Origin of the sequence: Embleya scabrispora (assembly GCF_002024165.1) — a bacterium.
GTDB classification, from domain to species: Bacteria; Actinomycetota; Actinomycetes; order Streptomycetales; family Streptomycetaceae; genus Embleya; species Embleya scabrispora_A.
In genome coordinates this window covers 690,264-747,934 of record NZ_MWQN01000004.1, presented here as the reverse complement: position 1 = coordinate 747,934, position 57,671 = coordinate 690,264, and the positions used below count along the sequence as shown (strand labels likewise).

At 71.6% G+C, this 57,671-nt stretch carries 47 protein-coding genes and 1 pseudogene (2 of these 48 cut by a window edge); 24 read left to right on the top strand and 24 right to left on the bottom strand.

From position 1 onward, the window contains the following. Together B4N89_RS43760 and B4N89_RS43755 are read right to left on the bottom strand one after the other, a co-directional pair. A protein-coding gene (locus B4N89_RS43760) for a right-handed parallel beta-helix repeat-containing protein (RefSeq protein WP_078982174.1) crosses the window boundary here: on the bottom strand, positions 1-1,768 show its 5' portion. It extends 863 nt beyond the left edge of the window; 1,768 of the gene's 2,631 nt are visible here — the first part of the coding sequence; it begins with the start codon at positions 1,766-1,768; its stop codon lies beyond the left edge, outside the window. Further along, positions 1,765-10,074: a hypothetical protein gene (locus tag B4N89_RS43755; RefSeq protein WP_078982173.1), complete on the bottom strand. Its 8,310-nt coding sequence runs from the start codon at positions 10,072-10,074 to the stop codon at positions 1,765-1,767. The genes B4N89_RS43760 and B4N89_RS43755 overlap by 4 nt, the downstream gene beginning before the upstream one ends. 188 nt (positions 10,075-10,262) lie before the next feature. On the opposite strand from B4N89_RS43755, the gene B4N89_RS43750 reads away from it, so the two are divergent. From B4N89_RS43750 to B4N89_RS43740, 3 genes are read left to right on the top strand one after another with little or no spacing between them, the layout of a single operon-like run. Next, positions 10,263-11,285, top strand: coding sequence for a serine/arginine repetitive matrix protein 2 (locus B4N89_RS43750; protein WP_101897550.1), 1,023 nt, complete (start codon positions 10,263-10,265; stop codon positions 11,283-11,285). Between the two features lie 59 nt (positions 11,286-11,344). Further along, positions 11,345-11,653, top strand: a complete 309-nt coding sequence (locus B4N89_RS43745; protein WP_078982172.1) for a hypothetical protein — start codon at positions 11,345-11,347, stop codon at positions 11,651-11,653. A gap of 49 nt (positions 11,654-11,702) precedes the next feature. After that, on the top strand, positions 11,703-12,038 hold the full coding sequence (locus tag B4N89_RS43740; protein ID WP_078982171.1) for a WXG100 family type VII secretion target: 336 nt from the start codon (positions 11,703-11,705) through the stop codon (positions 12,036-12,038). Positions 12,039-12,130: 92 nt separating this feature from the next. Here B4N89_RS43740 and B4N89_RS43735 read toward each other — a convergent pair whose 3' ends face one another. The 3 genes from B4N89_RS43735 to B4N89_RS43725 form a co-directional block, all read right to left on the bottom strand. Then, positions 12,131-16,819: an FtsK/SpoIIIE domain-containing protein gene (locus B4N89_RS43735; RefSeq protein ID WP_078982170.1), complete on the bottom strand. Its 4,689-nt coding sequence runs from the start codon at positions 16,817-16,819 to the stop codon at positions 12,131-12,133. Between the two features lie 175 nt (positions 16,820-16,994). Further along, positions 16,995-18,620, bottom strand: a complete 1,626-nt coding sequence (locus tag B4N89_RS52880) for a hypothetical protein (RefSeq protein ID WP_078982169.1) — start codon at positions 18,618-18,620, stop codon at positions 16,995-16,997. 91 nt (positions 18,621-18,711) lie between these two features. After that, a complete protein-coding gene (locus B4N89_RS43725) occupies positions 18,712-19,293 on the bottom strand; it encodes a sigma-70 family RNA polymerase sigma factor (RefSeq protein ID WP_078982168.1) in 582 nt (193 codons plus the stop codon). Between the two features lie 400 nt (positions 19,294-19,693). Here B4N89_RS43725 and B4N89_RS43720 point away from each other — a divergent pair, with 400 nt between their 5' ends. Together B4N89_RS43720 and B4N89_RS43715 are read left to right on the top strand one after the other, a co-directional pair. Beyond that, on the top strand, positions 19,694-20,224 hold the full coding sequence (locus tag B4N89_RS43720; protein WP_078982167.1) for a hypothetical protein: 531 nt from the start codon (positions 19,694-19,696) through the stop codon (positions 20,222-20,224). Between the two features lie 137 nt (positions 20,225-20,361). Further along, complete coding sequence (locus tag B4N89_RS43715) at positions 20,362-21,891, top strand: FAD-binding oxidoreductase (RefSeq protein ID WP_078982166.1); 1,530 nt, start codon at positions 20,362-20,364, stop codon at positions 21,889-21,891. Positions 21,892-21,933: 42 nt separating this feature from the next. Here B4N89_RS43715 and B4N89_RS43710 read toward each other — a convergent pair whose 3' ends face one another. The 4 genes from B4N89_RS43710 to B4N89_RS43695 all read right to left on the bottom strand — a co-directional run bounded on the left by B4N89_RS43710 (position 21,934) and on the right by B4N89_RS43695 (position 26,461). Further along, complete coding sequence (locus tag B4N89_RS43710) at positions 21,934-22,401, bottom strand: hypothetical protein (protein WP_078982165.1); 468 nt, start codon at positions 22,399-22,401, stop codon at positions 21,934-21,936. A gap of 179 nt (positions 22,402-22,580) precedes the next feature. Continuing rightward, a complete protein-coding gene (locus B4N89_RS43705; protein ID WP_078982164.1) occupies positions 22,581-22,913 on the bottom strand; it encodes a histone-like nucleoid-structuring protein Lsr2 in 333 nt (110 codons plus the stop codon). Positions 22,914-23,105: 192 nt separating this feature from the next. Further along, a complete protein-coding gene (locus B4N89_RS43700) occupies positions 23,106-24,059 on the bottom strand; it encodes a class I SAM-dependent methyltransferase (RefSeq protein ID WP_078982163.1) in 954 nt (317 codons plus the stop codon). A gap of 158 nt (positions 24,060-24,217) precedes the next feature. After that, a complete protein-coding gene (locus B4N89_RS43695) occupies positions 24,218-26,461 on the bottom strand; it encodes an MMPL family transporter (protein WP_078982162.1) in 2,244 nt (747 codons plus the stop codon). 240 nt (positions 26,462-26,701) lie between these two features. On the opposite strand from B4N89_RS43695, the gene B4N89_RS43690 reads away from it, so the two are divergent. Then, positions 26,702-27,535, top strand: coding sequence for a TetR/AcrR family transcriptional regulator (locus B4N89_RS43690; protein WP_078982161.1), 834 nt, complete (start codon positions 26,702-26,704; stop codon positions 27,533-27,535). A gap of 5 nt (positions 27,536-27,540) precedes the next feature. Here the strand turns inward: B4N89_RS43690 and B4N89_RS43685 are convergent, their stop codons facing one another. Then, positions 27,541-28,518, bottom strand: coding sequence for a right-handed parallel beta-helix repeat-containing protein (locus B4N89_RS43685; protein WP_078982160.1), 978 nt, complete (start codon positions 28,516-28,518; stop codon positions 27,541-27,543). A 191-nt stretch (positions 28,519-28,709) separates the two neighbouring features. Here B4N89_RS43685 and B4N89_RS43680 point away from each other — a divergent pair, with 191 nt between their 5' ends. Then, positions 28,710-29,351: a serine hydrolase domain-containing protein gene (locus B4N89_RS43680; RefSeq protein WP_235619337.1), complete on the top strand. Its 642-nt coding sequence runs from the start codon at positions 28,710-28,712 to the stop codon at positions 29,349-29,351. Here the strand turns inward: B4N89_RS43680 and B4N89_RS43675 are convergent. Then, on the bottom strand, positions 29,315-29,845 hold the full coding sequence (locus B4N89_RS43675) for an HAD domain-containing protein (RefSeq protein ID WP_078982159.1): 531 nt from the start codon (positions 29,843-29,845) through the stop codon (positions 29,315-29,317). The genes B4N89_RS43680 and B4N89_RS43675 overlap by 37 nt on opposite strands. A 96-nt stretch (positions 29,846-29,941) precedes the next feature. Here B4N89_RS43675 and B4N89_RS43670 point away from each other — a divergent pair, with 96 nt between their 5' ends. Continuing rightward, entirely contained in the window at positions 29,942-30,751 is an 810-nt protein-coding gene (locus B4N89_RS43670; protein WP_078982158.1) for an NmrA family NAD(P)-binding protein, read from the top strand. Here B4N89_RS43670 and B4N89_RS43665 read toward each other — a convergent pair. Further along, the gene (locus B4N89_RS43665; protein ID WP_078982157.1) at positions 30,687-31,625 is read right to left on the bottom strand and encodes a LysR family transcriptional regulator; all 939 of its coding nucleotides are present in this window, start codon (positions 31,623-31,625) and stop codon (positions 30,687-30,689) included. The two genes, B4N89_RS43670 and B4N89_RS43665, sit on opposite strands and share 65 nt — an antisense overlap. Positions 31,626-31,838: 213 nt before the next feature. Here B4N89_RS43665 and B4N89_RS43660 point away from each other — a divergent pair, with 213 nt between their 5' ends. The 4 genes from B4N89_RS43660 to B4N89_RS43645 all read left to right on the top strand — a co-directional run bounded on the left by B4N89_RS43660 (position 31,839) and on the right by B4N89_RS43645 (position 35,117). Beyond that, positions 31,839-32,720, top strand: coding sequence for a ketopantoate reductase family protein (locus B4N89_RS43660; RefSeq protein WP_078982156.1), 882 nt, complete (start codon positions 31,839-31,841; stop codon positions 32,718-32,720). A gap of 176 nt (positions 32,721-32,896) precedes the next feature. Continuing rightward, positions 32,897-33,568 carry a HEAT repeat domain-containing protein gene (locus B4N89_RS43655; protein ID WP_078982417.1) on the top strand — a complete coding sequence of 224 codons (672 nt, stop codon included), beginning with the start codon at positions 32,897-32,899 and terminating at the stop codon, positions 33,566-33,568. Between the two features lie 3 nt (positions 33,569-33,571). Beyond that, complete coding sequence (locus B4N89_RS43650; RefSeq protein WP_078982155.1) at positions 33,572-34,591, top strand: MerR family transcriptional regulator; 1,020 nt, start codon at positions 33,572-33,574, stop codon at positions 34,589-34,591. A 115-nt stretch (positions 34,592-34,706) separates the two neighbouring features. Continuing rightward, positions 34,707-35,117, top strand: a complete 411-nt coding sequence (locus B4N89_RS43645; protein WP_201261190.1) for a class I SAM-dependent methyltransferase — start codon at positions 34,707-34,709, stop codon at positions 35,115-35,117. Between the two features lie 67 nt (positions 35,118-35,184). On the opposite strand, the gene B4N89_RS43640 is transcribed toward B4N89_RS43645, so the two are convergent. Continuing rightward, positions 35,185-35,781, bottom strand: coding sequence for a YbhB/YbcL family Raf kinase inhibitor-like protein (locus B4N89_RS43640; RefSeq protein ID WP_101897549.1), 597 nt, complete (start codon positions 35,779-35,781; stop codon positions 35,185-35,187). A 232-nt stretch (positions 35,782-36,013) separates the two neighbouring features. Here B4N89_RS43640 and B4N89_RS43635 point away from each other — a divergent pair, with 232 nt between their 5' ends. Beyond that, a complete protein-coding gene (locus B4N89_RS43635) occupies positions 36,014-36,610 on the top strand; it encodes a DUF7691 family protein (RefSeq protein ID WP_078982153.1) in 597 nt (198 codons plus the stop codon). Between the two features lie 238 nt (positions 36,611-36,848). After that, entirely contained in the window at positions 36,849-37,265 is a 417-nt protein-coding gene (locus B4N89_RS43630) for an ATP-binding protein (RefSeq protein WP_201261172.1), read from the top strand. A gap of 63 nt (positions 37,266-37,328) precedes the next feature. Here the strand turns inward: B4N89_RS43630 and B4N89_RS43625 are convergent, their stop codons facing one another. Together B4N89_RS43625 and B4N89_RS43620 are read right to left on the bottom strand one after the other, a co-directional pair. Beyond that, the gene (locus B4N89_RS43625) at positions 37,329-38,030 is read right to left on the bottom strand and encodes an HAD family hydrolase (RefSeq protein ID WP_078982152.1); all 702 of its coding nucleotides are present in this window, start codon (positions 38,028-38,030) and stop codon (positions 37,329-37,331) included. 155 nt (positions 38,031-38,185) lie between these two features. Further along, positions 38,186-39,109, bottom strand: a complete 924-nt coding sequence (locus tag B4N89_RS43620; RefSeq protein ID WP_078982415.1) for a ScbA/BarX family gamma-butyrolactone biosynthesis protein — start codon at positions 39,107-39,109, stop codon at positions 38,186-38,188. Positions 39,110-39,291: 182 nt separating this feature from the next. On the opposite strand from B4N89_RS43620, the gene B4N89_RS43615 reads away from it, so the two are divergent. Beyond that, positions 39,292-39,897, top strand: coding sequence for a ScbR family autoregulator-binding transcription factor (locus B4N89_RS43615; protein WP_235619336.1), 606 nt, complete (start codon positions 39,292-39,294; stop codon positions 39,895-39,897). Between the two features lie 163 nt (positions 39,898-40,060). Continuing rightward, complete coding sequence (locus B4N89_RS43610; protein WP_078982414.1) at positions 40,061-40,318, top strand: WhiB family transcriptional regulator; 258 nt, start codon at positions 40,061-40,063, stop codon at positions 40,316-40,318. Positions 40,319-40,339: 21 nt separating this feature from the next. Here the strand turns inward: B4N89_RS43610 and B4N89_RS48470 are convergent, their stop codons facing one another. Together B4N89_RS48470 and B4N89_RS43600 are read right to left on the bottom strand one after the other, a co-directional pair. Continuing rightward, on the bottom strand, positions 40,340-40,537 hold the full coding sequence (locus B4N89_RS48470) for a hypothetical protein (protein ID WP_101897548.1): 198 nt from the start codon (positions 40,535-40,537) through the stop codon (positions 40,340-40,342). 260 nt (positions 40,538-40,797) lie between these two features. After that, positions 40,798-42,192, bottom strand: a complete 1,395-nt coding sequence (locus B4N89_RS43600; RefSeq protein WP_414646474.1) for a M64 family metallopeptidase — start codon at positions 42,190-42,192, stop codon at positions 40,798-40,800. Between the two features lie 125 nt (positions 42,193-42,317). On the opposite strand from B4N89_RS43600, the pseudogene B4N89_RS43595 reads away from it, so the two are divergent. The 4 genes and pseudogenes from B4N89_RS43595 (at position 42,318) to B4N89_RS43580 (ending at position 45,955) form a co-directional block, all read left to right on the top strand. Further along, positions 42,318-43,684: pseudogene (locus B4N89_RS43595) on the top strand (transcriptional regulator). A 65-nt stretch (positions 43,685-43,749) separates the two neighbouring features. Beyond that, complete coding sequence (locus B4N89_RS43590) at positions 43,750-43,977, top strand: hypothetical protein (protein WP_078982148.1); 228 nt, start codon at positions 43,750-43,752, stop codon at positions 43,975-43,977. 27 nt (positions 43,978-44,004) lie between these two features. Further along, positions 44,005-44,499 (top strand): Clp protease N-terminal domain-containing protein, encoded by a 495-nt coding sequence (locus B4N89_RS43585; protein WP_078982147.1) that lies wholly within the window; start codon positions 44,005-44,007, stop codon positions 44,497-44,499. Positions 44,500-44,728: 229 nt separating this feature from the next. Then, positions 44,729-45,955 carry a ricin-type beta-trefoil lectin domain protein gene (locus B4N89_RS43580; protein WP_235619335.1) on the top strand — a complete coding sequence of 409 codons (1,227 nt, stop codon included), beginning with the start codon at positions 44,729-44,731 and terminating at the stop codon, positions 45,953-45,955. 107 nt (positions 45,956-46,062) lie between these two features. Here B4N89_RS43580 and B4N89_RS43575 read toward each other — a convergent pair whose 3' ends face one another. Next, a complete protein-coding gene (locus B4N89_RS43575) occupies positions 46,063-49,125 on the bottom strand; it encodes a lantibiotic dehydratase (RefSeq protein ID WP_235619334.1) in 3,063 nt (1,020 codons plus the stop codon). 165 nt (positions 49,126-49,290) lie between these two features. Here B4N89_RS43575 and B4N89_RS50380 point away from each other — a divergent pair, with 165 nt between their 5' ends. Together B4N89_RS50380 and B4N89_RS43565 are read left to right on the top strand one after the other, a co-directional pair. Then, positions 49,291-49,674 carry a VOC family protein gene (locus tag B4N89_RS50380; RefSeq protein ID WP_161501036.1) on the top strand — a complete coding sequence of 128 codons (384 nt, stop codon included), beginning with the start codon at positions 49,291-49,293 and terminating at the stop codon, positions 49,672-49,674. Between the two features lie 184 nt (positions 49,675-49,858). Next, complete coding sequence (locus B4N89_RS43565; RefSeq protein WP_078982144.1) at positions 49,859-50,602, top strand: GntR family transcriptional regulator; 744 nt, start codon at positions 49,859-49,861, stop codon at positions 50,600-50,602. On the opposite strand, the gene B4N89_RS43560 is transcribed toward B4N89_RS43565, so the two are convergent. Together B4N89_RS43560 and B4N89_RS43555 are read right to left on the bottom strand one after the other, a co-directional pair. Next, entirely contained in the window at positions 50,599-51,180 is a 582-nt protein-coding gene (locus tag B4N89_RS43560; protein ID WP_078982143.1) for a cysteine hydrolase family protein, read from the bottom strand. The two genes, B4N89_RS43565 and B4N89_RS43560, sit on opposite strands and share 4 nt — an antisense overlap. An 87-nt stretch (positions 51,181-51,267) precedes the next feature. Beyond that, positions 51,268-51,828 carry a TetR/AcrR family transcriptional regulator gene (locus B4N89_RS43555; protein ID WP_078982142.1) on the bottom strand — a complete coding sequence of 187 codons (561 nt, stop codon included), beginning with the start codon at positions 51,826-51,828 and terminating at the stop codon, positions 51,268-51,270. 37 nt (positions 51,829-51,865) lie between these two features. On the opposite strand from B4N89_RS43555, the gene B4N89_RS43550 reads away from it, so the two are divergent. Next, a complete protein-coding gene (locus B4N89_RS43550) occupies positions 51,866-52,906 on the top strand; it encodes an epoxide hydrolase family protein (RefSeq protein WP_078982141.1) in 1,041 nt (346 codons plus the stop codon). A 78-nt stretch (positions 52,907-52,984) separates the two neighbouring features. On the opposite strand, the gene B4N89_RS50375 is transcribed toward B4N89_RS43550, so the two are convergent. From B4N89_RS50375 to B4N89_RS43530, 4 genes are all read right to left on the bottom strand, one after another. Beyond that, positions 52,985-53,704 (bottom strand): hypothetical protein, encoded by a 720-nt coding sequence (locus tag B4N89_RS50375; RefSeq protein ID WP_078982140.1) that lies wholly within the window; start codon positions 53,702-53,704, stop codon positions 52,985-52,987. Between the two features lie 113 nt (positions 53,705-53,817). Then, positions 53,818-54,771, bottom strand: a complete 954-nt coding sequence (locus B4N89_RS43540; protein WP_078982139.1) for a Gfo/Idh/MocA family protein — start codon at positions 54,769-54,771, stop codon at positions 53,818-53,820. A 5-nt stretch (positions 54,772-54,776) separates the two neighbouring features. Beyond that, on the bottom strand, positions 54,777-55,928 hold the full coding sequence (locus B4N89_RS43535) for a polysaccharide pyruvyl transferase family protein (protein ID WP_078982138.1): 1,152 nt from the start codon (positions 55,926-55,928) through the stop codon (positions 54,777-54,779). 15 nt (positions 55,929-55,943) lie between these two features. Next, on the bottom strand, positions 55,944-57,227 hold the full coding sequence (locus B4N89_RS43530) for a nucleotide disphospho-sugar-binding domain-containing protein (RefSeq protein ID WP_078982137.1): 1,284 nt from the start codon (positions 57,225-57,227) through the stop codon (positions 55,944-55,946). Positions 57,228-57,528: 301 nt separating this feature from the next. On the opposite strand from B4N89_RS43530, the gene B4N89_RS43525 reads away from it, so the two are divergent. Beyond that, a protein-coding gene (locus B4N89_RS43525) for an NAD-dependent epimerase/dehydratase family protein (RefSeq protein ID WP_161501025.1) crosses the window boundary here: on the top strand, positions 57,529-57,671 show its 5' portion. The gene runs 805 nt beyond the window's last position; 143 of the gene's 948 nt are visible here — the first part of the coding sequence; its start codon is at positions 57,529-57,531; the stop codon falls past the right edge of the window.

Sequence of the window (57,671 nt, the reverse complement as noted above, 5' to 3'; positions counted from 1 at the left end):
CCGGCGCGGCGGGGGCGGGGCTCGCGCCGACCGGGGCGACCCGGCCGATCGGGGCCGGTGTGGTGGGCCGGGGCGGGGCACCGGGGGTGCCCGGCGACGAGTCGGGCAGGGTGGAGGTCTCGACCCGGACGGACACGCAGTCCTCGAACACCGGGCGGGCGCCGTCGGAGTGGCCGACGTCGCGCGCGCAGTCGAAGATCCGACAGCCGACGAACCTCGGCTCGGCGTCGCGGCCGATGTGCAGCGCGGGGTAGGCGCACGCCGACAGGTCGCTGTGTTCGATCAGGCCGCCCGCGCCGTCGCCGAACAGGATGCCGTTCTTGCCGGTCCCGTCCACCCGGATGCCGCGCACGGTCGGTGTCGCGTCGCGCCCGAGCACCAGTCCGCTGCCGGCGACGGCGAAGATGCCGCCGCCGTCCATGCGCAGCCGGGCACCGGACTCGACGCTGACCCCGGCGCTGCCGCTCTCGGCGATCCGGGTCGCGTACAGCGTGGCGACCGCGTCCGCCCCGATCTCGACGCCGGTGCGGCGGGATCGGTTCACCACACACTCGCGCAGTTCGGATTCGGTGGCCGAGCGCAGCCGAACCCCCGTCTCGCCGCCGTCGATCCGTGAGGCGAGCATGGTCAATCCGGCGGCGTCGGCCACATGCACGCCGCACATGCCGGCGTCGGTGACGGTGAGGTCGGCGATCTTCGCCTCGGCGGCCGCGACCACGGCGAGGCCGTGTTCGTCGCTGCGGTCGAGGCGGCAACCGCCGATCCGGGCCCGGGAGTTCTCGCCGAGATGGATCGCGGTGAATCCGGAGCGGGTGATCAGCGACGCGGTCATCGTCACCTCGGAGACGCCGAGCGCGACGACGCCGTTGCCGGCCGGGGCCTCGATCCGGCAGCCGTCCGCGCTCAGGTGCGCCGCGCCGCCCGTGGCGATCGCGCTGGCCTTGGCGTCGGTGACGCGGCAGTCGTTCAGGTGTACCCGCGCCTCGTGTTCGGCCTGCACGCCGCTGCGGCCCGCCGCGCGGATCCGGCAGTCGACCATGCGCAGTTCGCCGCGGTCCTCGACCAGGGCGCCGTTGCGTCCGGCGCGGTCGAGCGTGGTGTCCAGGGCGAGCAGCCGGGCGTCGCCGCGTACCCGCAGCGCCGAACCGGAGGTGTCGCGTACCCGCAACCGGTCGGCGATCAGCACCGCGTGGTCCGACAGCGCCACGCCGACGCCGTCGATCGTCTCCACGAGCGTGTCCTCGATCCGGGCCCGGGCATCGCCCGCCAGGACCAGCGCGCCGTGCCGCGCCCCGCGCAGCCGGCCGCGACGGATCACCAGGACGCCGCCGCCGGTCGGATCGCCGAGGTCGGCCTCCAGGGTGTCGGCGAACCCGAGCGCGGCGTTGTGCGCGGCGCCGGCCGCGCTCGTCGAGCCGACCACCTCCACCCGGCCCCGGTCGAGTTCGCACCCCTCCAGGGTCAGGCCCGCCGCGTCCTCCACCCGCACCACCGGCTCCGCCGGGTCGGCGCCGTGCAGCACGAGGCCGCGCACCACGCAGTCGGGGGCGGCCACGGTCAGCGCGACGCCGCCGGGCGCGCGCACCACGACCGTGCCCGCGCCGTGCTCGGCGCGCAGCACCACCCGCCGCTCCAGGCGCAGCGTCTCCGGGTACTCGCCGGGGGCGATCACGATCTCGGCGCCGGCGGGCGCGCCGGCGAGCGCTGCCGTGATGGTGCGCCGGCTGCGGCGGCCCCCGGGATCGACGTGGATTGCCGTAGTGCTCATCCGCCACCCGTTCCCGATCCCGGCAGGAGGTTGTCGGACGAGGTGCCGTCCGGTACATGGCCGATCCAGTGCACGGTCGCCGGGCTGAGTACCAGCAGGCCGAAGAGTTTCTCCACCATCTTGCCCAGCCCGCCCACGAGGAAGATGTCCGCCGGCCCTTGGCGGTGGATCCACCGGCTGCCCATCGAGTGCTGGATCAGGGCCCGCAGCGCGCCCACCGAGACGGTGCCCAGGACCCCGCCGACCATGGAGGCCAGACCGGCCAACGCGGCGTCGCCGCCGGTGAGTTTGATGATCGCGCCGTCGGCACGGCGGACCCCGAAGATCGCGGACTGCGCCGCGCCGCTGACGAACCCCGCCACCGCGCCGGTGCTCAGGCCCACGGCGAACTCGTACGTGCCTCCGCGCCAGCGCACCGGGCGCTCGTTGGCCGCCCACTCGGTGTTGGCACTGTCGTCGTTGGGCCGCCAAGGCCCCGGCTGTCCGTAGTCGATGTTCGACCAGTACACCTTCCAGCCGCCCCGGTTGGCCGCCAGGTGCGCCGACGAGACGGTGCCCTTGGTCATCGAGCTCAACGCGGCGCCGAACGCGGCGCGGCCGACGTCGATCATGCTCAACCCGCCGCCGGCGCGCAACCGGATGATGGACAGCACCAGGAGGTTCACGGTGAAGTCGAGCAGGAACTCGTGGGACATGTCGATGCCGACGGACTGCAGCGCGCGAAGCATGAACGGCTCCGGCACCACCTCGCCGTCCACGGACGGGCCGTAGCCCCAGCGGTTGGGTTCGCGGAACGTGCGGTTCAGGGCGCGGTATTCGTTGGCGAGGCCGGTGAAGTGGGTCTCGCGACCGATGATGATGCCGCCGTCGGCGTTGTACTCGTGGATGTAGCCGGGGATCGTGCGCTCGTTGATGACGGTGATGCCGTCGATGTCGTAGCGCCGGGCGTGTTTGTTGAAGTTGTTGATCTCCAGGAACGTGTCGTCCGCGAGCTTGACCTTCGCCTGCGCGATGATGCCCTGGTCGGACTCCTGCCACAGGTGCCGGTTGAACTCCGTGGTGGGAGTGGGCCGGAAGTCGCGGACCCGGAACGGGCTGTCGGTGAAGAAGTCCCGGAAGGCGTTGGTGTATTTGCGCGCCGGGATCTCCTGCACGACCTGGTGGTCCAGGCTGGTGATCCGATCGGACCACCGGGCGCCCTTCTCCCAGCCGGGGAGCGGGTTGCCGTGCCGGTCGAACCAGTGCCGGACACGATCGCCGACACCGTCGCCGAAGTGCATCACGTTGTTGTTCGCGTCCAGCTTGTTCCAGTGCCAGACCTCGTTGCCCGCGGCGTCGACACCCTTCCATCCCTGGACGCTCAGGCCCTCGCCGAGTTGTCGGTGGTCGCGGATGAGGTTGCCGCCCGCGTCGAAGTCCTGGAACGACTCGCGGTCGAAGTGCCACGGCGAGATCTGCCGTTCGAAGGCGGTGATGCGCTTGCCGCCGATGGTGGGATCGAGCGCGTCGTGCCACCGGAACTCGCGCGGGTTGCGCCCCATGGTGCCGATGATCTCGACGCGTCCCACTCCGTCGGGAGCGGGGAAGGAGTCCATCCGGGCGACGACCACGCCGTGGTGGTCGTACCGGATCCAGTTCCCGGCGTGGGTGTCGAACAGGCCGCGGGTGTTCGGCCCCGCGCCGTCGGCGGCGCCGACGGCGGGCCTGGGCCGGTAGTCGATGACCGTGCCGTCGGAGAGGCCGGTGCGCACCACCCGCCACTCCTTGGTGCCGGGGGAGTACCAGTCGCCGTCCTCCACGTCGTCGGTGATCCGGTCCTGCCAGGTGATCTGGCGATCGCCGGTGCCCGGGGTGACGACGAAGTCGCCCTCGTGGAACGTGCGGTGGCCGTGCAGGCCGTCGGCGCCCTCGGTCCACGGCAGGTAGCCGGGGCGGTGCGCCACCTGCGCGCCGGCGACCTCGGGCATCCGGACGTCGCCGACGGTGAGAGTGGTGCCGTTGTGCAGGGGGCGCACCTCGCGGACGATGTCGCCGGTGTGCGCGACGTCGATCACCGTCTTGTTGTTGGTGATGAACTGTACGCCGTGCCCTTCCGGACCGCCGCCCGCCGGCTCCTGCTTCCAGGTGCCCACGCGCAGCCGGTTGTCGTGGGCCAGCCACGGGTGCCGGGAGAGGTCGGCGACGCGGAACTCGCCGCTGAACAGGTTGCGGAAGAACACCGGGGGCCGCTGCTCGGCGAAACGTTCGAACGTGAGGAAGTCGCCGTTGTGCAGGGTCTTGCCGAGCCCGTTGATGTTGCCGTCGGCGTGCCGGGAGACCCAGTCGCGCGAGGGGACGCCGTCCGGTCCCAGTTCGAGCTGGTGGTAGCGGCGCACGTTGTGCAGACCGAGCTGGAAGCGGCCGAACTTCTTCTGGGCGGTGACGATCTCGTTGGTGATCGGGTGGCGCATGGTGTCGGTCCAGCCGCGTCCGAGGCCGGAGTCCCAGTGCCGGTTGCCGGACGCGATCGCCCGGAAGTCGGCGTCGAAGCGCACCCACCTGGTGTCGGCCGCGAAGCCCTGGGTCGCCGGGTGGTGGCGCAGATCGGCCAGCACGTGCCCGCCGTCCGCGCTGAGCTGGAAGTGCCGGACCCGCACGTCGAAGCCGAACACGCTCTTGACGTCGAACCAGCTGCGGGTGCTCTCACCCCAGTGCCGGGTGCCCTCGTGCACGAGGTTGCCGTTGATGTCGAACTCGGCCCATCGACCCCGCTGATTGACCAGACTGAAGGTGCCCAGCGAGGCGGACGAGTGGTGGGCGTCGAGGATGTTGCCATCGGACAGGACGCGTCGTTCGAACACGGTGACCTTGAGGTGGCTGATCAGGTGCACGTGGCCGGCGTCCGCCCCCTTCGTGTCCACCACGCCGCCGTCGAACCACTTCGGTCGGCCCGGCGTGGGGATGGGGACACCGTGGGCGTCGGTGCGTACCAGCGACCACGTGGCCTCGCCGCCGCCCGCGGGGTACGTGACCTCGAAGTGCCGGTTCGGGTCGATGCCGCCCCGGGCGCCGACGATGTCGATGCGCTGGAACTCCAGGCGCCCACCCGGGTCGAACCGCTGGAACTCGCCGGCACGCGCGCCGACGCCGCCGATCCGGTACCCGCCGCCGGGTTCCTGGGTCGCGCGCAGGCCCGGGAGGTGGTCGAGATGGCCGCTCAGCACCCGCAGGTCGCCCGGCGTGGTGCTCAGGAACCGGGTGTGCAGGGGATCGCCGATCCGGGCGTCGGACAGCCCGATCATGTCGAACCGGTGGACTCCCGCGCCGTCGTCCACCCGGAACACGGTGATCCCGCCCTCCTGCGTCACCGGGCGCGCGGTCACGTGGAAGTCGAGGTTGCCGGTCCGGTCGAACAGGCGGAACTCGCCGCCGGCGCCCGCGACGTGGTAGCCGCCGCCGGGGCGGATGCGCACGGTCGTGTTCGCGACGTCGGCGAGCGTGTCGTCGACCAGGGTGTGCGCCCCGCCGGGGTGTACCCGGACGAGTTGCGACAGGTCGACACGGTCCACACCGGTCAGGCGCAACACCTCGAACTCGAACGCGCCGGTGGCGGAGAAGCCCCGGACCATGCCGGTCTCCCCGTGGGTGACCCGGAGTGTGCCGTCGGGGCGCGCGACCACCGAGAAGCCGAGGTTGCCGCCGTCGGCGCCCTTGAGCAGGTGCCGCGGGTCGGGCGCCGCCGCCCCGGCGACCGGGGCCGGGGTGAAGACGAACTCGTGCGTCGCGGCGCCGTCGGCCCCGCGCAGGCCGACCACGTCGTAGCGGTGTGCGCCGCGCATGTCGACGACGATGTGATCGGTGCCGTCGCCGACCCTGAATCCACGACCCGGCCCAGCAGTCGTTTGCGCGAACCCCTCGGTGGTGATCCCGGTCTGGCGCACGACGTGCGCGTTGGGGACGGCGACGAGATGCTCGTCGACGAGAGTGTCGGTGCCGCCTTCGATGCGCACGAACCGGCCGTCGAACGGGCCGCCGCTCAGGTGGGTCGCGTCGTAGCGGTGGGCACCGTCGAGACCGTGCGCGGTGAACGACCCGTCGGGGTCGGTGAGTCGGAACTCGTCGCCGACGCGGGTGACGGTGAGGTTCGTGTCGGATACGCCGCTTCGGTCGCTCGGGTGCGGCACGGGGACGTCGGGGGTGCCCACCGGAGTGTGGACGAACCGCCCGGCCCCGGGACCGCCGGTCAGCTCGAGCGCGTTGTGGGTGTGCGCGCCGACGTTGTTCACGACGATCTTGCCGCCGGGGTGCCCCACCAGGTAGCCGCCGCCGTGCTGCGGGGTGACCTCGGTCTCCCCCGGCACGATCCGGCCGTCGCCGTGCACCAGTCGCGGCGCTCCGTCGGCGGCGTCGGGCAGCCGGATGAAGCCGCCGGGCGCGCCGCCTCCCGTGAGCGGCAGGGCGTCATGCGAGTGGGCGCCCCCCGGGGCGTGCACCTGTACGACATGGGGCTGCCCGCTCGCGCCGGTGACGTGGAACGTGTTGTTCACGGTGCGCACGGTCGCGACCGTGGCCGGCGCGCCGTCGTCCGCGCGCAGGTGCGGCAGCCGGTTCGGACCGCCGACCGGGGTGAACACGTGCAGGCCCGTTCCGGCGCCGCCGGGGGTGGTGAGGGTCACCACGTCGTGTGCGCGGGCGCCGGCCGCGTCGACGTGGAACCGGCCGCCGGCGTGTTGGATCCGGAACTCGTTGCCGATCTGGCGGAAGACATGGGTGTCGGGCACCGGCGCGCCGTCGGCGTGCGCCAGTTGGGGCGTGCCGACGTGCGGCGAGCGGATGTGGCCGCCGGCCACGCCCAGGCGGTCGATGCCGGTCAGCGGCAGCGAGTTGTGCGAGAACCGGCCGTCGGCGCCGAAGACGCGCACGGTCGGGCCGGTGCCGTTGGGGACGACGTGGAGCATGCCGCCCGCGTGTTCCGGCACGGTGACGACGCCGAGTGACCTGGCGGCGTCCGCGCCGACGAGGGTGCGGGCGCCGCCGCCGTCCGGGGTCAGCACGTGCAGCGCCAGGGGCCGGCCGTTGGAGCCGATCAGGCGCAGCCCGGAGCCCGACGGCGTACCGGTGGCCGGGTCGTAGAGCCGGAAGCCGCCGGGTGTGGGGACGACGATGCCCACGTCGTTGAAGTGCACCGGTGGCGCGCCCGGGTCCGTGTGCAGGGCGTTGCTGGCGCCGTCGAAGTGGGTGATGCCGAGGGTTCGGTCGTTGTGGTCGACATGGATCGCGACCAGGGTGTCGTCGTGTTCGCCGCCGGTGAGGGTGATGCGCCGTTCGATGCGGTCGAGCCGCCCGCTTTCACCCGATACGTCGAAGTCCCAGCGGCGCACCGCGACGTTCGCCACGATCTCCTGCTCGACCCGCACGATGTCGTTCCCGGCCGGGCCGGTCACACGCGAGGGGGTCAGGTGCGCCGCGTCCGGACCGCCGGTGATCCGGATGCCCTCGATGCCGCCGCCGTCGCCGACGCGGTACTCCAGGCGCGTGCCGGACAGTCCGGGGATGTCGACGACACGCTGCCCGGGGCCGGCGACGGTCGGCACGGTCGACCCGGTGGTGGTGACGTGCGGGAGCTGCGGGGCGGGCAGCGTGGTCAGTTCGACGGCCTGCCCGGGGACGGGGCCGGTGACGTGGGTGTCGATGATCTGGTCGTCGAGGAGGCGATGGTTGTTCGCGGCGCTCAGCTCGTAGTCCCAGCGCTGGGTGCCGCCGTCCCCGAGATTGCGCTCGATCCGCAACACCTCCCGGTCGCCGACGGTGATGTGGTCCGCCGAGAGGTCGCTGCGACCGCCGGGATCGATGTGGATGTCGACGGTGCGGCCGGCCTGCGTGCTTGGCAGGACCCGTACCTCGACGCCGTTCAGGCCCGGGATGGTGCGGAACGTGTGCGCGAAGTCGTAGCTCGCGCCCTGCATCATGAACACGTTGAGGTTGTGGGTCGCCCCGCTCGCCGGGACGAAGTGCGCGCCGCCGGTGAGGCCGCCGGACACGGTCGGAACACCCGGCAGGCCGCCCGGCGCGGTGTGCACCACCGGGCCCGACGCCGGGCCGCCGAGGACCACCCGGCTGCCGTTGAGGTCGATGTGCGTGCCGGTGCCGCCCAGGCCTTGCACACCCTTGACGTCGACCCCGCTCGCGCCGGGCCCGACCAGGGAGGTCTCGCCGTCGGCGCCGGTACGCAGGCCGCCGAGGTGGGCCGAATTCACGTCGGCCATGTGGATCGGCCCGCCCGTGTGGGGAGTCGCCACCTGGGCGATCGCGGGCAGGCCGCCGACGTTGGGCGTCGCGACGTGTCCGAGGGCGCCGATGCCGGTTACCGAAGGCACGGCGACCTGGCCGGTGTTCGGCAGCGCGCCGACGTTCGGCGTCTGGATGTGCGTGGTGAGCGGGAGGGCGCCGACCCCGGACACATTGACGTGTGGCAGGGCCGGCGTGGTGACGTCCGGCATGGCGACGTGGCCCGGTTGCGGGAGAGCGACGGCGCCGAGCCCGTCGAGCCCGGTGTGCGTGTTCGTACCCGGCGTGGGCAGGTCGTGCACCAGCGCGCTCGATCCGGGCAGGCCGAGTTGGATCTTGCCGACCACGCCGGCGCCGACGGTGTCCAGGTTGGGGATGCTGATGTGTCCGAGCGCGGGCGGCAGCGCGTGCACGCCGGTGGCGCCGAGGCCGGTGATCCCGTGCGGGACGGAGAAGTTGCCGGTGAGGTGGGTCAGGCCCAACCCGGTGAACGAGAACGAGGGGATGTCGGCGATCCTGGCGCCGACTCCGGGAAGGTGGGTAAGCGCGTTCAGGCCGCCCAGGTCGTTGATGAAGGTGCCCAGGCCGGGGAGGTTGCCGGCGTGGAAGCCGGTGCCGAACGTGTTCAGCGACGGCAGGTTGATCACATCGAAGTGGCCGAAGCCGTTGGTGAACTTCGTGGACAGCGGCGGCATGTCGAACGCGCCGCCGAGCGGGCCCGAGTGCACCGAGTCGAACGAGCCCAGGTGCACGTTGGGCAGCTTGATCAGCTCGCCGCCGTGCCCGAACGCGTTGAACCCGGCGTTGGCGGCGGCGGAGATCTTGGAGCCCGCGCCGATGAACTTGCCGTCGATGAAGGCGCCGTAGCGGTACATGCCGAACACGCCGCGGTCGATGAAGCCGATCCGGAAGGCCAGCCCCAGGCCGTTGGGCATCTCGTCGGCCGCCACCGGCAGGAACAGGCGCAGTCCCTTGAAGCCGCTCAGGCCGTGCGCGATGGAGGTGCCCAGATTCTTGAACGCGTTGAGCGTGGTCGCCACCGCACGCAGTCCGAAGAACGTCTTCGCGCCGGCCAGGTTGATCACCGTGAGTTCGGCGCCGAGCGGGAAGAATTTGAGGCCGCCGCCCAGCTTCGCGAAACCGGGCCCCATGGTCAGGAGCGGACCCAGTTTGAGCCCCTGTGCGCCGCCCCTGATCCACGAGCCCGCCGCGGCCACCGCGTCGTCGATACCCAACCCGACCCGGCCGAACAGCCCGAACGAGTTGGCGCCGCCGCCGAAGAAGTTCTTGGTGCCGGTGATCCCGCGCCCGCCGATGCCCTTGATGCCACTCCACAGCTGACCCAGGTGCAGGCCCTTGGTCGTGGGGGCGATCATGCCCAGGATGCCCAACACGAGTTGGGTGACACTCGCCTTGCCGTGCGCGAAGTCGATCGCGGTCTTGATCAGGAGCGCGACATTCAGCGCGATGCTGAGCAGCGCGAGCGGACCGCCGATGAAGATCGCGGGAATGGCCAGGATCAGCGCGATCCAGCCGAGCGCCTTCCAGAACTCCTCGCACTCGTCCACGGGGGAGGCGATGGACTGGCCGGCGGCCATGATCTTGCGCGCGGCGGTGTCGGCCGCGGTCGACAGGATCGACTTGGCGTCCTCCGCGGTGGTCTTGTGCGCGGCCCGCCCCTCCTTGTCGTCCTCCGACAGCGCGGCCGCGGCGGACAACGCGGTGTCCGCGCGGTGTTGCTCGTGACGCATGACGCCGACGTAGGCGGTCAGCGCGGCGCGTACGTCCTCGTGGGCCTTCTTGAACGTGGAGATGTAATTGCGCAGGTTTCCGTCGATGACGCCGCGCAGCGCCTCGGCGGTCTTGCCGACGAAGATCACGCTGGAGGTGTTCTTGACTTCGGTCAGACCGCTGTCGATGGTCTTGGCGAGTTCGACGAACGCCAGTTCCGCGGCGATCACGCGGTCGATCCGGTCGGCGTCGCCGGGCGTCGGATCGCTGTCGAGGCCGAGCGCACTCCAGTCCCCGGGACGAGCCATCGAAGCGCCTCTCTCGCTCGATTCGTGCAACCACGGCGCTCCTTTGTACGCGCCATTGGTTCGCCGGGTTCATTCTTCCTCGCGACAATCTCGGTTGAACCCCCGATGGTTGCGACGCGTACAGAAATGGGAGCGGTTCGCGGCGCGGGCGCGCACCACGCGAGTCGGGCGAGGAACAGGAGGTCCGAATGGCGGATTTCGCCATCGACTACACCAACCTGCACGAGATCAACACCAAGCTCAGAGAACTCGCCAAGCAGGCTGATTCGGGCTCCGGCGGGGCATTTCGCGAGCTGGGCGAGGCCGGCGCCGCCGAGCGCCGCGCGGCCCTGGGCACCTCCGGCCTCTCGACCTCGTTCAACAGCTTCTATCACCACTCCAAGTCCCGTACCGCCAAGGCCAAGGAGGGGCTGAACAAGCTCGCCGACAGCTTCAAGGCGGTGTCCGACCTCTTCTTCGACCAGGACTCCAGGATCTCCGGCTCGGCGGGACTGATCACCACCGGCCTGGGCATCGACCAATGGCGCAACACCAAGGCCGTGCACGACAAGTGGCTCGCGGACAAGGCCAAGTGGGACGACTACCTGGCCTCGATCGGTGCCACCCAGTACTTCCGCGATCACCCGGAGGAGAGCATCCGGCACGCATGCCACGATCCGGAGGCGCCCGCGTGGTGTGCCGCCTGGATCGCCAAGGGTGAGAACAGCGCGCCCCCCAAGCCCGGCGACGAGCCCCCCAAGCCCAGTGACAAGCCGCCGACTTCGCACCACTACGAGGACGAGCACGGCAAGATCGACGTGAGTGTCGAGTTGGACAAGGACAACAACATCGTCAAGGAGACGTCGAAGATCACCAATCCGCAGGGGCAGACCTACGAGACGACCACCACGTACAAGGGTCCCCCGGAATGGGTCGACGACGTACCGGGCGCGGGCAAGAACGGAAAGCCCGGCCGGATCGACGTCCGCGACTACTCGATCACCACCACGTTGAGCGACGGCACCAAGAGTACGTCGGACTTCACCATCAACAAGGACGGCAGTGGCACCATGATCAGCCACTCCGGGAAGACGACCGAGCACTACATTCGCGACGGACCCCAGAGCGAGTGGAAGCGCGATCCCAAGTACGCCGACGAGGACGCCGGCAGGGACGGTACCGAAAAGGGCGGGGGCGTGCAGAAGCCGCCGCCCGGAGGCAAGATCAACTGACCCTCGCCGCACCGTTGTTCGTGACGACCCACCCCGACTCGTTCCCGAGGAGACCCGCCATGGGCGCCAATATCAAACTCACCTACTCCGAGATCACCCGGGTGTCCAACCTCCTGGACAACAGCGTCGAGCACACGCTCGTCCCCCGGATGAAGGAGGCCAAGACCGAGGTCGACAACGTGCTGACCACCAACCTCGTGCTCGTCAAGGCCAGCCCCGCGCTCCAGGCGCAGTACGAGAAGTTCAGCACGGCGCTCCAGGCCGCGACGGAAAGCATCAAGGGTTACGCGCAGCAGTTCCGGCAGATCATGCAGTCGGTCCAGGACATGGACAAGGACATCGCCGACAAGGTCAACTCCTCCCAGTAGCGCCCGCCCGCGCCTCCCCACCCGACAATCGAACCCCTCGGAGGACTCGATGGCCGACATCAAGGTCGATTACGACGAAATCCGCAGCGCCGCCACGCGGATGGGCACCAAGCTGACCGACATCTCCAATGAGCTCGACGACCTCCAGACCCAGGTCGCCAATCTGCTCCACGACGGCCTGGTGTTCGAGAAGGCCAGCCCCGCCCTGCAGGAGGCGTACCAAACCTTCAGCACGCAGATGAAGAACTCGGCGGCCAACATCAGCGCGTATGCCAAGAACTTCACCGAGATCGCGGACTCACTGGGTAAATCCGACACGAAGCTGATGGGCGACATCAACGCCGCCATCGCGAAGATGAAGGCGGAAGCTGCGGCACACAAGTAGCCGCCGGCCGGCCCCACTTCGGCCGGGACCGGTCGGCACGTTCCGGAAGTCCGCAGTGGACGGGAACATGCCGACCGGCCCCGCGCCGCCGGTCAGCCGTCCAGCACCGTCAGCGGCACCTGGACCGCGATGGCCGCGCCCGCGTCGCCCGCGGTCCAGCCTCGGCCCGGACCCAGCGGGGTACGCACCTGCTCGGCCGACAGCCGGGCCCCGATCAGATCCGCCTCGCCGAGCGTCTTGGGCCCCAGCAACAGGCCGCGCCGCGAACGCCGAGCCATGCCGACCCAACCCAGCGAACTCATCGACTCGGCCAACCCGGCCAGCAGCAGCCCCTGACCGTGGTCCCGGCCCGACGTCGCGATCCGGCGCAATACCGAGTCGGCGGAGCAGGCCAGCATCAGATCGGCGTCGTCCACCACGACCACCACCGGATGCTCGCGCACCGAGGTCAGTGCCTCCACCAGCACCTCCGGCTCCGGATCGGGGTCGGTGAGCACCTGCGCCAAGCCGTGTGCGGACAACTTGCGCAACTGCGAGTCGCGCGGGGTGAGAACGACCAGCCGGGTGCCGCCCATCAGCAGCGACACACACATCGCGGCCAGTGCCGTGGTGCGCCCGCTGCGCGGCGGCCCGGCGACCATGAACGACCCGCCGCCGTCCGCGAAGTCGTAGGTCAGCGGAGCCACCGCGTCGCCGCCCACACCCAACAGCGCGTGGAACGGCTTGCGCAGCGACTGCGGCACCCGGTCGTGCGCCTCCTGGAACCCGATCAGCGTCGGCATCTCGCCGACCCGGAACGGGCGCCGTACGTCCGGCACGTTGCTGTCGCGGACGGTCGCCCGCCGGCCCAACTCCCGCATCGCCTCGGCCTGATCACTCTGGTCGTTCGCCGACGGGTCATCCCCGTCGACGGCCGCCGCGACCGGCGCCTCGGCGATCGACGGCAACAACGCGATCTGCGCCTCGATCGCCCCCGGCGCGAGCCAACCCCGCCCCGGCGCCACCGCCGCCGGGATGCTGTTGCGGGGGATCCCGATGAGCGTGTAGTCGCCCGGGTCGGTCTGGCGCAGCAGCAGCCGATGGTCGTTGTGCGCGGCCAGGCGCCCGCCGAGCAACAGCCGCTCCGACGTGGCGATCACATGGATCCCGGCACCCTGGCCCTCGCGCAGGAGCCGCACGACGTCGGCGTACAACCGGCCGCCGTCGTAGTCGTCGAGCATGGTGCTCAGCGCGTCCCAGCCGTCCACCATGAGCACCAGATGCGCGGGCCGTTGATCCTTGCCCACCTTGCCGCGCAGTTCGGTGACGTCGGCGCAGTCGTGCCGGGCGATCAGCCGCTGCCGAACGGTCAGTTCGGCGATCAGCCGGTTGATCAGCCGCTCCATGCGCTCCGCGTCGTGGCGCGAGACGACCGCGCCGCAGTGCGGCAGCGCCTCCAGCACGCTCAGGCCCCCGCCGGCCGCGTCGATCGCGTAGATGTGCAGATCGGAGCACGGGATGGTGAGCGCCCCCGCGCCCGCGATGGTGCGCAGCACCTGGGTGCGGCCGGAACGTGGTGCGCCGATGACGTACAGGTGGCCGAAGGACGCGAAGTCGATCGCGGCCAGACGCCGGGCCTGGAGGTGCGGGATGTCGAGCAGGGCGTAGGGGACCATCGGCAGCGCGCCGGGCGCCGGCTCCGGAATGGCGGGCAACTCGTCCAGCCGCATGCGGTCGTCCATCGGCGGCAGCCAGGGGCTGGGCTGCGGCCGGAAGTCGGGCAGCCGGTCCGCGGCTTCGCGCAGCGCGTCCACCAGGGCGCGCAGGTCCGTCGGCAGCTCCTCGGACTGCCCGGACATCGAATCCTCGTGCGGGTCGAAGGGCGACTCGGGTCCCGTGTCCGTGTCGTTCTCGATGTCGGCACCGGCGTCGGCTTCGGAGAAGTCGAGCGGGCGGCCGAGGCGCTGCCAGCCGAGCCGGATGCCGCGTACCGGCCGGGTCGCGGCGGCCTTGGCGATCGAACTCGGCACCGCGCCGGGGCGTTCCCCGCCGACGAACGCGGTCTGGAACGGCGTGGGCGGGCCCTCGCCGCGGCGGACCAGGGCCCGTCCCGGGTTGTTGGCCGAGATGCCGGCGGCCTCGATGCCGTCGATGATGTCCTGGCTCTCCGAGCGGTCGGTCACCCGCAGGGCCATGCGCAGGTTGGTGTTGGCCTTGATCTCGTTGCTGACCGAGCCGCCGGGCCGCTGGGTGGCCAGCAGCAGGTGCAGACCGAGCGAGCGGCCGCGCTGGGCGAGGCTGATCAAACCGGGTACGAAGTCCGGCAGTTCGCGCACCAGGGTGGCGAACTCGTCGATCACCAGCAGAAGTCGCGGCAGCGGGGGCAGTCGCGGATCACGCGCGCGCTTGATCCGGTATTCGGTGTGGTCCTTGGCCTCGACCTCGTTCAGGACCGTCTCGCGGCGGCGGAGTTCGGCGTCGAGAGAGGCCAGCGCGCGTTTGACCAGGTGGCCGTCCAGGTCGGTGATCATGCCGAGTGTGTGCGGGAGTTCGGCGCATTCGCGAAACGCGCTGCCGCCCTTGTAGTCGACCAGCACGAAGGTCAGTTCGTCCGGCCGGTTGACCGCTGCCAGCGACGCGATCATCGTCTGCAGGAGTTCCGACTTGCCCGAGCCGGTGGTGCCGCCGATCAGGCCGTGCGGGCCGTCGCGGACCAGGTCCAGGCGCAACACACCCTCGTACCCGCTGCCCAGGACGAACGTGGTGGACGCCGGGCGGCGCGCCCAGGCCCGCAGCAGCACCTCGGCGTCCGGCGGTTCCTGGCCGATCAGCGGCAACAGCGCGACCTCGGACGGCAGTCCGGAATCGCTCTCCACGGTGACGTCGAGCACCGGCGCCAGGGCGCGCGCGACCTCCTCGCACCAGGCGGGGTCGACCAGATCGGCCCGGATGCCCTTGACCTCCGGAACGTGTGACGCCTTCAGGTCGAGCCGGCCGCCGTTCGCCGTCACCACCGCCGTGCACTCCTCCGGCAGCAGGTGTTCGCGCTCCTCCAGGCACAGGCTGAACACCCGCACGGCCGGGCCGTTGGTCAACACCTCGATCATGCCCGGGACATCGCGCAGACGGCGGGCGCCGTCCAGGATCACCAGCACGTCGGGTTCGCGCTGCAGGGTGGGGCCGAGCGCCGACTGCGAGGAGTCCAGGCGGGTCTGCACGTCGGAGATCAACTCGTTGACCCGGTGTGCGGTGCTCTCCGGATCGGTGCCGAGGGCCACCACCGCGGCGCCGGGTCGGCCGGGACGCAGGTGCGGCAACCACCGCACCCACTGCCAGGCCTCGGCGTGCTCGTCCTCGGTCAGCACGACGACGCGCACATCGCGTGGGCTGTGCAGGACGGCGGTCTGGATCACCGCCCAACTCGCGATCCGGCGCGGCAACTCCCCGGACGCGCCGATCCCGACCACCCCGAAGGCGGTCATCTCGACCCCGAACGGCACGTCCGCGATCCGCCAGTTGACGTTGCGGTAGTGGTTCTCCCGGGCCTGGTCGTCGATGCTCTTGAGGGACGCGCGGGTGAGGGTGCCCAGTCGGATCGTCAGGTGGTCGGAGTCGCGCCGTCGGCGCTGCCAGAGGGCCAAGCCGGGGCCGGTCGCGGTCAGCAACAGCGCCGCCGGATCCGGGAACGTCGAGTTGCGCAGCCCGCGTTCCTCGACAGTCGCGCGGCGCATCTCGGTTTCCAGGGCCGATCGGCGGATGCGATAGACCCGCTTCGCCTCCTGGTAGTCGCGGCGACCGGTGCGCTTTCCGGAGATCCAGTTGCCGACCGCCATCAGCGGCGTGAAGAACACGAAGATGACGAAGAACAAGCTTCGGAACAGGAACATCATCGCCAGGCCCATCAGGAGCGGGGCGATCATCATCAGGAAGGGGAACGGGCGTTTGCTGGTATCCGTCGGCGGGCCCATCATCCGGATCGACTCGGCGTCCAGGTGCGGGGCGATGCGCGGCGGCCGGTTGTACTCGATGCCGAGGCCGTCCGGGGCCGGGCGTACCGCGGCCTCGGGTTCGTCAGGCGGGCCGGGGCGCAGCAGGTGCTCACCGAGGGACAGGTCGGCGTAGGTCGGCCAGGGGAGCGAGCCGTCGTCGAGCGGCGGCAGTTGGCCGACGGGCGGCGGCGGCGGCTGTACGGGTTGTCCGTCCGGGCCCGTCGGCGGGGGCTCCGTCGAGTGCCCGCCGGGGCCGCCCTCCTGCGTGCCGGCCGGCTCCTCGGCGGACAGCGGGGTGCCGGTGATCGGATCGACGGGCGGCGGCGGGGTGAGGCTGCGCAGGCCGCAGTCGGCCTCGTCGGCGTCGTCCGGGAGGGCGACCGTGACGGAGCCGTCCGCGCCTACCGTGATCCAGGTGCCCTGCGCGGGGGCGCCGCCGCCGTCCAGGCGCAACGCGCACGCACGATCGGTGCCGACCTCGTGCCGGCCGGGGCCGAGCCGCCAGACCCGGCCCGCGCCGGGGCCCGAGACGTGCCGCACGGTGACCAGGACCGGATCGGACCCGGGCGGTCGCCACGCCCGCGTCGCGGTCTCGGTCGGCGCGGGACCGCCGAGACCGATCACCGCACCGGGGCGGATGCCGCTCGCGCCCACGCGCGCGTCGGGATTGAGCCGCCGATCACCCAGGAACAGATCGGCGGCGCCCAGCACCGACCCGAGGTCGGCGACGGTCGCCGAATCGGGCACGTCCAGCAGGTGGTCGGAGCGCCGGCCCTGCGGATCGGTGGTGGTGAGAGCGAGATTCACGGGCATGCAACTCTCTCGCGGGGTGGGGGAGGGGGAACGGGCCCCGCCTCGCCCCCGACGGGGGTGGTCCGGGGACGAGGCGGGGCCGCGGTGGGCCTGTGCGGCGGATCCCGGTGGATCGAGCCGCGCCGTCCGGTACCTGACGGCGCGGCCTCACCGAGATCCCGCGGGACAGGCCCTCTCAGCCCCCGGAGCCGGGGGGAAACGGTTCCGGGGCGGGATCGGGGGTTCGGCCGGTGGGGGTGCCGGTGGCCGAATCGGGTTCATCGGGGGTTGGTTCGGCGGGGCGGGACGTGTCGGCCCTGTGGGTCGGTTCGGCGGGGGCGGACGCGTCGGGCCCGTGGGTCGGTTCGACGGGGCGGGACGCGTCGGGCCTGTGCGTTGGGTCGGCCGGGGGAGGTGCGTCGGGTTCGTTGGTGCGGCCGGCCGGGGGAGCCGGGTCGGGTCTGTGGGTGGGCTCGATGATCGGGGCAGGATCGCGGCCGGTGGGTGGTTCGGTGACGGGGGATCGACCGGGGGTGCCGGCGGGCTCCTGGTGGGGAGTTGCCTCTCGACGGGCCGAGACGGCGGGTGAGCCGGTGGGTGTGGCGGGGGCCGCGGCGCGCGATGCGGCCGTGCCGGCCGATTCGTGTGCGGGGCGGGCCGAGGCCGGCTCGGCGGTCGAGGATCGTGCCGAGACGGCCGCGGCCATGGATTCGGCCGGTTCCATGATGGCCACCGGCTCCGCCGCCCGCGGCTCGGCGGCGGGAGTTTCGGCCCTGGCCTCCTCCTCGGCGAACCACGCGGCGTGGTCCACTCCGGAGCGGGCCACCGGCGCCGGTACCGGCGGCAGCACCGGCGGAATGTTCGGCAGCACCCGGGCCAGCGCCGCGCCGAGGGAATGGCACACCACCACCAACGGTGTGCCGGGCACGCCGACCCGACCGTGTCGATCGGTGAGCAGCGTCCGGATGTGTCCTCGTCCGGGCCCGCCGAGCAGCAGCCGCAACGGGAGTTCGCCGCCGGGCGGTTCGGCCAGCTCGGGCGGCAGCGGATCCGGCAGCTCCGGAGTCACCAGGAACGTGGGCAGCCCCAGCCGGGGCGGTCTGCCGCGGGCGGTCCGGTACGCCTCCCGCACCGGCTGTCCGGCCACGTCGCGGTGCACCCCTTCGGCGACCACGACCTGCCCGGTCGGCAGCCTGGCGTCCAACTGGGCCGCGACCGCCTGGAACAGGGCCGGTCCTGAACGCGGATCCCCCTGTACACACACCATCGCCGGACCGACCACGAGGTCGACGAACACGCACTCCCGGTCCCGCTCGCCCAGGGCGACGACGACCGGCCTGACCCCTTCCGCGTCCGGCGTGACCGACGGCAACTGCGCCCGGCCGGCCGTCCAGGCCCACGGATCGTCGGGGACCGGCCGCCAGACGCCGCGAGGCGACGGCATCCCGGCGGCGGCGAACAGCACCGTCACCGTGTCCTCGCCGACGACGGCGGCATACGGCTGAGCGGGCGCCGCGGCGAACTTCGCGGCCACCAGGGCACGTTCCGCGTCCCGCCAGGTCGCCGCCGCGCCCAGGCCCCGCACCAGCGCCCGTACCGAGCGCCGATACCGCAACCAGGCCCGCACGGGGCCGCCGAATGCGTAGGCCGTCAGCGCGATTTCCCGCCACAATCGCCGCGTCGCCGCCTTCCATCCGCCCATTCGCATCGCGAAGAACCGGAGGACCAGGAAGACCACGAGCGCGGCGGCCGAGATGCCGCCCCAACGGAGGATCGTTTCGCGGTGATTCGCGAAGAAGTCGAGCGGATCGGTGTTCCTCATCTGCCGGGTTGCTCCCCACATCGGGCATCCACGACAGCACCCGACCGTGCTGTCGCGTGGTCCGCGCGACACTGTATGGAATTTCGGGTGCTCATCCGCCGCCGCGCTCCTCCAGAGCCTGCCGAAGGGCGCGGATCGCGTAGTAGGTACGGGACTTCGCCGTTCCGACCGGTATGCCGAGCAGTTCGGCGGCCTGCTTGAGATCGCGATCGCTCAACACCGTCTCGGCGATGATCTCGCGATGCGCGGCGGTGAGCGAGGGCAGTGCGTCGGCGACGGCCATCTTCCAGAGCAGGGGCTCCCACTGGTCGTCGGCCAAAACGTACTCCAGGGGCTCCGGGCTGCACTCCTGCGGCCGGGAACGGCGCGCACGGCGGTCGTCCATCACGATCCGGCGCGCCACCGTCGCCAGCCACGGCATCAGGTTCGACGTGTCGTCGGCGATCGTGCCCGCGTGCCGCCACGCGCGCACCATGGTCTCCTGGACCACGTCCTCGGCCCACGGCCGGTCCCCGCCGGTGAGCTTGAGGCAGAACGACAACAACGGCGTGGAGTATTGCCGATAGACGCGTTCCGCGAGGTCCGCGGGTTCCGCGAGGTCCGCCGGCTCGCCGTCGGGCGTCGAGCAGGCCTGGCCGCCGGTGTCACGGCCTCGGGTACAAAAAGACGTCACGGGCCCGGATCCTCGCTTCCCGGATGTGTGTCGGCTCGAACCGCGAACACTAACCACGGCGCGTTACAAGGTTGTTGGATCTGCGCTGAATTTGAGGATTCGCAGCCGCCGCCGAAAACCCGGGTACCGGCCCCGGCAGGGCCGTTGGCGAGCGTCCATCCAGGGTGTTCCCATCCGAAACCCTCCCTCTCTCCGGCGACCGCGACACAACGGTGTTCATCCACACCTCCGAACCGAGGTTTCCCACCGCACACGCGCTCCGCCGCTCGCGGGTTGCATGCCCGGCGACCCGAAAAACCCGGTCGCGGAAGTGACCTGTCCGTGGCCGCCGATACCTTCCCCGCGTGGATCGGACGGCCGTTCCGGGCCGACCGCGCACGAGGAAGGGAAGCCGAGAGCCATGTCCATGTGGTTGACCCTCGCGAAGGTCGAACCGTCGGTGCCGGCGGCGGTACGGGAGCGGCCCGAACTGATCGGGACGCTCTTCGTCGACCCGGCCGACGAACCCGACCGAATCGACCCGGCCGACCGCCCCGACGCGGAGCAAGCGGCGGCGCTCCCCGGCGAGTTTCGCCCGCGCGCGGACTCCTACGGGTTGGACTACCGCCTACTGGCCGCGGTCGCCGAGAGCCGGGCGCGGGCCGAGGAGGACACGGCCGACTGGGAGGCGGCCTACCCCTGGTTGGCCAGGGCGACCGGGCACGGCTGCGACGTCGTCGACGAGTACGAGTTCTGCTACGGGCCCGCCTTCGTGCTCGGCCCGGACGAGGTCCGTCGGGTGGCCGAGGGCCTGGTCGCGGAAGGCTGGTCCCGCGACGGTCGGGCGGCCCGCTGGGACGGGGAGCGCGAGGACCACGAACTGGAGGACCTGGGTCCGTTCTTCGCCGCCGCCGCGGCCGAGGGCAGGGCCGTGATCGGCGGAGTGGACTGAGCCGGGTGGACCCCGCCGGATCGACCGATGAGCGCGGCCCGGCGCGCCTTCGACCGATTCGGGGGTAAAGCTTGCGATAACTCAGGGTATGCGTCGCCGGCACGCGGTGCGCACGGATCGCCGGGAGATGTGGGTATATGACGATCGATCGACGAGGATTCCTGACCGCTTTGGGGGTCGGCGGTGCGTTGGTGCTCACGGGGTCGACGGCCGACGGATCGGTGCGGGGCGCCGTGAGCCGGCCGGCCCCCCGGGCGCGGACGCACGCCGGGACGCGGATGCCCACGGTCGGGCCGCCGGACTGGTCGGCGTTGAAGGCGCGCCTCGACGGTCGGCTGCTGCTGCCCGCGGACCAGGGATACGACGTGGCGCGGCTCGGCTTCAACGAGTTGTACGACCGTCGACTCCCGGCGGCGGTGGCCCGCTGCACGTCGGCGACGGATGTACGGAGCTGCCTGGACGCGGCCCGAGGCCACGGCGTGCCGATCGCCGCGCGCAGCGGAGGGCACAGCTACCTCGGATACAGCGTGCCCGACGACGGGCTGGTGATGGATCTGCGGCCGATGGCGCGGATCGAGGTGCACGACGACGGGACGGTGGACGTCGGCGCCGGCGCCCGGCTGATCGAGGTGTACGCCGCACTCGCGCAGGCGGGCCGGCTGCTGCCGGGCGGCTCGTGTCCGACGGTGGGGATCGGCGGGTTGACCCTGGGCGGCGGGATCGGGGTGCTGACCCGCAAGTACGGACTCACCTGCGACCGGCTGGTCGAGGCCGAGGTGGTCACCGCCGACTCGCGCGTGCTCACCGTGTCCGACTGCGCCGAGCCGGACCTTTACTGGGCGCTGCGCGGCGGGGGCGGCGGCAACTTCGGGGTGGTCACGCGGTTCACGTTCCGTTCGGAACCGGCGCCCCCGCTCACCGTGTTCTCGCTGCGTTTCCCGTCCGGCGCGACGCCCTCGGTGGTCGGGGCCTGGCAGGAGTGGATCGCGGACGCGCGACCGGAGTTGTGGTCGAACTGCGTCATCTCCGGCGGCACGCCGCCGACGTGTCGCGTGGGCGGCTGCTACGTCGGCACGCCCGACGCGCTGAACCCGCTCCTGGACACGCTGATCGCCGCCGTCGGAACGCGGCCCGGAACCCGCAGCGCGCAGGCGAAGAACTACCTGGACGCGATGAAGTACATGGCCGGTTGTTCGACCGACACCATCGCCCAGTGCCACCCGACGTCCGAGGGCGGACGACTGACCCGCGAGGCATTCGTCGCCGTCTCCCGCGTGCTGACCGCCGCGCTGGACGGACAGGCCGTGGTGGGCCTGATGGCCGGCCGCGTCGGGCTGGACCTGCTCCTGGACTCGATGGGCGGCGCCGTCGCCGAACTCGCTCCCGACGCGACCGCCTTCCCGCACCGCGATGCCCTGGCCACCGCCCAGATCTACGCGAACACCACCCCGGCCGGCCAGGCGGCGGCCACCGAGGCGGTCGACGCGGTCCGCGACGGCCTCGCCGCACTGGGCGCGACGGGCGCCTACGTCAACTACATCGACGCAACCCTCCCCGACTGGGGCACCGCCTACTACGGAGGCAACCTCCGGCGCCTGAAGTCGGTGGCCCACCACTACGACCCGACGGGCGTCTTCGCCTTCCCGCAGTCGGTCGCCAACGCCTGATCCGCTGCCGGACCCCTCGCGTGCGAGCGCTCCCGCCGCGGATCAGACGTGCGCCTGGATCTGCTTGACGGGGTGGCCCAGTTCGGCCGCGAGTCTTGCCAACTCGTCCCCGTCGAACCACGTACGCCCGGGGTTCCACACGGCGATCTCGAAGCGGGCGAAACCGCAGGGCCAGTCGTAGTCGAGCGCGTCCAGGGTGGTCGATCCGCCGCAACACGGGACCTCGACCGCGAGCGTCGGAAATCCCTCGTCCCGGTGGGCCTCCAGAAGATCGCCCCACCAGCCCGGATCGACGTCGCCCCGACACAGGGGGCAGCCGATCCGCTCCAAATTTGCCCCACAATCGACGGCGTTCGGCGCGTCGTACCACGACACGTCGATCTCCACGGCCACGCCCCCGAAACGCCCGGGAGCCAGGTCCGCCACGAGCGCGACGACGGCGTCGACCGCGTCCCGCTCCGGTTGCCACTGCGGATCACTCGGAATGACCGACAAAACGTCGTCGCTCATGGCCCCTCACCCCGTCGTCCGCCACGCTCCAGCGAAACGTGATGCTACCGAACGCGCGCACGGACCCCGCCGACCGTCGCGGCGTCGGCGGCCGACGGTGCGGAGGCCGGGGGCGCCCCGTGGCGCCCGCGCGCGCCTCCGCACCGGGCTCGGCCCGTGTCCGAGTGTGCGCGTTCCGGTCAGTGCGCCGCCTGGTACTTCGCCACGATGTCACCCGGTACCCGGCCGCGGGCGTTGATGTCGATGCCCTGTGCCTTGGCCCACTCCCTGACCTTCACCGGGTCCGGGCCGTCGCCGGTCCTGTGCGCCTTGACGGCGGTGCGGCGCGACGTGCCGGTCTTGCGGCCGGCGTGGAAATACGGGCCGAGGGCGTCCAGCAGTTGCTGGTAGGTGTCCTGGCCGAGGTCGATCTCGTAGGTGACGCCATCCAAGCCGAAGGTATGCGTTGCGATGTCTTCACCCTCGTTGCCGGTGATGTCATCCGTGTAGAGCGTGACTACGCGCTGAGCCATTGGTGAGAATCCCCTTCCTGGGAGCGGGCTGATCGTAACGGAAAGGGGGTCCACGTCGCCTACCCGGCGGCCGGGAGATCAGATGATTCGGTCCGCTTCGGAATTGTCGGGCGGCGGAAACGGCTTTGGATACGATCCGATCTTTATCCCGATCGCGCGCGTCGAAGAGAAGGATCGCATTTGTGCGGGTCGCTATTGCGGGCGGATGTCGTCGGGACGAACTCCCGGCGTCGGTACTTTCGCATTGCTTGGAAGTGGCGAGGGATCGGGGTTGCCGGCGCGGGGTCGGCCGACGCGGGCGGTCCAGGTCGTGCGCCGGGTCTGCAGGGCCAGATCCTCGCGGTGGTGCAGGCTTCGGGGCGAGTCGGGATCGAGGAGGCGGTCCAGGGCCGTGCGGTCCTCGGGGGTCAGGAGCCGGCCGATCCGGGTGCGCAGGCCGGTAAAGGTGGTGTGGGCGTAGCGGGTCACCGCCGGGTTTCGCGACGCGGGCACGTGCAGCGTTCGGGTGTGTTCGGATTCGATGGCGAAGCCGGCCGCGGTGAGCTTGGGGGCCCAATCCGCACCCCGGTGGGAGGTCATCGCCGCGTGTTGCCGGTCGACCGCGGCGTGGCAGCGGTCTTCGAGGCCGGGGCTGTCCGCCGGGGCCGCAGGGGGGAGGAAGCGGGGGAAGGCGGCCAGTTCGATCATGACGAACAGACCGCCCGGGGACAGCAGTTCGCGGACCTGGCGCAGGGTCCGATCAGGGTCGCTCATGTGGTGCATCGAGGCGGACGCCCAGACCAGATCCGGGTGGCCGAGGTCGGGCGGGGCGGGGGCGTCGAGGTCGGCCCGCACGATGCGCAGACGCTCGTCCACGCCGTCGGCGACCGCCCTGTCCCGCAGGCGATCCAGGTGGGCGGGGGCGGAGTCGACGGCCGTCACCCGGGAGTTCGGGAAGCGCCGGAGCAGGGCGAGCGTACCGGCGCCGGTTCCGCAGCCCAGGTCCACGATGTGGCGGGGGTCGGTACCCGGTGGCAGTGACGCGATGACGGCCTCGATGTGCTCGGCGAGGACTTCCGCGTCCAGGTCGAGGGTCTCGGTGAGGTCGGCCTCGACGTGTTCGTGTGCGGGGGCGGTGTGCGCGCCGTGGGGTGCGGGGTGGGTCATGCCGTCACGCTAGGCGGATCGTGTGCCGTTGACCCGATGGGTTGCCGGATGCGCAAGGCGATGCCGAGACGGGTTGCCGTACGCGCAAGGCGCGAAGCGGACGCGGCAACGGGCCGGGGCGCGTGTCCGCGCCCCGGCCCGTTGCCCGCACCGGTGTGTCAGACGCCCGCCGTGTCCTTCTCGATGACCGCGCCGACCGGGGGCTTCGGCGCGGCCGCCGGCGCCGGGCCGCCTTCGCTCAGGCCGAAGCGGTCGTGGAACCTGCGCAGCGGGCCGGGCGCGTACCAGGCCGAGCGGCCCAGCAGCCGCATCGCGACGGGGACCAGCACGCCCCGCACGGCGATCGCGTCGATCAGGATGGCCAGCCCGGTACCCATGCCGAACATCTGCATGAAGCTGATCTCGGCCGTCCCGAAGGCGAAGAAGCTGACCGCGAGCAGCGCGGCCGCGGCGCTGACGATGCGTCCCGTGTGGCCGAGGCCGTCGACCACGGCGGACTCGGTGTCCTTGCCCTCGTCGTGCAGTTCCTTGATCCGGCTGAGCACGAACACCTCGTAGTCCATCGACAGGCCGAAGGCGATGCAGAACATCAGCACGGTCATCGACGTGTCCATCGGCTGCGGGGTGAAGCCGAACAGGGAGGCGAGGTGACCGTCCTGGAACATCCAGGTCATCGCGCCCAGGGCCGCGCCCAGGCTGATCATGTTCAGGAGCAGTGCGCGCAGCGGTTGTACGACGCTGCCGGTGAACAGGAAGAGCAGGAGGAAGGTGGTGACGGCGACCAGGGCGATCGCGAGGGGGAGTCGGCCGCCGATCGAGTCCTTGGAGTCGACCAGTTCGGCGTCGGTGCCGCTGACCAGCGGGTGGGTTCCCGGAGGCGGCGTGACCGCCCGTACGTCGGCGACCAGGTCCTGAGCGGCGTCCGACTTGGGGGCCAGGGCGCTCACCACGTCGATGCGTTGGGCGTCCGGGCGGCCCAGAGCCGGGTTGCCGGCGCCGGGCGCGGCGGGCCGGCCGCCGATGTACGTGCCGGTGGAGGTCGCGACGCGGACCACGTCCCTGTGCCGGGACAACTCGCTCGCGTACGCCGCCAACGGGCCCTCGGTCACCGGACCGTCGACGACGATGTGTACGGCCGCGGCGTCGTTGCCGTCGAAGTCCGCCCGCAGCGCGGCCGAGACCTCCCGGCTCTGCGCGTCCTCGGGCAGCACCCGTTCGTCGGCCGTGCCGAAGGTGATGCCGAGCAGCGGGCTCGCGGCCAGCAGCAGTACGGCGAGCACCGGAATCGCGGTGAGCGCGGGACGCCGCATGACGGTGCCGGCGATCCGTCCCCACAGGGGCGTGCGGGCGGAGGCGGGGCGGTCGAACCTCGCCCACGGCATGCGGCCGCTGTTGACCCGGTGTCCCAGGAGGGCGAGCAGCGCGGGCATCACGAACAGGGTGGCGACCGCGGCGACGATGATCACTCCGACGCCGGCGTAGGCGAACGAGCGGAGGAAGAACTGCGGGAAGACCAGGAGTGAGGCGAGCGCGGCGGCGACCGTGGCGGCGGAGAACGCGACCGTACGGCCCGCGGTGCGCACGGTGTGCCGGACGGCCTCGTCCACCTCCGCCCCGGCCGCGAGGTGTTCGCGGAATCGGCTGATCATCAACAGGGCGTAGTCGATACCGAGGCCGAGGCCCAGGGCCGTGGTCAGGTTGATCGCGAAGACCGAGACGTCGGTGAGGCCGCCGAGGACGGCGAGTTCGGCGAACGTGCCGACGACCGCGACGGTCCCGATGACCAGCGGCAGCAGCGCCGCGACCACGCTGCCGAAGACGACGAGGAGCAGGAGCAGGGTCAGCGGTACGGCGATCGCCTCGGCCAGGACGAGGTCCTTCACCACCTGCTCGGACAACTCGTCGCCGACGGCGCCGGCGCCGCCGGCCCGGATGGTGAGCCCGGGACCGTACCGCCCGGTGTAGTGCTCGAGGATGCCCTTGACGTTCTCCGCGCGCTCGCTGTCGTCGCCCTTGACATGGGCGAGCACCATGGCCTGCCGGCCGTCTTTGGAGCGCAGTTCCGGGATGCCCGCGTCCCAGTAGGAGATCACGTTGTCGAGGTGTTTCTCCTTTTTGAGGTCGGCGACCAGGGTCTGCCCGCCCTGCTTGGCCGCGGGGCCGTCGACGCCGCCGTCGGGGGCGCGGACCAGCAGGACCAGATTGGTCTCGCCGCCGAACTTCTTGTCGATGACCTGTTTGGCGCGGGTGGACTCGGAGGCCGAATCGTCGAACCCGCCCCCGCTCAGCAGTTTGCCGAACGCGCCGGCGCCCAGGACGCCCATCAGCACCACGAGCAGACCCGCGACGACGAGTACCAATTTCGGCCGGCGAACCGTGAGTTCGGCTATGCGTTCAAACACGGGTTGTCTCCTTGGGCTCTTGCCATAAACAACAGAAAAGACCGGAAATGCGCCGGTCGCGGCGCGCGTGGGCGGGTCGGCCCATCGGCGGTGTTCGGGTCCGGGCGGGGAGGTGCTTCCGCTCTCCCCGTCGCCCTTGACGACCCTAGTGAGGTACAAGAAACTTTGGCAGTGTCAGATTTTCTTCACAGGGTGCGCCCGGGTCGTGGCGTGCCGGAACCTTCGTCGTAAGGTCGTCGCATGTCTCCAGTCGAAGCCGGATCGACCGTGCCCACGCCGCCCGCGTCGTCCGGGCCGCCTGCGCCTGAGCCCGCGCCGGAGTCCGCGCCGGAGCCCGCGCCGCTCACGCTGCGGGAGCGGCGTCGGGCCGTCGCGGTGCGGGAGATCCTGAGCGCCGCCGAGGACCACATCGGGCGGGAGGGACCGCACTCGTTGTCGCTGCGTGCGGTCGCCCGCAGCCTGGGGATGACCGTGCAGGCGCTCTACCACTACTTCCCGAGCCGCGACGACCTCGTCACCGCGCTCATCACCAAGGCGTACGACGACCTCGCCGACGCGGTACAGGTCGCGGTGGACGCGGTGGCCGAGCCGGGCCTGTCGCGCATGGTGGCGGCGGCGGAGGGCTACCGCCGGTGGGCCGTCGCCAACCCGGAGCGGTTCCAGTTGATCTACGGGGCGCCGCTACGCCACTACGCGGCGCCCACCGACGGTCCGACCACCCGGGCCGTCCGCCGGATGAGCGCGATCTTCGAGCGCGAGCTGTTCGGCGGGGTGACCGCGGAGCAGCTGGCCGCCGCCGACATCCCGCCGCTGTCGCCGGCGCTGCGCGAGGAGTTGGAGCGGCTGCCACCGGACGGGCTGGGCACACTGCCGCCGCCCGCCGTCGCCATCATCCTGAGCGCCTGGGGGCACATGCACGGCCTGGTCGCCTTGGAGGTGTTCGGCCACACCTCGTTCCTGGACACGCACCAGGCGGAGATCTTCCGGATCGCGATGCACACGATGCTCGCGGACATCCACCACCGGATCCCGGCGGCGGAGCGGGCCGTCCGCAAACGCGGGCCCCGCCCGTGAGCGGGTCAGGGGATGATCGGCACGCCCGCGTTGACCAAGCCGTTGCCGCCGACGACGGTGTTGTCGGCGGTGACGGTGGTGGGGCAGTCGGCGGTGTACGAGACGGCGTGGATGGCGAGTCGGTCCGGGCCCGTCGCGCCGGTCAGGTCGGCGCGGTTGGCGTGGAAGACGGTGCCGCAGCCCCAACCCGGGAACTGCGCGTGCACCTGGAAGCCGTCGTTCGTGGAGTCGCGGCCCGTATTGCCCTCGATCAGGTAGCCGTTCCCCTTCACGTCGACCCACGAGTCGTCGTAGTTGTTCCCGGTCAGGCCCGTGCCGTCGAAGGTGTTGCCCGCGACCCGGCCGCCGGTGGTGCCCTCCTTCAGGTCCACCGCCTCGCCGCGCACGTCGGGGCCGATCACGTTGCGCAGGATCTGCACCCGATCGCTGCGGTCGGCAAGCGTGTTGGCGGTGCCGACGTACACGCCCTCGCCCATGCCGCGATTGTCCCGGCCGGTGTCGTGGATCCGTGAGTCGACGATCGCGCCGTCGCTGCTGGAGTTGCGGAAGTGCACTCCCTCCATGGTGAGTTCGTGCACGGTGACGGAGTCCACCAGCACGCCGCGGGCGGCGTCGATCATGATGCCCTTCTGGGCGTGGGTGAGGGTGATGCCGCGTACGGTCCAGTAGCCGGCGCCGTCGAGGTGCAGGGCGTTGCCGCCGCCGGTACCGGTGCGCAGTACGGCGTTCGCGGAGCCGACGAGGGTGATCCGGGCGTCGGCGCGACCGGCCCTGGTGGTACGGAAGTTGCCGGTGTAGGTGCCGTCGGCGAGGCGGATGGTGGCGCCCGGGACGGCCGCGGCCAACGCCGACTTGAGCTGCGCCGACGTCGACACGAGCACGACCGGGTCGGTCGCGGAGGCGACGGTGTGGCCGGGCGGGGCGGCCGCGAGCATGGTGGCGAGGGTGGTCACCAGGGCGAGCGACAGGGTACGGATGCGCATCGGGCAACCTTCCGTCGAGACGGTGACGGGACGCGAGCGGGCGAGCCGGGCCGGTGCATCCCCCAGCGTGCGGCATGAGCGGGTAGAGGTCTAGACCAAAACGGGGTCCGCGTGCGCGCGGGGCGCGGTTGCGACCCGAATGGGTTGATTTCGGGGATATCGGGTCATCCGGAGCCGGTCGGCAGGGGAGGATGGACGAGGTCGGCGAGAAGGAGGCCGCGGTGGCGATGCGGACGGTACGAAGGGCCCTGGTCGCCGCGGTCGCGGCCGTGGCGATGGCCGCCGTCGGGGCCGGCGTGCCCTCGACGGCCGGCGACGCGGCCGCCGCGACGGGCGGGTCCGCCGCGTCGGGTGCCGGCCACGAACAGACCCGGGCCGCCATGGAGTTCGCGCTCCGGTCGGGTGTGCCGGGCGTCATCGTCCGGGCCCGGGACGCGCACGGTGTCTGGCGCGCGACGGCCGGTGTCGCCGACCTCCGCACGGGCCGCCCACCGCGCCCGGTCAACCGGTTCCGGGTGGGCAGCATCTCCAAGCCGTTCATCGCCACGGTCCTGCTGCAACTGGAGGCCGAGGGCCGGCTGAGCCTCGCGGACAGCGTGGAGACATGGCTGCCGGGCCTGGTCCGCGGACGCGGCAACGACGGCCGCACCATCACCCTGCGGCAACTGCTCAACCACACCGGCGGCGTCGCGGACTACACGGACGACCCCGACCTGCACCTCTTGGGCAAGACCTTCCTGGACCACCGCTACGACACCTGGACCCGAATTCTGCAACACGACTCCCCCGGCGACGCTCACAGGCCGGCCACCCACGCACCCAGGACCGCATAGTCGGCCGCGGTGAGCCCGTGTACGGCGTCGACCCGGTGCAACAGGGCCGGCGCGGGATGGTGAGCGGCCACCCAGCCCCGATCGCCGTCGCCGATCTCGTCGTCGACCCACACGAACGGCCGCCCCGCCGCCCAGGCGACGAGAGCACGGGTCTTCCAGTGCAACCCGGCCCGTTCGGCGTGCGCGTCGCCGTCGACCGACTCCGGCCACGTCACCACGGGCAGCCGCGCAAGCCCGATCCGCGGTGACACACTCTCGTTCGCCTCATGCATCCACGTGGTCGCCCACACCACGTCACAGCCCAGTGCCGCCAACCGTGCACCATGCGCGGGATCGACCCTGGCCAACAGCGGATTGGCAAAGGCATCCGGGCGTTCGGAAACGAGCCGGTAGGTGGGATAACCATCCGGATACTGCTCCGCCGACGCGCCGAACGGTATGAGCGGTCCGTCGACATCAAGAAAGAGAAGCGGCCGGCGGCCGGAGTCGGTCATGTGCGCACGATAGCGGCGGACGGGTTCGATGTGGGGTGGCTTGACTTCAAGTGGGGTTGAACTTCTAGCGTCCGGGGAAACGAGAGGGGTTCGGCTGTGACGACGCTGGTTACGGGTGCCACCGGGAACACCGGTCGGCATGTGGTTGCGGAGTTGGTTCGGCGAGGGGAGAAGGTTCGGGCGTTGACGCGTGATCCGGTCGCGGCCGCGGGGAGGCTGCCGGCGGGGGTCGAAACGGTGGCCGGGACGCATACGTCGCCGGAGGGGTTGGGTGCCGCCCTCGACGGTGTGGATCGGCTGCACGTCACGGTGACGGCGGGATCGGCCGAGACCGGGCCGGAGTTGGTGCGGCGAGCGGTCGAGGCGGGTGTACGGCGCATCACGGTGGTGTGGGGCGGTTGGGTCGGGCCGGTCGAGCAGGCCGTGGCGGACTCCGGGGTGGAGTGGACGCGCCTGGAGCCGCAGGAGTTCATGTCCAACACCCTGACCTGGATCGACTCGATCCGGGCCGAGGGGGTGGTGCGCGAGCCGTACGACTTCCCCAGCGCGCTGGTGCACGAGGCCGACATCGGCGCGGTGGCCGCGGCCGCCCTGCTCGACGACGGCCACGCGGGACGCGCCTACACCCTCACCGGACCCGAAGCGCTGACCACACGCGAGCGCATCGCGATCCTGGCCCGGTCGATCTCCCGCGACATCGACTTCGTCGCGATCACGCCCGAACAGGCCGTGGACAGGCTGATGGCCGGCGGTGTGTCCCGGGAGGACGCGGACTACGTGATCGGCTGGTACGCCGACCCGCCCGTCGACGCCTCCACGGTGGTCGACACCGTCGAACGGGTCACCGGTCGGCCCGCCCGTACGTTCGGTCAGTGGTGTGCCGACCACGCGGGCCGGTTTCGGTGAGGGTGACGCTGTCGGCGAAGGCCCGGGCCAGGGGGGTCAGGTCGTCCCAGCGGCGTACGGCCCAGCCCACCGGCAGGCGGGGCAGGGCCGGGATGGGCAGGAAACGCACGGGATCGGTGTCGGCGGACGCCCGCCGGTCGGGCAGGGCGGGCACGATGGCGTGTCCCAGGCCCAGTTCGACCAGCAGGATGGCGGTGTCCCAGTCGGCGACGCCCGATTCGGGCGGGATGCGGATGTCCAGTTTCGTGAAGGCCGCGTCGAGATGGGCCCGCGAGGAGGAGTCCTCCGGCGGTCGTATGTAGCGGATGCCGGCCAGGTCGATCGCGTCGATGTGGGTGCGTTCGGCCAGCGGGTCGTCGGCCCGGACCGCCAACACCCAGGGCAGTTCGGCCACGCAGCGCTGTTGAATGCCGGGAATCGGGCCGCCGACGGTGATCCAGGCGAGGTCGAGGGTGTTGGAGGCGAGCGCGTCGAAGCAGCTGCGGCTGGAGGTCTCGGTGCGAAACTCCAGACTGGCCCGGGGATATCGGCTACGGAAGGCGACGACCGCCTGTGACATGAAGTGCCGTACGGTCGTCGCGCCCGTGGTGACCCGGACCGATCCCGCCTCGCCGCACGCGAGTTCGTCGAGTCGACGCAGGGCCACGTCCAGTCCGGCGATGCCGTCGGCCGCCGCCGCGTGCAGCAGTCGACCCGCCGCCGTGGGGGCCACGCCGCGCGGGTGCCGCTCCAGGAGTTGCACTTTCGTCTCCCGTTCCAACCGCTTCACGTGCTGGCTCACCGCCGACTGGGTGCACGAGAGGTCCCGGGCGACGGCGCTCAGGCTCCCGGCCCGGCACACCGCGACGAAGATACGGAGGTCATCGAGGGTCATGGCTCCAAGGTAGGGCTTGGGAAGTTGGCAGTGAACCCGAGGATTGACTTGGGTGGCCGCCCGGTTCGATCATCGGAACCGGGCGGCAACCCGACCCGACCACGCGTCCCCGTCCGGACGGGAGACAACCCGGCGGGACGGGTGCCGACCCTCGTCGCCATCGAAAGGAAACCGTCCGTGCCCGCTTCGACGTCGTCCCACGATCCTGCCGCCGTGTCTCCCCGAGCCGTGGCGGTCCTCGGACCGGGAGGAGTGGGCGGGCTGCTCGCCGCCCTGCTGTCCCGGGCCGGCCACCGGGTGACCTGCGTCGCGGGCGAGGAAACCGCAAGTGCCCTGCGCCAGGGCGGAATTCGGGTACGCAGCAGGCAGTTCGGCGAGTTCACCGCCCGGGTCGAGGCGGACACGCGCCTGCGCGAGCCCGTCGATCTGTGCCTGATCACGGTCAAGCACACGGGACTGCGTGACGCGCTGGAGCGCATCCCGGCGGGAGCGCTCGGGGACGGGGTGATCCTGCCGCTGCTCAACGGCGTCGAGCACCCGGCCCTGCTGCGCGGATACTACGGCGAACAGGCCGTCGTCCCGGGCGTGATCCGCGTCGAGTCCACACGCCTGGCGCCGGGCGTGATCGAACACGGCAGCCCGTTCACGGAGATCGACCTGGCCGGCCCGCACGAGCGCGTCGAGCCGTGGGCGGCGATGTTCACCGACGCCGGTGTGCGCACCCGGGCGGTGGGCGGCGAGGCGGCCGCGTTGTGGGCGAAGCTGGCCTTCCTCGCCCCCTTCGCGCTGCTCACCAGCCGCTACGGGCTCACCATCGGCGAGGTGCGCACCGGGCGGCGCGCGGAACTGCTCGCGCTCGTCGAGGAGGCCGCCGCGGTGAGTCGGGCCTGCGGCGTCCCCGTCGATCCGGCGCACTCCCTGGCGCTCTACGACTCGTTCCCGGAACAGACCAAGTCGTCCATGCAGCGCGACGTCGAGGCCGGCCGACCCACCGAACTCGACGCGATCGGCGGCGCGTTGCTGCGCGCGGCCGCGCGACACGACGTCCCCGTACCCGTCGCGACCCGACTGGTGACCGAACTGACCACACGATGAGGCCACTTCGGCCCACGCGGGGCCGACACGCGATCCGGCGCCACACCACACACCCGCCGAGCCGGACCTCCCCGGCCCGGGCCGGAGCACCCGGACCGGTGCTTCACGCCCCGCCGGCTCTCAGGTTGACCTTGACACGATGGCAAGGTTTTGACTGTGCCGAGGAGGTGGTCGCGATGGCCATGGCGGAACAGGGCGCGGGCACGATGCGGATTCTTCGGGGGCTTGCGGACGGCAATCCCTCGGTCCGGGTGCGGGTGGCGCTGGCGGCCGGCACGAACCCGGACCCGGGCTTCGTCGGCACGCTCGTGGAGCGGTGCGGGATCGACCCCGACTTCCAGGTGAGGGAGACGTTGACGTGGGCACTCACCCGCCACCCGGCGTCGATGACGGTCCCGCTGCTGGTCGAGGAACTACGTTCGGAACGGGCACAGGCCCGCGGCCAGGCGTTGCACACGCTGTCCAAGATCGGGGATCGGCGGGCGTGGCCGGCGATCACACCGGCGCTGCTGTTCGACGCCGACGACGAGGTGGCGCGCAGCGCCTGGCGGGCGGCGGTGGTGCTGGTGCCCGAGGATGCCCGGCACGCGTTGGCCGGGATGTTGGCGACGCAACTCGGTCGCGGCGAACGCGAGACGCAGCTGAGCCTCAGCCGGGCGCTGATCGCGCTCGGGGAGGCGATGGTGCCGACACTCGGCGCCGCGACGGCGGACCGCGACCCCCGCGTGCGTGCGCACGCGATCGCGACGGAGCGGCTGTGGCGCGACCCGGATGCCGGATTCGAGTTCGCGATCGAGGAGGCGAAGCGGGTCGCGGCCCTCGACGGGGCCGGCGGAGAAGGGCGGTAGGCGGTGTTGATCGGTGACGTCGCGCGACGCTCCGGAGTCAGTGCCCGCATGCTCAGGCACTATGAAACGCTCGGACTGGTACAGCCGACGGGTCGCACCGGTTCGGGCTATCGGGAGTATTCCGCCGAGGACATCCGGCGGATCTTCCACATCGAGAGCCTGCGGTCGTTGGGACTGTCGCTGGGCGACGTCGGGCGGGTGCTCGACGATGCCGACTTCGCGCCCGCCGAACTCGTCGACGATCTGATCCGGCGGACGCGCGAGCGCATCGCCGCGGAGACACGGTTGTTGACGCGACTGCGGCGGATCGGTGCCGCCGAACCGGCCGGCCGGCAGGACCTGCTCCGAATCGTCGCGCTCCTGCGGGCATTGGGATCGCAAAGCGCGGACGCGCGGCAGCGGGCGGCGCTGTCCGCGATCGACGAGGGCCCCGTGCCGGTGGAAGCGCTGGTCGAGGCCGTGTTGCGCGAGTCGGACCCGAACGTGGCCGGCGCCCTGCGCTGGGCCCTGGCGCAGGCGGGCGAGGACGCGTCGGCACTGCTGGCGGCGGGGCTCGACGCGCCGGAGGCCGAGGTGCGCGAGCGTGCCGTCCGGTCCATCGCCGAGATCGCGAACGCCGAGGCGACCGCGCTGCTCCGGGACGCGCTCACGCACGCGGACGTGGTGGTCCGCGGACAGGCGGCGTTGGCGCTGGGCGCGCGCGGCGTGGCGGAGGCGATTCCGACGCTCCTCGACATGATCGTGGCGGAGCGGAACGACGCCGACGCGGCCGACGCGTTGAGCATGCAGGCCGGCGATCCGGCGGTGGCGGATCGTATAGCCGGCGCCCTGGTCGACTGTCTCGCGCAAGCCCCGGTGGGGTCGTCGGCGCGTCGCCGGTTGACCCAGGCGCTGGCGGACATCCCCGGGAGCACGTCGTCACGGGCCCTCGCGGAGCTGTCCCGGGACCAGGACCGCGTCGTCGCGTCGACCGCGAGGTACGTCCTCGAACTGCGCGGCGCGCGACAGGGGTTCGGCGCGTAGCACGCCGGGACCCCGGCTCCGTCCCGGAATTCGTCGCCGCCCAACCTGATGATCGACTCGGGAGGTCGATGGACATGACGAACTATGCCCGTTCGTACCGCTTCGGGATGACGCCCTGGGAGTCGTACGGGAAAGCCTCGGGGGAGAGCATCTCGCGGTACTCGCTCGTGAGGACGTCGACCGACCGAGACCGCTCGGCCGAGCGCTCGATCTGGGGCGCGGGCGCGGCCGGTTCACCCCCGAACTCGCCCGGCGGGGCCGGCAGGCCGTGGGTGTCGACTACGTGCCGGCCGCGATCGAGGCGGCCCGGCAGCGGGGCGACGAAGGTGTCACCTACGTCGTGGGCGACGTGACCGACCTGCGGTCGACCGAGCTGGGAACCTTCGACCTCTTCCTCGACATCGGCTGCTTCCAGGGCTTCGACGCCGACCAGCGACAGGCCGTCGGTCGCGGCGTCACGGCGGGCCTGGGCCGGCCGATGAACCGGACCAAACCCCAGTGGTTCCGGCTGCGCCGCCGGTCCTGATCCGCGCGGATGCCGGCGCGCCGCATGCGGTGTGCCGCGGCGCGCCGGGCGTCCGGGCATCGTCGGGCTACGACTCGCCGCTGATCCTGGCCGAGCCGATCGAGGCCGCGGCGATCGTCCTGGCGGCGGTCTGGGTGGAGGAGCCGGAGTTCAGCTCGGTCAGCGACGTCCGGTTGAGCGCGTGGACGACGAACTCGTAGGTGTTCACGGTCGACGGCGAGCAGGGCCCCTGGTAGCCGTACAGGCTCGCGCTGCCCCGGTAGTAGACCTGCCGGGCTCCCGCCGGCACCGACGGCCGGTAGGCGTGGTCGACGTTCTGGGGCAGCGAGGTGGTGCCGACCGGGATGTCGTAGACGACCCAGTGGATGAGGTTGGCGTTGTCGAGATCGCGCATGACGATCGCGTAGCTCTTGGCGGCGGCCGGCGCGCCCGACCAGGCCAGGGGCGGGGACTCGTTCCTCTTGCCCGGATCGTGGCCGCCACCGCTGGTGCACTCGTGGACCTTGGGGATGAGGCCGCCGTCCGCGAACGCGGCGCTGGACAGGGCGAAGGCGTTGCGATCCGCCGGGGACACGGGCGCCGACGATGCCGACGCGGCGACGGGCGAGAGGCCGACGGCCCAGGCGACGAGCAGGGCGCACAGCACGATTCGTGTGCTTCTCACTGGAGGCTCCCGAGGATGCTTGTGTCGACGGTGGATTCAGCCTAGGCATCCGGGATTCCGGCGGCCAACACCCCATCCGAAGGCCGAGTTTTCCATTTCGGTCAACATCTCAGCCGCATTCCCGTCCGACAACGAAGCGCCGGTGCCGACCGCGACGTCTACGCGGGACAGGTGTACTCGGCGCCCGCGCAGCCCTCGACGGTGTGTCGGGCGGTACGGATAGGTTGGCCGTATGAGTCTTTCGCTGTCGTTGTACCTGGTCGACCCCGAGGTCGCGCGTGCCGTGGTGGGATCCGGTGACGTGCGGGTCCGCCGCGCGATCGGCGGGCGGTTCAAGCAGGAGATGTCGCGGGACGACGACTACTTCGCGCACGAGATCGAGAACGGCGCGCCGACGCGATACGAGGCGCTGACGGCGGTCGTGGAAGGCGGCCCGTTCGAGGAGCGGCACGCCTTCCAGTACGGGTACGCGTACCGGATGATCTGCGCCTTCCACGGACGCCGGTTGTGGGGCAACAGCTTCTCGCCCTTCAAGTTCGCGTGGCTGGGGCACGTGGACGAGGCCCTGAAGTCCCTCGGGATCGAGGCCGTCACGGTGTCGGAACTCGGCTACCGACTGCCGGAGCCGTTGCCGCACGCCGATCTCCCCGGCCACGGCGTCTGGTCACCGGCCGCCTGCGCCACCGCACTGGCCCAGTACGAGGCCGTCCCCCAGGACCAACTCGCAGCCCTGGACGACGACGTGCGCGAAGCAGTGGAAGAACTCGGCACCTGGCTCCAAGCAGCCCGCCCCCACCCGACCCACGGCATCGTGGGCTTCCTGTCCTGACCCCCGAGCAAACCAACAACGATCACACCACGCAGCCCGACTCCCGGCGGCGCACGCCACCTGCAACCACCATCGTCCTGGGCGGCTTCTTCCACCGGTTGGTCTCGGAACCAAGCGGACCGCCTTTCCGGCCTCGTCGCGAAGGCCGGTGTGTGCGGGGGTGGTCGGTGGGGCGGCGTGAGTGTGGTCGTGTGGGGCAGGCGTTCGGTTGACGGCTATCCGGCGAGAGGAGCATGACATGGCGGACCTGCGAGCGGTCGGGTGGGCACACTCCTTTCCGATCGGCGGCGGTGTGGAGGCGGGCCGGCGCTGGGCCCGGGAGCGGCTGGCCGGCCTGGCATGGACGGCGGACGCCTCGGAGACGGTGGACGACATCCTGCTCACGGTCTCGGAGTTGATCACCAACGCCCACGTCCACGCGCGCAGCACGGCCCGACTGGTCCTGGCCTGGGACAGCCGCTGCCTGAACGTCTACGTCGCCGACACCGGCCCCGGGCTGCCGGCCCCGCGCGGCCCCGAGGGTCTCGCCACATCGGGCCGGGGCCTGGCCATCGTCGACGCGATCGCCGACGAATGGGGGACCCACCCCACCCCGCACGGCAAGGCCGTCACCGCCTGCTTCCATCCACCGGGCACCTCTGCGCACGACGGATGAACAACCGCCGCCTCTCCGCGACCTCCGTCCGCTCGGTCGCGGAGAGCGACGATCGGGCGGCGATCAGATGCGTACGCAGGCGCCCACCGGCTCGCGCGACTCGGCCCAGGCGACCAGGGCGGCGTCGGCCAACGTGGATACCCACATGTCGGCGAGGGCCAGTTCCTCGTCCCGCGGGGCGGGCCCCACGCCCAGGACCCGCAGGCCCGCGCGTGAAGCGGACAGGATGCCGCAGTAGGAGTCCTCGACCGCCAGGCATACGGACGGCGGGGCGCCGCAGGCCCGCGCCGCCGCGAGATAGACGTCCGGGTCGGGCTTGGGACGCAACGTCGCGTCCGGGACCACGATGTCGGTGAAGTACGGGAGCAGCCCGGCCTGTGCCAACCCCGACTCCACGACGTCGCGCGGGCAATTGCTCGCCACGGCCAACGGCGCGAAGTCGGCGGTCAGCCGCACGAATTCGCTCGCGCCGGGAATGGTCACGGGGGCGGCGGCGACCAACTTCCGAAAGTGGTCGAGCAGTTGCGCCGTCACCTGGTCGGCCTGACCGGCGGAGAGTCCTGCCATCTCGGTCATGACCCGTCCGCATTCGGTGAAATGCAGGCCCTTCGTGCGTTCGCCGAAGTCGTCCGGGGTGTCCATGCCGTATCCGCGCAGCACCAGTTCGCGTGCCTCTTCCCAGTGGCGCTCGCTGTCCATCAGCGTGCCGTCGCAATCGAAGACGATTGCCGCCGGAGTCCAGGAGAGAAGGGAATTTCCTGCCATGGGTGAGCCGTCCGATCGAGAGATGTGGATTCCGGGGCGACAACTCCGCCCGAGACGTCGGCGAGCGGGTTTTGTCCCGAAACATAACGATCATTACGCTAGGTCGAATACTGTCCGTATTCAAATGTCGACGGATCGTCTGCGTGTCGACGTCGTCAGCGGTAGCGCGCCGCCCCCAGGGCCGTGTACACCCCGCCCTGACGGAAGCGGAACGCGGCCTGTCGCCCGTGGTGCAGCGTGCACTCGATCCGCGCGGGCGGGTCGAACTCGGTGAACAGGGGAGCACGCAGGCGAAACGCCGTCGGCCGGAGCAATTCGCCGCCGCTCACGAGCGCGATCGCCTGCCGGGCGGCTTCGACGAGCACCATCCCGGGCACGTGATCGCCGGCGTGGTCGAAGAAGAACGGATGCAGCCGATCGGCCGGATCCACCTCCAGGACACCGCCGTCGGGCCCGGCGACCAGCACGTCCCGGGGTAGCGTCACGTCCACCGCCTCCGGCGTCGGCCGCACGCGCGCAGTCGCCGCACCCGCCCCCGTGGCACCCCGGCGCAGCGCCGCGTAGGTGTGGGGGTCCACGAAGCGCGCGTTGCCCCCCGCGCGGGCGAAGGTCGTGGCGCCGACCGAGAGCCGCATCCGCAGCCGTACCCCCCGCAATCCGCGGCCGTCGGGCGTGGGGCGGAAGTCGTCGACCTCCGCCAAACAGGTGATATCGCAGGCGCCATGCGGCGAACGCGGCTCAGCCGAGGCGTCGACACCGTAGAAAAGGTCCTTGATCAGGAAGTGTGCCTCCGGAGGCACCGCATAGAACTGCCCCGGGATGAAGATTCCGAGCTGACGGAGGGTTTCCAGGACCATCAGCCGACTGTGGCCACCGTCGTCGGTGGGGCGAAACGTGGGATGGGAGCGGGGCCACTGGGCGGCGGCCAGGAAGGTCGTGTCCGCGACCCGGACCACGTCGGTGAGCAGCACCTCGGCCACCGACACTCGATGCACCGATTCCCGTTCCACGGTGCGCGACCAGCTCAGCGCTCTCGTCGACGAGTGCGAGGACGCCGAGCCGCCGCCAAAAGCAACCATGAATACAAGCAGAACCCAGGTGCCGGGAAGGTGCATGTCGTCTTCGTTCCACCCGTCGGGCGACGGGGCGTCAGGCCCGACGATCCGGCGCCGGTGCGGCCGAGGACGGACGACTGCCAACCGGGCGTTCGAGTTGGAGGTGGCACGTGCAGGCACGGGCAGGGGCGACTCGCCGGTCTCTTATGGAGACCGCGGCATGTCTGTTCCACGAGCGAGGTTTCGCGGGTACGAGCATCAGCGACATCGGCAACGCGTCGGGACTCACCAGCGGGGCCATCTATTTCCACTTCTCGAACAAGGACGCCCTGGCCCGCGCGATCGTCGAGGCACACTTCGACGCCTGGCCGGTGTTGATCGAACGGCACGCCGGGGCCGGTGTGCCGGCGGTGGTGGGCCTGGTGCGGTTGAGCTTCGCGGTGGCCCGGGCGTTTCGGGACGATCCGCTCGTGCGCGGTGGTGCGCGGTTGTGGAGCGAGCGGTACGGGATCGACGCGACGCTGCCCGCTCCGTTCGTGGGCTGGATCGCCGCCGTCCGGGCCCTCCTCGAGCGGGCGCGGGAGGAGGGCGAACTCGCGGACCGGATCGACTCGGCCGGGGCGGCGAAGGCGATCATCCACGCGTTCTTCGGCCTGCATACGGTCTCCGACGCGCTCTCCGGCCGTGCCGACATCGAGAACGACCTCGCCGACCTGTGGCGGCTGCTCCTTCCGGCCCTGCTGGCCGAGCCCGACGCGGCGGAGGACACGTTGCGACTCGCTCTCCCGGCCGTCGACGAGGTCCGAGTGTGAGCGACGGCCGTGCGAAGGCGCCGCGTAGCATCGCGGCGGCGGGCATCCGCGAACTTCCCCCGGTTTCTGCCGACTCGGCCGGTTGGGAGGAGGTATCCCGGGCAGCAGGGCCGAGAACCCGAACCGCAGGACCGTGCCCGTCGGCGCGGTCGGAAAGGAAGACATGGACTGGCGATCCGCCGCTGCCTGTACGCACGAAGACCCCGAACTGTTCTTCCCGGTCGGCAACTCCGGTCCGGCCAGAGAGCAGATCGACCAGGCGAAATCGGTCTGCCGTCAGTGCCCGGTGATCGAGGCTTGCCTCTCGTGGGCGATGGAGACCAAGCAGGAAAGCGGTGTGTGGGGCGGCCTCAGTGAGGACGAGCGCCGCGCGCTGCGCAGAAGAAACACCCGCCGGCACCACAACCGCCACGCGGCCTGAGCCGGGATCGCGCGTCGAGGGTCACGGGTCGGGCCGCAGGTTGGCCTGGAACTGCCGCGTCGTCGGCGGCGGTACCGCCTGGGTGAGGTTGGCGAACGGCTCCGCGGCGGCGACGAGGTCGGCAAGGGCCGGGGAGGTCGCGGCGTCCGGATGCGCGGTGAGCGCCTCGCGGGCCTGCACGATCGCAGCGCGCAGCTCCTCGTGGCGAGTGGTCGGCATCGCGATTTCCCTCCGGACGGGCGCGAGGATCGTCCGACAGGCTTCGACCTCGGTACGCCCACATTATCCGAGGCGGAGGATGCGAAGCGGATACGACCCCGTACGCACCGTCGTGGCGGAACGGCCACGACGCGGCGGTCGGCTCCCGCGGCGGTCGGCTCCCGTGGGGACCGGGCGCAACGGCGCGACCCCGGCGCGAGGGGCGCGCCGGGGTCGCCGTGCTGCCGGTGGTGCGAGCGGTCGGTCCCCGACGACCCGGATCAGGCCCGGACGGTCCAGGTCAGACTCGTCCGCAGGGTTTGGGCGATGGCGGGGTCACGGACCGAGTCCGTCGGGTCGACGACCACCACGGTCAACCGGTGCGGCCCCGGGCGACGCGGATCGAGGCGCAGTTCCGAGACCTGCACCGCGTCCTCCGACGCCGGTGGCTCCAGCGGCTTGTCGTCGAGGTACCACCGCACCCGAAGCGGTCGCGCGGCCGGACCGGCGGGTCGGGCCAGGGCGATGCGCGCGCTGTCCCCGGCGCGCAACGTCCGCGCCGTCGGGGCGAGGGCGCGTGCCGCGGAGGCGTGCCGGTGGAAACCGGCGATCATCGCCTCGACACCGGGCAGATTGAAGGGCTTGCCGGTGAAGCGCATCAGCGAGCCGTCCGTCGGCCGGTTCAGGCCCGTCACGTAGTAGCCACCGCCGGTGTAGGCGCCGACCGTGCCGCCGTCCGGTGACGTCCGGCCCAGCCGGCGGTACCACTTGGTGCGCGTGCTCCGCATGCGCGCGGCGGACAGTTCGGTGATGTTGGACTCGCCCGGTTCGGGGCCGGTGTAGTGCTCGTAGCCGGGGACGCCGGGATAGAAGTACTCGTCGGCGAGCTTGCCGAGCGAGTGCCCCGTCTCGTGGATGGCGACCTGGCCCGACTGGGCGTTGTGCGCGGAGGAGGTGGCGATGCCCTCGTAACCGAGCGTCGGGCTGGGCGTGTTGTAGCCGGCACCGCCGTACTTGCCGCTGTTGGCGAGCACCATCACCAGGTCGACGGCGGGGGCTTTGCCGACGTACGCGTCGACCTTGGCCTCGTCGACGCACAGCAGCCGTTCGGTGTTCTCGCACCAGAGATAGGAACCGATCGCCGTGTCGCGGACCACGTCCCGGGACGGATCGCCGGACACTCCGGACTGGCGTGAAACCGCGTCCACCGCCCAGACGTTGAAGAGACTCGCGTACGTGGTGTACGGCTCGACGGCCACGATCTCCGCCCAGCGAGCCCTGACGTCGGTGTGGAACCGCTCGAGTTCGGCCGCGGTGTACCCGTCGCCGACGAAGACGATGTCGAGGCGGTCCGCGGTGGGGCCGTTGTCGACGATGCTGGTGATCGCGCCGTCGCCCGACGCGGTTTCGGCGGCGAGGGCGCCGGGTGGTGATCCGTCCCTGCCCCGCCGGGGGACCCGGGTGTATCCGGAGCCCGCCTCGGTGTGCGGTTGCGCGAGCGCGGTGGGCGCCGCGGATTCGGGGCCGGGGATCTCGACGTGGACCCGGTCGGTGGTCGGTCGTCCTGTGGCGGCACCGGCGGCCGCACCCGGGGCGGTGACGACGGTGCACACGAGAAGGGCGGCCGCGGCGGCCGCGAGCACGCGTCCGCGGCGGGATGTACTCGATCTGCGCAAGGGATTCTCCTTGGCACGCGAGGGGGATGGATCCGGACTTCAGGAAATCCAAGTCCGAACTCAAGCCAGGCGTCGAGACGTTGCCGCACAATGCCTCGGGGGAGGAACTACCGCAGGGGTACCCGATGGACGAGCCGGCCGAGATCGGAAGGCGCATCCAACGTACGCGCAACCAACTGGGATCGACGCAACGCCGGCTCGCCGAGCCGAGGTACACCGCGGCCCACATCTCCACCCTGGAATCGGGCAAGGCCCGTCCCTCGGAGGCCGCCCTGCGCTTCCTCGCCGGGCAACTCGGCACCAACTACGAAGAGCTGACCACCGGTCACCCACGGAACTGCGCCTCGCGCTCACCGACGCCCAGCGCCTGCTCGCCACCGGCACCCCCGAGCGGGCCGCCCTGCGCTACGGGGAACTGCTCGCCGACGCCGAGCGCCCGGCGCTGCCGGTCGAGCAGGCCGGCGCCCGGATCGGACTCGGCGAATGCGCGCTGACCACCGGCGAACCGGCCCGGGCCCGCGCCCACTTCGAGGCGGCCGAGCGGCTACTCGCCGGCGAACCCGCGCCCCGCCGGGCCCGCGCGATCCGCGGCCGGGCCGTGGCGCACTTCCTGGCCGGCGAACCGCGCTACGCGTGCTACGTGCTGGAGACCGCGCTGGACGAACTCGCCGGCGACGACCTGCACGACCCCGACGCGCTCGTCCTCCTGCACGCCGCCTCCATCGCGCCCTACATGGACATGGGGGCGTACGTCCGCGCCGCACACGCCGCCGAGGTCGCCCTCGCGCCGGCGCCGCGGGTCCCCGATCCCGCGCTGGTGGCCGGCATGCATCGCAGCGTCGCCCGCACGCTGCTCGCGGAGGGCCGCATCGCCGACGCGGACGCCTCGCCGGCCAAGGCGCAGGAGCTCTACCAGCAGCTGCATCTGCGTACCGAACTCGCCCACTGCCACTGGATGCGCGGCTACGTCCACGCCCAGCACGACGCGCTCGACGCCGCCGAGACCGAACTGCGCACCGCGCGCGAGATGCCGGTGGCCGCACGCGCCCGCCTGTTCACCGCCCAGGTCGAGGTGGAACCGGCCGACGTACTGCGCCGCCTCGGCCGGCACGAGGAGGCGCGGGAGTTGTTGTCGGGCGTGCTCGACCTCGACGACACCCGCGGTGCGGTGCACGCGGCGGGCGCCCATCGGCTGCTCGGTCTGATGGCCGAGGAGCGGGGCGAGCCGGAATGCGCCGAGGAGCACTGCGTCGGCGCGCTCGACGTCCTCGAACGCAGCGGGGCGGTGGGGGACTTGGCCGACCTGTGCATGCTTCCGGGCGACCTGCTGCGCCGCTCGGGCCGCACCGAAGCCGCGATGGACGCCTACGACACCGGCCTCCGCAACCGCGCGACGCCGGGCACCACGACACTCGGGCCGGCCCTCGGCCGGCCGGCACCGTACGCGGACGCGGGGGGCGGGCCGGTGCCGGTGTATCCGTTCGCGCTCTGACCCGACCCCGCGCGCCTCATCAACTTTTGTTGACGGCTTGCGCGTCCATCAACTAAAGTTGATGTGTGATCGACGCCAAGGACGTTCCCTCGCCCGAGCAACCGGAGGACGCGTTCGCGGCCGTGGTCGCACTGCGCGGCCTCGCCGCGGCGCTGGAGCGAGCGGCGGTAGACCACGCCCTCGCCCAGGGTTGGACCTGGAACCACATCGGTCAGGCCCTGGGCATGAGTGCCCAGGCCGCCCACAAACGACTGTCACCCTCCCGACGAACGCCACCACCCCAGGACCGGTGATCCACCGGCCCGGCAAGGAGATCCACCGTGGGCATCCGCACCGCGATACACGACATGGGCGCGATGAAGCGTCTCCTCACCGGCGCAGAGGAGCAGGCCCGCGCGCTCGGCGAGGAAACCCCCGGCCCCGAGCACCTGCTCCTGGCCGCCCTCACCCTCCCCGACGACTCCGCCCGGACGGCACTGGCCGCATCCGGTGCCACCGTCGAGGACGTCCGCCGCGCCCTGGCCGAATCCCACGCCGCCGCGCTGCGTTCGGTCGGGATCGACACCGATACGATCCCCGCCCCCACACCCGCCCCCGCCCCGCGCGGACCCTACCGAGCCTCCGGCACCGCGAACGAGGTATTCCAGCGCGCGACAGCCCTGGCCAAGGCCGACCGCCCCAAGAACCTGCGCACGGCCCACGTCCTGATCGCCGTCGCCGAACTCGAACACGGCACGGCCGCCCGCGCGTTGCGCGCTCTCCACATCGACCCCCACATCCTGATCGAAGCCGCCCACGCAGCCATCCGCGCGTAGCGCGCCGGGGGGTTTCGACCATCCCGATCGCGCGGCGCGGGGTCGGGTTGCGCGGGGGACGCGGGGGCGAAAACCGTTGCGACCGGTGACCTGTACGGTGTTTTTCGGCCGGTGCCGGAAGGCGCGTTCACGGCCGTGAACGAAGGGTTACGGGGATTTGAAAGTCACGGGGAAACGCCGAATATCGTTGGTCGCCGCATTCGCGGCGACCGCTGCGATCGTCGGTGGATTGCAACTGTCGGGCTCGGCGTTCGGCGATCAGGACGACCGGGACGCCCACCCGGATGCGGTGCCGGTTCAGCAGGCGTTGGACGGGGTCGAGGCGCCCGACTCCGGCTGGTCGGATGTCGACGGCACCGCGTTCGTCCATGGCCGGATGACGATTCCGCCGCTCGCCGCCGCCCGGCAGCGTACGGCCGTCTCCGCCGCCGCGGCGGCGCCGTCCGGGCCCGGGTGGAAGTCGGCCGGCGCGGCGAAGCTGCTGTCGACCGGCTACACGATCAAGTTCTACGATCAGAAGTCGGTCGACTGGCTGGCGCCGTACGTCGAACGCTCCGCGGCCGAGATCCAGCACGAGACGGCGCTGCCGATCAAGGTCGACACCAGGCCCGTCGGTCACGACTACGTCCGTCCCAAGGGCGAGATCGTGATCGGCGCGTTCCTCAACCCGTGCGTGACGACCACCGACGGCAGTCCGTGGAAGGTCGTCATGGACGGATCCGGGACGCCGGGGTGGAGTTGCGGGTTCCACTCGCGCAGTACCCCGGACACGGTGACCAGCGGGCACGCGTACATCAACACGTCCTTCTTCACCGCCGACGGCAAGCCCACCGCGCGCTTCGGCGAGGTCGGCATGCGCAACCACGTCAGCCACGAACTGGGCCACACCCTGGGTCTGGCGCACGCCGACGACACACCCGGCAAGTGCGCCACCGGTACCGACTCGGGTGAGAACCCGGTCATGTGCACCCGCCTGAACGCCTACCCGGACTCCCGAGCGGGCCAGTACGTGCAGCAGTTCGACGTGCAGGGGCTTCGCACGCTGGCCGCCGCGGCCGGCGCTCCGGTGCCCCCACAGGGCAGGATCACCGGGATCGCCGGGAAGTGCCTGGACGTCAAGGGCGGCAAGCCGGCCAACGGCACCCAGATCCAGATCTACACCTGCAACACCGGCCCGGGTCAGTCCTGGATCCGGTACCCGGACGGCACGCTGCGCTCGATGGGCAAGTGCCTGGACGACGCGCGCAACGCGTCCGCCGACGGCACCAAGATCTCGCTGTGGGACTGCAACGGCAGCGCCGCGCAGAAGTGGCGGATCGACGCCAAGGGCCGCATCGTGCACGTGGCGAGCGGCAAGGTCCTGGACGTGAAGGGCGGAAGCACCGCGAACAGCACGGTGGTGCAGCTCCACTCCGCCAACACGGGCAAGGGCCAACTCTGGAACCTTCCCAAGTAGCCCGAGCGGCACAAGTGGTAGGCGGCGCACCCGACCGAACCCGAGGAGCGGAACCTCGTGTCGTGATCCGGCCCCGGTAGCGGTCCGGAAGGTTCCGCCCGGTCGGCTCACGGGCCGACCGGGCGGGCCCGGAAGGCCAAGGCGGCCTGGCGGGCGAGGCGTCGGCAGGTTCGTTCCCCGGTCGGGTCGATCCCCAGGGCGCGGTTGTGGTGCAGGCGCAGGAGCGCGTCCAGGACGGCGTCGGTGTCGGTTTCGGCGGGCAGCGACTCTCGGTAGGCGGCCAGGGCGTCCGCACGGGCCGCCCAGGCCGCGGTCAACTCCTCCGGCAGGCCCGCCAGATCGACGCCGTCGGCGGTGATCCGGGTCGGTACGGTGTCCGCGATCGCCCGCTCCACCGGCGGCGCCGCGCCGATCGGTCGTACGGCCAGGCGCCGCATGCCCTCACCGGGTCCGCCGTGGAAGGCGCATGCGATGCCCACCATCGACAACGCGGCCCACGCGAGCGGCGCGAGGTCGATCGTGGGCGCGTGCGCCAGCCACGCGGTCACCGCGCGCGAGTCGGCGGCGAAGACCCGCTCGGCCGCCGCCATGGCCGCTCCGGCGCCGTAGCGGCCGACTTCGGGCCGGTAGGTGTCCAGCACGAGATGGGACGCGGCCCGCCCGGCACGCAACTCCCGGATCCAGCGCTCGGCCGCCGCCATCACGGCCGCTCGGTCGTGCGGGTCCGGGGTGTGGATGTACAGCCGGAGATGGTCCCTCTCACAGATGCCGCGGGAACGCACGAACCACCGGGCGCGGTCCCGGTCCAGCGCGGCCGCGAGTTCGGGCAGGCGGTGGGCGATGATCTCGTCGAAGCGCTCGTGATGCGTGTGGACCTTCGCGAACACCCACTCCTCGCTCGCCGATCCGGGCGCCGCGCCGCACACGGGGTCGGCCGTGAGCCCCGGCAGACCGATCAACGGCGAGGGTGCGGGCGGTCGGCGGGCGACCAGGGGGAGGGCGATCTCGTGGACGTGGCCGTCGATCCACCCGAACTCGGCGGCCGACGCGGCCTCGTGCACGATCGCGTGTCCGCGCTTGGCCATGTGGACGCGCAACAGTTCGGCGTGCGCGGGCTCGTCCAGGGACAGGCGCAGGGTGCGGTCGGCGCCGTCACGCAACTCGACGACATCCGGGCACTTCCAGCGGGTGCGCCACGCTTCCAGGGCGTATCGCCACGAGTTCTGGTCGGCGCTCGCGGCCGGCAGGTCGTCCCCGGTCGGCCGCCACCGCGCGGGGGAGAGCACCGAGCGTCCGTACCGCACCCTGGGCAGCCAGGGCAGGAGTTGCGCCCGCGGCCCCCAGTCGAACTCGTACCACTGGGCCCCCAACGCACGCGGCAGCCGGGCGACGAACCGCGCGAGCGGGGACACCTGCCGGTGCAGGGCGAGGGCATGGAACACTTGGGGCTCCACGACGAGCTGCCGTGAGCGATCGACCAGGTGCAAACCGGTCGAGGTGGCCAGCACGGCGAAGTCCCGGACGTCCACGGCGATGTGCGGGTCGTCGGGACCGCGGTGTTCGCCCAGGGACAGGACATGGGGCAGATACCCCGGGACGCGGCCGACGTTCTGCGCATGGGCGTACACCGGCGGCGTGGCCAACTGCACCCGCAACGCGCCCTCGGTCGCGGGCGGCAACGTCCGGTACACCTCCTCCAGACCCGAACCGGTCGCCGTCGGGGTGAACCGCGAGGTGATCGTCCCGGCCGCGCCCGCCGGCGCGACCACGAGGGTGAACTCCCCACGATCCAACGCCCGAACGCCGCGGGCGTGTACGCGCGCGGACAGTTCGAGGTGCGGAGGTATCCGCCGCTCGTCGAAGCCCGTGCCGTCGGCCAGGGTACGCACGTCCGCGTCGGTCAAGCCGACCTCGCCCACGCCGACACCGTCCGCCATGGCCTGCCACGCCATCGCGAGCAGAAGGTCGTCGCGCGGCGTCGCCGTCTCGACCGGCGCGGCCTCGGCGGCGGTGGGGTATCCGGCGGGATAGCCGAGCCCGGTGTCCGGGTCGACGACATCGGTCAGGGGCACCGGCGTCCCGACGCCGTACCGGTCGACGAACGCGGCATGGTACGCCCGCCACGCCGGCTCGCCCCCGGGCCGACGCGTGGTACGCAACAACGCGCTCGCGGCCCGCTCCATCTCCCACGCCACCGCATGGGGAACGGCGACCCGGCAGTCGAGCCGCGTATCCACGCCGAGCGCGGTACGGCCCGCATCGGACAGCGTACGCATCCGCGCACCCAGCTCGGCCCGCAGCGCGGCGCGGTCGGCGAGCGACGCCTCGTTGTGTCGGTGCACACCCTCGGCCACCAGGCGCAGCCCGGCCACCAGCGGCGCCACGGCGGGCACCCCGTCCGCGTGCACCCGCCGGAGTTCGTCCACGAGCCGCGCGAGCGGGTCGGTGACGGTCATCGGCGCGCGCAACGCGCTGATCAGGAAGCCGCGCCGCAGGAGGTCGGTCGACAGGGCCTCGACCCGGACGCGGTCGACCCGGGGAAACGCCTCGGCCACGGCGTCGACGAGCGTGCCGAAACGCACCGGCGACGCCGCTGCCTCCCGCGCCGCGAGCACGGCCCGCGTACGGCGCACGCTCACCCGGAACGGACCGTTCGCCAACTCCAATCGGTCGCCCCGCTCGGTCACCGGCCGGCCGAACACCACGTCCACGCGGGCCAACAGCTCCGGACACGCCTCCAGTCGGTCGACGACGTCGGCAAGCCATTCGGTGTCGACCCGGGCCACCGGCCGATGCCGCGACCCCCAGTCGACCCGAGCGTGCGCGCCCACGGTCAACGGCGCGACACCGGCGAACAGGCCGAAGGGCGTGGGGCGTCCGGCGCTGCGCAGCACATAGCGGACCACGGCGGCGGTCGCCCGGCGCACCCGTTTCGGGTCGCCGTCGTCGGTGCCGGCGATCAGCGCCTCGACCCGGCGCGCGAGGGTGGGGCCTGCGGCGGTGACGCCGGCGACAAGCCCGGGTCGCGACCACGTCCGCCGCAACCAGGCCACGCAGTCGGACGCGTCGTCGAAGTCCGGCCACCGCGTGGGCATTTCGCCCAACGGTGTCACCGCCGCCCGGAGCAGGGCGACCCCGGTGCTGCGGTAGAGCTGCGTCCCGTCCGACACACGATCCTCCGGTCGTTCGACCCGCCACGCCGTGCACGCTCCGGTGCGGCAGGTCCGGTTGGATACAACAGTGGCGCGTCGACCGCCCGAAAGTGAGCCGAAACACCGTTGATCGACTACTGCCTACCCGGGTGTTCGGCACGAGGATCGGGAAGAATCATGCCCATGGTCTCGGTATTGCAGAATGTGGCGATCGACTGTGCGGATGCCTACGAGTTGGCTCGGTTCTGGAGCGGGGTGACCGGCCGCCCGCTGCATCCGGAGGACAAACCGGGCGCGCGGGAGACCGAGGTGCAACTCGCGGACGGTCCGGTGTTGTTCTTCAACCAGGTGTCCGAGGCCAAGACCGTCAAGAACCGGGTCCATCTGTGTCTGCGCCCCGAGACGTCGCGCGACGAGGAGGTGGAGCGACTGCTCGGCCTGGGGGCCACGCTTTTCGCCGACCACCGGAATCCGGACGGATCGGGTTGGGTGATTCTCGCCGATCCCGAGGGCAACGAATTCTGTGTGCTGCGCAGTGCGGCCGAACGAGCGGCGATGGATACCTGACGAATCCGCCGGTCCATTGCCTCCATTGCCTCCATTGCCTCCATTGCCCTCTTGGAATACGGGATTCCTTATCCATATATGCCGGAGGGCCGGCAGCGGGACAAACTGCTGTATCAATTGGGTGCGGTGGTACGCTGGCGAGGTGCGTAAAGATGCTCGTGAAGACGATTCGGTGATCACGGGAATGCCGCATATCCCCGCATTGTTGTTGGTCGGCGCGGAGGAGACCGGCCTCGATCGCACGAACCAGGCCTACCGGGCGATCCGGCGTCAGCTCATCGACCTGACGCTGTCGCCCGGTAGCAGCTTCACCGAGACCTCGCTCGCGCGGCAGTGGGACATCAGCAAGACGCCGGTACGCGAGGCGCTGGCCCGACTGCGGCGGGACGGGCTCGTGGCCGCGCTGCCGCGCGCGGGTTACGTCGTCAGGCCGATCACGCTCCAGGACACCGACGACCTCTGCGGATTGCGCACGCTGCTGGCCGGGGAGGCCGCGTCCGCGGCGGCGCGCCGAGGTGTCGACGGGCCCGCGCTGGAGCGGCTCGAAGTGTTGTCCCGGGTGCATTTCGCGCTCGCGGCAGGCGAGTTGGGCCAGGAGGAGGCGTTGCGGGCCTCGATCGAATTCGAGGCCATCATCGCCAACTCCGGCGGCAACAACCGTCTGGCCAAGGCGATCGTCGACGTGCTGGACGAACTGGAACGGGTCCTGCGCATGGCCGCGTTGATCGCCCCCGACGCCGCGAGCCCGCCCGGAGAACTGGCGGCCGTCTTCGAACGGTTGCGCGCGCGGGACGTGGCCGGCACCCACGAGGCGATGCGCAGCCGATGCGAGCGCGTGCATCGCGACGTGCTCCAGGTCCTGGCCCGAAGCGCCTCCGTCAACAAGGCGCCGATCGAGATGCCCGTCTCACCGCTGCCGCCCGCCTAGGAGCCGGCGACACGCGCGGGGTGGCCGAGCGGTTCCGGATGCCAGGCCGCGCACGGCATCACCGCGAATCCGCGGCTCGGGAAGACGGCGTCCATGAAGAAGTCGTGGATGGCCGGATCGCCGTCGGCGCAGCCGTCGCGCAGCACGGCCACCCGGTATCCGCGATCGGCCCCGTCGTAGGCGGTGGCCGCGACCATGGCGCCGGTGGCGACGCCGGTGATCGCGATCGTGTCGACGCCGCGCGCCCGCAGTACGAGGTCGAGATCCGTGCCGGCGAACGCGCTCGTGCGGCGTTTGAGCACGACGACGTCCTGGTCGGCGACCGGCAGGGCGAGCTCGGTGCCGGCGGTGCCCTCGTGGAAGGCGTCGCCGGCCTCGTAGAACGTCCGGTACAGCGCGTTGTCCCGGAGGAGATCGGCCCCGTTGCCGCGGAACGCGAAGCGCACGAACACCACGAGAGCACCGGCGGAGCGGGCCCGCGGCAACAACTCGCCGAGCCGGGGCAGGACTTGTCGGGCGAAGGGATAGCTGCCGGTGATGCCCTGCTGGAGGTCACCGATGATCAGTGCGGTGGTCACGACAATCTCCCGTCGGAGCCGCTCCGTCCGGCGGCCGCAATGAGCATTGAGATCACAACAGTATCAGACTGAGATATCACCAGGATCTCAACCGTCGGCCAGGCGCTGGATGGTGGTGGCCAGCCAGGCCCGCAGGCCGGCCGGGTCGCCGAGTTCGGCGCGCAGGACGCGGCGGCGGGCGGAGACGCCGAGGACGAAGGCGTCGATGGCCGCGGCCCGGTCGCGGGCCTCGGCGTCGGGCAGGCCGGTGCCGCGCAGGTAGCGGTGCAGGGGTTCCAGGGAGCTCTTGTCGAGGAAGGCGGCCAGCGCCTCCGCCGCCTCCGGGCGTTCGCCGGACGCGCGATGCAGGACGAGCAGCGGGTCCTCCCCGGATGTACCGAACCAACGCCGCACGATGCTCGCCGCGAGGCGCGCGCCGAGCGTGGAGCGGTCGCCGTCGACGGAGTTCTCGACGGGCAGTTCGACCCGGGTCGCCGCCAGGAACAGGCCGTCCTTGCCGCCGAAATAGCGCGTGATGAGGTTGGGCGACACGCCGGCGGCGTCGGCCACACCCTTGACGGTGACCGCCGTGTACCCGTGCCGGGCGAACTGGCGTCGTGCGTGTTCCAGGATCCGCTGCCTGGTCGCGGTCGCGTTCCGAGACGTCATGTGTATGAGCATATACAACGTGTGTATTCTCGTACACATGATGGATGACCTGCGAGAGCGAATCCGGCGGACGCGACGCGTGGCGACCCCGTGGAGCGACGACGCCACCCGCGGCCTCGGCGGCACCCGCCTCGACGAACTGCTCGAACGCTGGGCGAACGGGTACGACTGGGACGTGCACGAGCGCCGCATCGGCGAACTCCCGTGGGTGACGGTGCGGGCGGGCGAGAGCGACCTGCGGGTCATCCACCAGCGCTCCGCGAACCCCGGCGCCCCCGTGGTCGTGCTGCTGCACGGCTGGCCGGACTCGGTGCTGCGGTTCGAGCGGGTCCTGCCGCTGCTCACGGACATGCACGTGGTGGTTCCCGCGCTGCCCGGCTTCCCGTTCGCGGCACCGCTCACCACGCCGGGCATGTCGGCCGGGGCGATCGCCGGGATCGTCGCGGACGCGCTCGACGCGCTCGGCCATTCCCGCTACACGGTGTCCGGCGGCGACGTGGGTGCCACCATCGCGGAACTCCTCGCGGCCGAACACCCGGACCGGGTGGCCGCGTTGCACCTCACGAACATCGCCCCGCAGCACGCGCTCACCGCCGACCCGGCGAAGCTCGCGCCCGACGCGGCCGACTACCTCGGGCGGACCGCGCGGTGGTTCCGGGCCGAAGGCGGGTACATCGCCGAGCAGTCGACACGGCCGAACACGCTCGCCGCGGCCCTCGGCGACTCGCCCGCCGGCCTCGCCGCGTGGATCGTCGAGAAACTGGAATCCTGGTCCGACGAGGCGGCGTTCACCCCGGACGATCTGCTCACCTGGGTCACCGCCTACTGGGCCACCGGCACGATCGGCACCTCTTTCGCCACCTATGCCGAACCGGTCACCCTCCCCGGCCGCGTCGAAACGCCGACCGTGCTCTCCGTGTTCGCGCACGACCTCAAACCCGAACCCCGAAGCTACGCGGAGACGTTCCTGAACATCCGCGAATACGTGGAGCACCACGCAGGCGGCCACTTCGCCGCCTGGGAACACCCCGAGACATACGTCGGCGACCTGCGGCGGGCGGTCGACCTCGCCCGCTGAGAGCGACGCGGCGCCCGGTGCCCGGCCCCGCGCACCCGCGGATCCGCGAGCCCCGGAGGTTCGGGAGCGACGCGCCGGTCAGGGACGGGAGTTCGCGTCCGGTGTCGACGGCGACTTGCCGTCCAGGACCGGACGCTGCGGCAGCGACGCGCGCGGCACCTCGAAGCGGGCCAGCCGGATGTACGGGGCGAGGCACTCCGGCGGGGGGCTGCGATCGGGGAGGCGTACGTCGAGCCGGAGCCGGTTCCCGGTCGCGAACAGCCGGGCCCCCTCGGGGTCGAGGCAGCCCGCGTCGACGGTCACGGTCACCACGACGTTGCGGACGAAGTCCGTTGCGGGGGTGGGTTCCGCCGGGCGCTTGTTCGGGCTTCCGGCGAATACGCCCGCCAGGACGTCCGCGTCCTGCGCCGCCGATTCGGCGACGGCGAACACCTTGGGCAGGCCGCGTGCCTCGGCGAAGGAGATGGTGCGCGTGTCGACGCGTCCGTCGGCGGGGACGGCGGGGGTCCGCGTGCCGCCGGGTGTGGCGCCGGGCGGTGTCGTGCTCGGCGGGATCGCCGTCTCGGCGGGGGACGCGGTGGGTGTGGCGGCGGGCGAGGTGGCGGGGGCGGTGGTCGGTGCGCCGACGGGTGTGTCGGACACCGAGTGGACCGGCTCTCCCGCCGTGTGGTTCTCCTCGCCGTCATCCGCGAGCAGGAGCCACAGCGCGATTCCGACGCAGGCGACGGCGATCAGTCCGGCGGCGACGACAAGGATCGTCCGGGCGGTGGCGGGTGGTCGTGCATTCGACTCGGCCATGGTGATGTGACGTCGGCGCCCGAGGGACGGTTCCCCGCGGCGACAAGTCGCAGGCCCCGTTCCGGTTCGGCGCCCGGACCCGACGAAACCCCAGCCCGGCGAGCCCGGGAACTCTAGAACGGCAGCGTTCGGTCGCCGTTCGCGGCCCGGATCAGGCGGTCGAGGGTCCGGGCGTCGCCGAGCAGCGGTTCGTCGAATTCCCGGGAGCCGGTGTACGCGGCATCGACCACTCGGTCCAGGAAGAGCCGCATGCTGTCGGCGGGCGCGACCCGGTGGATGCGTTCCTCGTCGTCCTTGCGGATCGTCACCCTCGTCTCGTTCTCCGGCGGCATCGAGAACGGCCGCTCGACGTCGACGACTTCGTGCCTGCCCAGCAGCTGTAGCGCATTGCGGTACGTGCTGGTGAAACCGAAGTGGCCGACGACGGTCCTTCCCTCGGCGTATCGGGCCAGTGCGCTGTACGAGAGGTCGAGGCCGTCGGCCGTGCGGTCGGTCACCATCACGCCGACCTCCTCGGGCTCCAGGCCCCACAACACCCGCCCCAACGACGCGAGATAGGGCCCGGTGTCGAGGAGCGCGCCGCCGCCGCGCGCCCGATCATGGCGAAAGTCCCCCGCCGGCACCGGCGGGGTGAAGACGGCCACCACCTTGGTGGCATCGGCGGCCCGCTTCCGGACGACGGGGAACATCGGGTGGAACGCATAACACGTCGCCTCGGCGAGCACGAGGGACGACGACCTCGCCAGTTCCACCATCTCGGCCGCCGCCCGCGCGCCCGGCAGAGCCGGCTTGTCGACCACCACGTGCCACCCCAGCCCCAGCGCCTCCCGGACCGCGACGGCATGTTCGCTGTTGACCAGGGACACATACGCCAGACCCGGTCGGCGCGTCGCCAACGCGCGGCGCCAGTCGCCGTGGAGCCGGCCCAGCTTCGGGATCCCCGCCACGTCGTTCGGCGTGGCGTGGCGACTGGCGATGTCGATGGTGGGAATCTCGGACATCGACGCGACGGCGGGCAACACCCGGCGCCGGGCGAACCCCGACAGTCCGATCAGCAGCAGTTCCATGTGTCTCACCCGGAACCACGCCCATAGATCCGCTCGGCCACGGCCAGTTTGGCGGTGCGCAGTTCGGCCAATCGCTCGGCACCGTACCCGCCGGTGGTGGGGCGTTCGGGAATCTCCGGCGGTCGGAGCAGCCGCCAGGCGGAGCCGGAGTCGATCAGCGAACGATGTTTGATGTCGTAGTAGTCGTCCCGCACCACCAGGGCCACCCCGTGCGCGCCGGCCGCGCCGGCCACCATGTGCGGATGGAAACGGGTACTGATCCAGCACTGGCCGGCGCGCGCGGGCAGGCCGTGGGCCAGGACGTCGCCGAGCGAGTACCGGCGGGCACCGGGCAGCAGCATCTGGGCGATGGCCAGGACGTCCCGATCCTTGTCGGGGGAGCACTCCAGCAGGCCGACGTCCGTCACCCGCCACGCGCGCAGTACCTCGGACACGAAGCGCACCGTCGCCTCGGCGGCACCCTCGTTCTCGGTCAGCAGCGACTGCACGCTCACCATGACCTCCGGCACCCGCTCCTCGTCGGCGCGCAGCAGGTGCGGGCCGAATCCGAGGAACACGTCGTCGCAGTGGTCGGCGGACGGGGCGAGCCCGGCGAACTCCGCCGAGGCCGTGTCGCGGACGTCGACCACGTCGAACCGCCCGATCAGCGACCGGGTCGACCCGGCGGCGTCGGCCGGCGGCCACAATCCCTGCCCGGTCATCGCCGTCCTCGCGTCGCCCGTCTCGGCGGCGACGGCGATGCCCGCCAACAGCCCGACGAACACCGGCCAGATGCCGTTGAGGAAGCCGCCACCGACCAGGTGCACCACCGCCGCGCCGCGCAGTACCGAGATCCCGTCGGCCAGTTCGGGCACGGACGTCGGGGTGCGCACCGCGTCCGCCACACCCGCGCAGGTCGCCTCCGGGTCGTCGCCGGGCCAGTGGCGCAGGCACAACCGCCACAGCACGCTGGTGAAACGAGCGCGCGGATGCACGCCGTCCATGTGCCGGACGGCCACCTCGGGATAGAGGCAGTCCACGACCACGTCGACCTCGGGAGCCACTCGGGCCAGATGCCGCAGCCAGGTGATGGCGATGAGTTCGTCGCCGTAGTTGGGAATTCCCGCCGGGCAGACGAGATAGTACGGGCGGGGCTCACCGTCGCTCGGAAGAACCATGAAAGGGCCGATTCCTCACGCGCGATGGAGGGTGGTCAGTTGCTCCAGGCGGGCAACGCAGTCCGTCGGCGCGGGGTCGGACATCGTGTCGACGTACAGGCGATGAGCCCCGGCCCGAAAGCCGGGATCGTCGAGAACCCGAACCAGCGCCTTGCACACGGTCGCCCCCTCCAGCCCCGCCGGGTCCAGTGCGAGCCCCGCCCCGTAGCCGGTCACCTGGCGCGCGGTGACCATCTCGTCCCACATGGGCTGCGGAACGATCACCTGCGGTACGCGGAAGCCGGCAGCCGCCGAGAAGGTCCCCCGGCCGCCGTTGTGCACGATCGCCGAACAGGTCGGCAGGAGCAGCCCGAACGGTACGTAGCCGATGGGCCGCACATTGTCCGGAAGCCGGCCGAGAGCGGACATCCGATCGGCCGACATCGTGGTCAGCAGATCCGCGTCCAACTCCGCCGCCGCGTCGAGGAAGTCCCGCAGCGGAAACGCCAGCGTCCGCCGGTGGATCTCCTCCCTGGTCGTCCCGAGCGTGAGCACGACCCTGGGCCGCGCCGGCTTCTCCCGGAGCCACGGGACGAGTTCGGTCGCTCCGCCGAAGGGGATCCGGCGCATCGGGACGGTCGTGCCGTGGGAGCGGTACGGGTGGGGGCGGCACAGATCGACCGACCACTGACCGAGGAGGGTCTCCTCCGTGAAGTCCAGACCGTACGGATCGAGCAGCGGCCGCAACCACTCGGCGCACGGATCCTCGACGTCCTCCGCCGAGGCGGCGCGTCGCTCGTCGAGGTCCGTGCGGATCCGGTCCCGGAGCATGCCGATCGTGTCCATGCCCCAGACGATCCGGGCATGCGCGGCACCGCACAGCCGGGCGGCCACCGGAGCGGGGAACACGAGAGCGTCCCAGAGCAGGAGATCCGGCCGCCAGGAGCCGGTGAACGCGACCAGGTTCCGCAACAGGGCGCCCTGTCGGCCCACTTCGGATTCCGGCGCGTACACCTGCCGGTACATGAAGCGCACGGCCTCACGGAAGCCGACCCACCGACCCTCGTCCCGCTCGTCCGGATCCATCGCCAGGAAGTCGGATTCGTTGTGCTCGCCGGGGCGGACCGGGGACACGTCGCCTTCGCCGCCCAGGGGGACGGCGTTCAGGCCGGCCGCCTCGATGTACCGCGTCGAGTCGCGCTCCGGGCCCCAGTCGCCGGTCAGCAGCACCTCGTGCCCGGCACTCTGCAGGGCCCACGCGAGCGGAATCACCGTATTCAGATGCGCTTTCACGGGCAGAGTCGCGAACACGACGCGCATGCGGATCTCCGTTTGCTGAGGCGGCCGTCCCCCGAACCGGGTCCCAGCCTCACGGGGTTCATCGGCGATTGCACGCTTCGTTGGGCCGAACGAGTTCAAATCGACGCCACGACTACTCCGTATGGGGTACCCGTCCGCAGTCCGGAGCCCGGCCGCCCATCCGGCCGGCAAAGATGGTGCCGTTCAGCCGCGTTGCCGTCGGCGACGCGGCGACGACCCGACGGTTGTTGCGGGTTCGCCCGCCCACCGACCGGACGCGCCCGCACTCCAAGGGAGTTGTCCCGATTCACGGAGGAGGTCCATGACGAGAGCCGCCGTCGTCGGAGCCGGATTCCTGGGCACCGCCCTCGCCATCGGCGCCGAACGCCGTGGCTGGGACGTGACCGTCATCGGCCGCTCCGATCCGTACGCGCTGCGCGAGCAGGCCTCGTCCACCGGAGGGCT

What these genes read in the sequence shown, in the direction of transcription:
- B4N89_RS43755 (WP_078982173.1), bottom strand. Translation starts at nt 10,074, where the DNA reads ATGGCTCGTCCCGGGGACTGGAGTGCGCTCGGCCTCGACAGCGATCCG.
- B4N89_RS43750 (WP_101897550.1), top strand. Translation starts at nt 10,263, where the DNA reads ATGGCGGATTTCGCCATCGACTACACCAACCTGCACGAGATCAACACC.
- B4N89_RS43745 (WP_078982172.1), top strand. Translation starts at nt 11,345, where the DNA reads ATGGGCGCCAATATCAAACTCACCTACTCCGAGATCACCCGGGTGTCC.
- B4N89_RS43740 (WP_078982171.1), top strand. Translation starts at nt 11,703, where the DNA reads ATGGCCGACATCAAGGTCGATTACGACGAAATCCGCAGCGCCGCCACG.
- B4N89_RS43735 (WP_078982170.1), bottom strand. Translation starts at nt 16,819, where the DNA reads ATGCCCGTGAATCTCGCTCTCACCACCACCGATCCGCAGGGCCGGCGC.
- B4N89_RS52880 (WP_078982169.1), bottom strand. Translation starts at nt 18,620, where the DNA reads ATGAGGAACACCGATCCGCTCGACTTCTTCGCGAATCACCGCGAAACG.
- B4N89_RS43720 (WP_078982167.1), top strand. Translation starts at nt 19,694, where the DNA reads ATGTCCATGTGGTTGACCCTCGCGAAGGTCGAACCGTCGGTGCCGGCG.
- B4N89_RS43715 (WP_078982166.1), top strand. Translation starts at nt 20,362, where the DNA reads ATGACGATCGATCGACGAGGATTCCTGACCGCTTTGGGGGTCGGCGGT.
- B4N89_RS43710 (WP_078982165.1), bottom strand. Translation starts at nt 22,401, where the DNA reads ATGAGCGACGACGTTTTGTCGGTCATTCCGAGTGATCCGCAGTGGCAA.
- B4N89_RS43705 (WP_078982164.1), bottom strand. Translation starts at nt 22,913, where the DNA reads ATGGCTCAGCGCGTAGTCACGCTCTACACGGATGACATCACCGGCAAC.
- B4N89_RS43700 (WP_078982163.1), bottom strand. Translation starts at nt 24,059, where the DNA reads ATGACCCACCCCGCACCCCACGGCGCGCACACCGCCCCCGCACACGAA.
- B4N89_RS43690 (WP_078982161.1), top strand. Translation starts at nt 26,702, where the DNA reads ATGTCTCCAGTCGAAGCCGGATCGACCGTGCCCACGCCGCCCGCGTCG.
- B4N89_RS43685 (WP_078982160.1), bottom strand. Translation starts at nt 28,518, where the DNA reads ATGCGCATCCGTACCCTGTCGCTCGCCCTGGTGACCACCCTCGCCACC.
- B4N89_RS43680 (WP_235619337.1), top strand. Translation starts at nt 28,710, where the DNA reads ATGGACGAGGTCGGCGAGAAGGAGGCCGCGGTGGCGATGCGGACGGTA.
- B4N89_RS43675 (WP_078982159.1), bottom strand. Translation starts at nt 29,845, where the DNA reads ATGACCGACTCCGGCCGCCGGCCGCTTCTCTTTCTTGATGTCGACGGA.
- B4N89_RS43665 (WP_078982157.1), bottom strand. Translation starts at nt 31,625, where the DNA reads ATGACCCTCGATGACCTCCGTATCTTCGTCGCGGTGTGCCGGGCCGGG.
- B4N89_RS43655 (WP_078982417.1), top strand. Translation starts at nt 32,897, where the DNA reads ATGGCCATGGCGGAACAGGGCGCGGGCACGATGCGGATTCTTCGGGGG.
- B4N89_RS43635 (WP_078982153.1), top strand. Translation starts at nt 36,014, where the DNA reads ATGAGTCTTTCGCTGTCGTTGTACCTGGTCGACCCCGAGGTCGCGCGT.
- B4N89_RS43630 (WP_201261172.1), top strand. Translation starts at nt 36,849, where the DNA reads ATGGCGGACCTGCGAGCGGTCGGGTGGGCACACTCCTTTCCGATCGGC.
- B4N89_RS43625 (WP_078982152.1), bottom strand. Translation starts at nt 38,030, where the DNA reads ATGGCAGGAAATTCCCTTCTCTCCTGGACTCCGGCGGCAATCGTCTTC.
- B4N89_RS43620 (WP_078982415.1), bottom strand. Translation starts at nt 39,109, where the DNA reads ATGGTTGCTTTTGGCGGCGGCTCGGCGTCCTCGCACTCGTCGACGAGA.
- B4N89_RS43615 (WP_235619336.1), top strand. Translation starts at nt 39,292, where the DNA reads ATGGAGACCGCGGCATGTCTGTTCCACGAGCGAGGTTTCGCGGGTACG.
- B4N89_RS43610 (WP_078982414.1), top strand. Translation starts at nt 40,061, where the DNA reads ATGGACTGGCGATCCGCCGCTGCCTGTACGCACGAAGACCCCGAACTG.
- B4N89_RS48470 (WP_101897548.1), bottom strand. Translation starts at nt 40,537, where the DNA reads ATGCCGACCACTCGCCACGAGGAGCTGCGCGCTGCGATCGTGCAGGCC.
- B4N89_RS50380 (WP_161501036.1), top strand. Translation starts at nt 49,291, where the DNA reads ATGGTCTCGGTATTGCAGAATGTGGCGATCGACTGTGCGGATGCCTAC.
- B4N89_RS43565 (WP_078982144.1), top strand. Translation starts at nt 49,859, where the DNA reads ATGCCGCATATCCCCGCATTGTTGTTGGTCGGCGCGGAGGAGACCGGC.
- B4N89_RS43555 (WP_078982142.1), bottom strand. Translation starts at nt 51,828, where the DNA reads ATGACGTCTCGGAACGCGACCGCGACCAGGCAGCGGATCCTGGAACAC.
- B4N89_RS43550 (WP_078982141.1), top strand. Translation starts at nt 51,866, where the DNA reads ATGATGGATGACCTGCGAGAGCGAATCCGGCGGACGCGACGCGTGGCG.
- B4N89_RS50375 (WP_078982140.1), bottom strand. Translation starts at nt 53,704, where the DNA reads ATGGCCGAGTCGAATGCACGACCACCCGCCACCGCCCGGACGATCCTT.
- B4N89_RS43540 (WP_078982139.1), bottom strand. Translation starts at nt 54,771, where the DNA reads ATGGAACTGCTGCTGATCGGACTGTCGGGGTTCGCCCGGCGCCGGGTG.
- B4N89_RS43535 (WP_078982138.1), bottom strand. Translation starts at nt 55,928, where the DNA reads ATGGTTCTTCCGAGCGACGGTGAGCCCCGCCCGTACTATCTCGTCTGC.
- B4N89_RS43530 (WP_078982137.1), bottom strand. Translation starts at nt 57,227, where the DNA reads ATGCGCGTCGTGTTCGCGACTCTGCCCGTGAAAGCGCATCTGAATACG.